This is a genomic window from Streptomyces sp. NPDC002602 (assembly GCF_042889445.1).
In the GTDB taxonomy this organism is placed as follows: Bacteria; Actinomycetota; Actinomycetes; order Streptomycetales; family Streptomycetaceae; genus Streptomyces.
The window spans coordinates 808699-854394 of record NZ_JBIAQX010000002.1 but is presented as its reverse complement, the minus strand read 5'-3'; the positions used below and the strand labels follow the sequence as shown (position 1 = coordinate 854394).

Below are 45696 nucleotides of genomic sequence, written 5' to 3'. Positions count from 1 at the left end.
GGGGTTCGGTACGGATGGGCGCGGGTTCGCGGTGGACCGGGACGGTCTCGCCACGGACGGTCGCGGGTTCGCGGTGGACGATCGCGACGGGTTCGCGGTGGACGATCGCGACGGGTTCGGTACGGATGGGCGCGGGTTCGCGGTGGACCGGGACGGTCTCGCCACGGACGGTCGCGGGTTCGCGGTGGACGATCGCGACGGGTTCGCCACGGACGGGCGCGGGTTCGCGGTGGACCGGGACGGTCTCGCCACGGACGGGCGCGGCTTGGACGTGGGCGGGTCGGAGCCCGAGCCCGGGGAGGGGCGCGCGGACGCCCCGGCCGGGCCGGAGGCCACCGACGGGCACGGGCTCGTGTTCGTCGAGCCCGAGCAGGAGCCCGCCGGCGGTCGCGCCGAAGCCACCGCGCCGGACGTGCCGGTCGAGGACGCCCCGGACAGTGCCGTGGCACTCCCGGACGCGGGCGACCGGCCCGATGTCCCGCTCGGGGAGACGACGTACGAAGAAGACGACGCGGGGGCCGACGCCCATCACGAGCATCCGCTGGCTTCCTACGTCCTGCGCGTCAACGGGGCCGACCGCCCCGTCACCGGCGCCTGGATCGGCGAGTCGCTGCTGTACGTGCTGCGCGAGCGGCTCGGCCTCGCCGGCGCCAAGGACGGATGCTCGCAGGGCGAGTGCGGGGCCTGCGCCGTGCAGGTGGACGGCCGGCTCGTCGCGTCCTGCCTGGTGCCCGCCGCGACCGCCGCGTCCAGCGAGGTCCGGACGGTCGAGGGTCTCGCCACGGACGGGGAACTCTCCGACGTACAGGAAGCGTTGTGCAGGTCGGGCGGGGTGCAGTGCGGGTTCTGCATCCCCGGCATGGCCATGACCATCCATGACCTGCTGGAAGGCAATCACGCGCCGAGCGAGCTGGAGACGCGCCAGGCGCTCTGCGGCAACCTCTGCCGCTGCTCCGGCTACAAGGGCGTCATCGAGGCCGTCCGCGAGGTCGTCTCCGAGCGCGAGGCGACCGCCGCCGGCGACTCCGGTTCCGGCACGGGCTCCGGCACCGGTTCCGGTTCCGGTTCCGGTTCCGAGACGCGCATCCCGCACCAGGCCCCGCCCGGCGAGGGCGGCATCCACCCCAACGGAGGCTCGGCGTGAGCGGGCAGGACGCGGCCACCGCGACGAGCACGGCCACCGTGACGACGACCCCGGGCCCCGGAGCGGAGGACGGGCAGGAACCGCTGCGCGGGATCGGCGCCTCCGTCCCGTCCGCCGACGCCCGGGCCAAGACCGGCGGCACGTTCCCCTACGCCGCCGACCTGTGGGCCGAAGGACTGCTGTGGGCGGCCGTACTGCGCTCCCCGCACGCCCACGCCCGCATCCTCTCCGTCGACACCACGGCGGCTGCCGCCATGCCGGGCGTCCGCGCCGTCGTCACCCACGCCGACGTCCCCGGCGCCACCACCCACGGCCGCCGCATCGCCGACCGGCCCGTCTTCGCCCACGACGTGGTACGCCACCACGGCGAGCCCATCGCCGCCGTGGCCGCCGACCACCCCGACACCGCCCGCCTCGCGGCCGCCGCCATCACCGTCGAGTACGAACCGCTCGAAGCGATCACCGACCCCGAGCAGGCGTTCGGCGCCCCCGCCCTGCACCCCGACGGGAACCTGATCCGGCACATCCCGCTGCGCTACGGCGACCCGGACGCGACCGGCGAGGTCGTCGTCGAGGGCCTGTACCGCATCGGCCGCCAGGACCCGGCGCCCATCGGCGCCGAGGCCGGACTGGCCGTACCGCGCCCCGACGGCGGAGTGGAGATCTACACCGCCTCCACCGACCCGCACACCGACCGCGACCTGGCCGCCGCCTGCTTCGGGCTGGAGCCCGACCGGGTACGGATCGTCGTCACCGGCGTCCCCGGGGCGACCGCCGACCGCGAGGACCCGGCGTTCCAACTGCCGCTCGGCCTGCTGGCCCTGCGCACCGGCTGCCCCGTCAAACTGGCCGCCACCCGCGAGGAGTCCTTCCTCGGCCACGCCCACCGCCACCCGACGCTCCTGCGCTACCGCCACCACGCGGACGCGGAGGGCCGGCTGGTCAAGGTCGAGGCACAGATCCTGATGGACGCGGGCGCGTACGCCGACTCGTCCTCGGAATCGCTGGCCGCCGCCGTGGCGTTCGCGTGCGGCCCGTACGTCGTCCCGCACGCCTTCGTCGAGGGCTGGGTGGTACGCACGAACAACCCGCCGTCGGGCCACGTGCGCGGCGAGGGCGCCATGCAGGTGTGCGCCGCCTACGAAGGCCAGATGGACAAGCTCGCGGCTGCCCTCGGCATCGACGGCGCCGAGCTGCGCATGCGCAACGTCCTGGCCACCGGCGACCTCCTGCCCACCGGCCAGACGGTCACCTGCCCCGCGCCGGTCGCCGAACTCCTGCGCGCGGTACGCGACCACCCGCTTCCGTCCCTCCCGAAGGACACCCCCGAGGACGAGTGGCTGCTGCCCGGCGGCCCGGAGGGCGCGGGCGAACCGGGCGCGGTCCGGCGCGGCGTCGGGTACGGCGTCGGCATGGTCCACATGCTCGGCGCGGAGGGGACCGACGAGGTCTCCACCGCCACCGTGAAGATCGTGGACGGTGCGGCCACCGTCATCTGCGCGGCCGTCGACACCGGCCAGGGCTTCGCCACGCTCGCCCGACAGATCGTCCAAGAGGTCCTCGGCGTCGACGAGGTCGTGACGGCCGCCGTCGACACCGACCAGCCGCCGGCCGGACCGGCCGCGCACGGGCGACACACGTGGGTGTCGGGCGGGGCCGTCGAACGCGCGGCGAAGATGGTCCGTACCCAGCTCCTCCAGCCGATGGCCCACAAATTGGGCATGTCCACCGAACTGCTCCAGATCACGGACGGCCGGATCACGTCGTACGACGGGGCGTTCTCCACGACCGTCGCCGAGGCGATAGAGGGCAAGGAACTCTGGGCCACGGCCCAGTGCCGCCCCCACCCCACCGAACCCCTGGACGCCGACGGCCAGGGCGACGCCTTCGTCGGGCTCGCGTTCTGCGCGATCCGGGCGGTGGTGGACGTGGACATCGAGTTGGGCTCCGTACGCGTCGTCGAACTCGCCGTCGCCCAGGACGTCGGCCGCGTTCTCAACCCCCGCCAGCTCGAAGCCCGTATCGAGGCGGGCGTCACCCAGGGCGTGGGCGCGGCCCTGACGGAGAACCTCCGCTCGATCGGGGGAGTCATCCGCCACCCCGACCTCACGGGCTACGCCCTGCCCACCGCGCTGGACGCGCCGGCGGTCCGCATCGTCAAACTGGTCGAGGAACGCGACGTGGTGGCCCCGTTCGGGGCCAAGGCGGCGAGCGCCGTCCCCGTGGTGACGACCCCGGCGGCCGTGGCCTCGGCCGTCCGATCCGCCACCGGACGACCGGTCAACAGGATCCCGATCCGGCCATCCGCGGCGGTGGCGGCGCCCAACTCCTGACCGTGTGAAGCCCATTGCACGTGCAACCCCGGGGTTGGGGCTGTCCGCGCCGGTCGCTAGAGTGGCCGGCGAGACTGCGCACGTGTGCGTGTGAACGCATTGCGAACGAGTGCATGCGAATGAGTGCAGGCGCGTGCGAACGGGGACGGGGAGCGGTGCCGACACCGCTCCCCCGGGGACAACGGGGAGTCGGGGAGGCCGTCGTGGCATTGGATTACGGGCAGGGTGTGCCGGGACCGTACGTCGGAGGACCCCCGCCGACGGCGGCGATGCGGATCGAGTACGAGACGCTGAACGGCTACAAGAAGCTGGTCGACGACCTCCTCGACAAGCTCGACGGGTCGGCGGCGGCGGACAAGAAGCTGGCCGACGGGACACTGCCGGCCGGCGTGCTGGGGCAGGGTTTCCCTGAGGCCGCCCAACTGCAGACCGCCTACACGACGGTGCACGAACAACTGGTGAACCTGTCGAAGGGGCTGGCGGGACAGATCGAGGGCCTGGGCATCGCGATCCGAATGGCGGGCAAGGGCTTCGCGGGCATCGACGAGGAGACCCGCCGCCGGATGGCCGCGATCTCGGCGAAGGCGCACGAGGACTACGTCCCGCAGCGGGACCCGCTGTACAAGGCGCCGACGCCCGGTGGCCAGGACTATCCGCAAGGGGGGAACTGATGCCGGGCTTCGGGGACTACTCGATCGAACAACTGATGGCGATGGTGGCGCACTTCAGCCCCGAGACGGTGGAGGCACGGGGCACGGCGTTGGTCAAGGCCGCCGGGGACATCAAGGCGATCGGGGAGATCCTGAAGTCGCACAAGGTGTCCGGCTGGGAGGGCGAGGCGTCGACCGCCTTCCAGGAATGGGTGAGCCAGGCGGGCAGCGCGACACTCCGCCTGAGCGAGTACAGCGCCACCGGCGGCAAGTACATGGTCGAGGCCGGGCAGACCATGCGCGAGGTTCGGCGGGACATGCCGAAGCGGGGCGAAGTCGAGCCGGAATTGGCCAACTACGCGGCGGCCAGGAAGTTCCACAACGACCCGGACATGCAGCCGATCTCTCGGGATTCCTGGCGAAAGCTGGAAGCGCATCGCGCGGGCGCCGTTCAGCAGTTGGAGAAGCTGGCCTCCTCGTACACGCAGTCGGCGTACCAGATGAACAAGGCGGAGATCCCGACGTTCCCCCCGCCGCCGGCGAACTTTGTTCCACAAGGTGACAACGGGTCAACCATCATCGAGCGACCTGGGGGCGGGTCTGGAACCGTCGGCAACTCGGGCGGTCCTTCCCATGGTCCGCAGGTTGCGTCGGGGGCATCATCCAGCGAGCTTGATGTCCCGACCGGACGCTCGCCAGGGTCGAACGACTCCTTTGTCGCGCCCTCGACCACCGGGCCGACGACCGCCCCTGTTTCAGCGATTCCCGACCTGGATCTCAACCATGTCGGGACGCTACCGGACAAGTCTCTGCCTCAGGCCCCGGTTGGTGCCGGGGCGGTAGGGCCTGGCGGTACCGCTGTCACACCTGGTGGGGCTACTCCGCTTGTGCCGGTTTCGCCGATCGCCGTGGTGAAGCCCGGTGGTGGTCTTGGCCCCGTGGGCGGCGGGATGTTCCCTGGGGCAGGCGGTCTTACGGGCAAGGCCGGCGCTGTTGCAGGACTTCCTCCGCGAGACACGGGGATCGTCGGGGGTCGGCCGATCTCTGGAGTCGGCCCCAGTGCCGGTATCCCGCGCGGCACGGTCATCGGCGCGGAAGGTGGCCAGACAGCCGGTCGCGGCGTGATGGGCGGTGGCATGGGTGGAGGCACTGGTGGGGCGCATGGCGCATCAGGTGGCTCAGCGGTCGGTCGCCGATTCGCCACAGAGCCCGGCGGTGTCGTTGGTGGGCGCCCACCTGTCTCGGGCGGTCGCTCAATCACCGGTGGTCAGTCGTTCACGCAGGGCGGCTCGGGGCTTGTGCGCGGTGTGGCGGGAGCCGGGCCGGTTGGTGGCATGGGACATGGCGCTGCGGGTGTTCAAGGCCCGGGTAAGCGGCGCGACGGGCAGGGGGGCGAACGCCCCGATTACCTGGCCGAGGACGAAGAGACCTGGCAGGCCAACCGTCGTGTTGTGCCGCCGGTGATTGACTGAGCAGAACGGACGTTGCACGGGATGCGCATGCGTAAGGCGACCTCGGTTTTCGTAGGCCTATTGTTGTCCGGGGTTGCTGTCAACCCGGCCCACGCGGAGACCATTCGTGAGCAGCAGTGGCATCTCGATGTCATGAAGGCCGACGCGATCTGGAAAGTCAGCAAGGGTGCGGGTGTCACGGTCGCTGTGATTGACAGTGGTGTGGCGCGCATTCCCGAGTTGGAGGGTCAGGTGCTGGTCGGCAAGGATTTCGCAGGGGGGAAAGCCGAAGGCGACCAGCGTACGGACTACGACGGTCACGGCACCTCCATGGCTTCGATCATTGCTGGCACTGGAAAGCATCCAAGCGGCGACGGAGCAATGGGACTTGCTCCCGAAGCCAAGATCCTCCCACTGCGGGTCCCGCACGAGTTGGATCTGACAACCCCATCCTGGACTGCAGCGATTCGATATGCGGCGGACTCGGACGCCAAGATCATCAATATTTCCCTGAGCGTGCCGAAAGATGACCTCGCTCGAACCGAAGCGGTGAAGTATGCCGTATCGAAGGGAAAGTTGATCTTTGCTTCTGTCGGCAATGAAGGGGCGTCGACCAATGAGATCAACTATCCGGCTGCCACGCCGGGCGTAGTTGGGGTCGGCGCTGTGAACTCCAAGGGTGTTGTGACCGAGGAATCGCAGCGCGGGCCGCAGGTCGACATGACCGCCCCCGGTGTCGACATTGTCTCGGCCTGTCGTGACCAGACAGGGCTCTGCAAGACTCACGGCACCAGTGATGCCACCGCCCTCGCCTCCGCGTCGGCCGCACTCGTGTGGTCGTTGCATCCCGACTGGACCAACAATCAGGTGCTTCGGGTCTTGCTGAACACGGCCGGGAAGCCCGTCGACGGTGCCGAGCGCAATGACGGTATCGGCTACGGAGTGGTTCGCCCCCGGATTGCGGTGCCGACGCCCGGTGATCCCGGGCCGGCCGATGTGTATCCGTTGCCTGATCTCGCGGGTGCCGGCGCCGGTAAGGCGCCTTCCGGGGTGCCGGGTGCCAAGGCCTCCGAGTCGGTGGAGCCCGCGCCTGTTCCTCGGGCCGGGGCGCAGGAGTCCGGCGGGGGGCTTCCGTGGCTCGCGTTGGGGTTGGGGGCTTGTGTGCTCATCGGCGGTGCCGTTGCGGCTGTCGTCGTGCGGCGCGCGAGGCGTTGATGGGGTTGACGGGGGGGTATCGGCGGTTCTTGCGCGGGGCGGGGCCGGTGTTGGCCGGTCTGCTGGTGGTCGGGGTTGCCGGGGCGCCGGCCCGTGCGGAGACCGTTCGCGAGCAGCAGTGGCACCTCACCGCGATGAAGGCGGCCGAGTTCTGGAAGGTCGGCACGGGCAAGGGCGTCACGGTGGCTGTCATCGACAGTGGTGTGGGACGCGTGCCCGAGTTGGAGGGGCAGGTGCTGCCCGGTGTGGACCTCGCCGGGGGCAAGGCCGAGGGTGACGAGCGTACGGACCGGGACGGGCACGGTACGTCGATGGCCACGATCATCGCCGGTACGGGCAAGGGCTCCGGTGGCGAAGGGTTGTCCGGGATCGCCCCGGGGGTGAAGATCCTGCCGATCAGGGTGCCTCGGGAGGACACGCCGGGGGAGTCGTCCTGGGCGGCGGCGATCCGTCGCGCGGCCGACTCGGACGCGAAGGTCGTCAACATCTCCATGTCCACGGCGACGGCCGACCCGGCGGGGGACGACGCGGTGAAGTACGCGCTGTCCAAGGGCAAGCTGGTCTTCGCGGCCGTGGGCGAGGAGTCCTCGGCCGAGAAGGCGGGCGGGCTCCGGTATCCGGCCGCCACGCCCGGTGTGGTGGGGGTCGCCGCCGTCGATCCGGGCGGCAAGCCGACCGCGGAGTCGCTGGCGGGACCGCAGGTCGACATGTCCGCGCCGGGCGTCGACATCCTCACGGCCTGCCGGGGCAAGGCGGGTTACTGCAAGAGTCACGGGACCGGAGAGGCCACCGCCCTGGCCTCCGCGTCGGCCGCACTGCTCTGGTCCGCCCACCCCGACTGGACCAACAACCAGGTGCTCCGGGTCCTGCTCAACACCGCCGGCGCTCCCCTGAGCGGTGCGGTGCGCAACGACGGGGTCGGGTACGGGGTGGCCCGGCCCCGGATCGCGATGCCCACTCCGGGTCCCCCCGGGCCGGCTGACGTGTACCCGCTGCCCGACTTCGTCGCCGCGGCCGCGGCGATGGCGGCCGGCGACGCCGGGCCGTCGACGGAATCCGGGGCGGACGACGCGGCCGCGTTCCGCGGCACGGTGTGGTGGATCGGGCTCGGGCTGGTGGGCGTGCTGATCGTCGGCGGGGCCGTCACCACCGTGCTCGGGCGGCGCGCGGGCAACTGATCGGGCGGCACGAGCGGTACCGACCATGACGAAGGGCTGTCCGGGAACCTGGTTCCCGGACAGCCCTCGCATGCGAAGCCGTGACCGGAATCGAACCGGCGTAACTCGCTTTGCAGGCGAGTCCCTCAACCACTCGGGCACACGGCTGTGTGGTGGTGACGAGTACGACCGTACGAGGCGCCCAGCGGCGGTGGAAGGGGGGCGCGGGTGCCGCAACGCGACTGCCATGCTCCGTTCACAGTCCTGGGCCGTCTCTTTCGGATCGTGCCGGGCGGCGCGGGTCAGGCACGATCCGAAAGAGACGGCCTAGGCCCGGAGGCGGAGTCGGGATCGGTCGAATTGACAGGGACGAAGCAGAGGTATGGACCTTACGCTGGGGCGATGAGCGCACTGGAACCCCGTGTCCCCGAGGCCGCCGCACCGGCCTCGCCCGAGCCCTCGGAGTCCCCGGGCGGGATCCTCGGGGCCGCGTACCGGACGCTCAGCATCGGCATCATCTCCGTCGTGTTCCTCATCGCCTTCGAGGCGACCGCCGTCGGCACGGCCATGCCGGTCGCCGCGCGGGAGCTGAACGGGATCGGTCTGTACGCCTTCGCCTTCTCCTCCTACTTCACGACGAGCCTGTTCGGCATGGTGCTGTCCGGGCAGTGGGCCGACCGGCAGGGGCCGCTGCGGCCGCTCGCCCTCGGGATCGGGGCGTTCGCCGGCGGGCTGGTGCTGTCGGGGACGGCCGCCGGGATGTGGGTGTTCCTGCTCGGGCGGGCGGTGCAGGGCTTCGGTGGCGGGCTGGTGATCGTCGCCCTGTACGTGGTCGTCAGCCGGGCCTACGACGAGCGGCTGCGCCCCGCGATCATGGCCGCGTTCGCCGCGAGCTGGGTGGTCCCCTCGATCGTGGGCCCGCTGGCCGCCGGGACGGTGACCGAGCACCTCGGCTGGCGGTGGGTGTTCCTCGCGATCCCCGCGTTGGTCGTCGTACCGCTGGTCGTGGCGATACCGGCGATCCGTCGGACCGCGTCGGGGCCGGTGGCCGGCGGGGAGCCGGTGGCCTTCGACCGGCGGCGGATCCGGCTCGCCCTCGGGATCTCGGCGGGTGCGGGGCTGCTCCAGTACGCCGCCCAGGACCTGCGGTGGCTCTCGGTCGTGCCGGCCGTCGCGGGCGCGGCGCTGCTGGTGCCGGCGGCGCGGGGGTTGCTGCCGCGCGGCACGTACCTGGCCCGGCGCGGGCTGCCGTCGGTGGTGTTGCTGCGGGGGGTGGCGGCGGGTTCGTTCATCGCGGCCGAGAGTTTCGTGCCGCTGATGCTGGTCACCCAGCGGGGGCTGAGCCCGACCCTGGCCGGGTTCTCGCTGGCACTGGGCGGGCTCACCTGGGCGGGCGGCTCCTGGGTCCAGTCGAAGGGGCGGATGGCGCCGTACCGGGAACGGCTGATGGTCGGCGGGATGGTGCTGGTGGCGTTCGCCATCGCGGTCGCCCCGACGGTGCTGTTGACGTGGGTTCCGGTGTGGACGCTGGCGTTGGCCTGGGCGATCGGGTGCCTCGGGATGGGCTTGGTGATCGGCTCGACGAGCGTGCTGCTGCTGGAGCTGTCCGCGCCGCAGGAGGCCGGTGCGAACTCCGCCGCGCTGCAGATCTCCGACGCGCTGGCCAATGTGGTGCTGCTGGCGGCCGGCGGGGCGGCGTTCGCCGCGCTGGGCGGGGGAACGGTGGGGGCCGCGCACGCCGTGACCTCCGGCGGGGCGTCCTCGCATCCGGGGGCGTTCGTGGTGGTCTTCCTGCCGATGGCGTGCGTGGCGCTGGTGGGGGCGTGGGTGGCGACCCGGCTGCACGCCGCCCCGGCGGCGGAGGCGCCGGGCGCCGGTCGATCCACCCCGCCGGACACCGCCGCCCGGCCGACCCCGGCCGACACCGCCCGGCCCACCCCGCCGGACACCGCCGCCCGGCCGACCCCGGCCGACACCGCCCGGCCCGCCCCGGCGGACACCGCCCGGCCGACCCCGCCGGACACCGCCCGGCCCACCCCGGCGGCGGACGTGCCCGGCCCCGAACGGCGCGGACCTCAAGGGAGTTGACCGGGGCGAGGTCCGCGCGCCGGTGGGCGGACCGGCCTCGGGGAACGCCGGTGACGGCCCCCGGGGCGCGCCGCGAGCGCGACGGATGTGATGCTCGCCGCACCCGCCGAGGTCACGGGCCTGTCCCTCCGCGAGGGGCGGGCCCGTGCCGGTAAGGTGGCCCGGTTGTCCTACGTACGACCGCTTCCCGCCCGTACCAGATACACCGAGAGCACGAACCGGAGACCGTGACTACTACCGCCTCCCACCACCTCTCACCCGCCTTCCCCGGCCGCGCGCCGTGGGGTACCGCCAGCAAGCTGCGCGCCTGGCAAGAGGGTGCGCTGAACCGGTACCTGGAGACCCAGCCGCGCGATTTCCTCGCGGTCGCGACCCCCGGAGCCGGCAAGACGACCTTCGCGCTGACCCTCGCGTCCTGGCTGCTGCACCACCACGTGGTGCAGCAGGTGACCGTGGTCGCGCCGACCGAACACCTGAAGAAGCAGTGGGCCGAGGCCGCCGCCCGGATAGGCATCCGGCTGGACCCCGAGTACTCGGCCGGCCCGCTGAGCAAGGACTACCACGGCATCGCCGTGACGTACGCGGGCGTCGGCGTGAAGCCGATGCTGCACCGCAACCGGTGCGAACAGCGCAAGACCCTGGTGATCCTCGACGAGATCCACCACGCCGGCGACTCGAAGTCCTGGGGCGAGGCCTGCCTGGAGGCCTTCGATCCGGCGACCCGGCGGCTCGCGCTGACCGGTACGCCCTTCCGGTCCGACACCAACCCGATCCCCTTCGTGACGTACGAGGAGGGGAACGACGGGATCCGCCGGTCGTCCGCCGACTACACCTACGGCTACGGGAACGCGCTCGGCGACGGCGTCGTCCGCCCCGTGATCTTCCTGTCCTACAGCGGCAACATGCGCTGGCGCACCAAGGCGGGCGACGAGATCGCCGCCCGGCTCGGCGAGCCGATGACCAAGGACGCCATCTCGCAGGCCTGGCGCACGGCGCTCGACGCGCGCGGCGACTGGATGCCGAACGTCCTGCGCGCCGCCGACCAGCGGCTGACGGAGGTCCGCAAGGGCATCCCGGACGCGGGTGGCCTGGTCATCGCCTCCGACCAGGACTCGGCGCGCGCGTACGCGAAGCTGATCAGGGAGATCACCGGCACGAAGGCGACCGTCGTCCTGTCCGACGACACGGGCGCCTCGAAACGCATCGACGATTTCAGCGCGAACGACGACCGCTGGATGGTCGCGGTCCGCATGGTGTCCGAGGGCGTCGACGTTCCGCGCCTCGCCGTGGGCGTTTATGCCACCACCATTTCGACTCCTTTGTTCTTTGCGCAGGCAGTCGGGCGATTTGTACGTTCGCGCAGGCGCGGCGAGACCGCGTCCGTGTTTCTTCCGACCATTCCGTATCTGCTCGGTTTCGCCAACGAGATGGAAGTCGAGCGCGACCACGTCCTCGACAAGCCGAAGAAGCAGGGCGAGGAAGACCCGTACGCCGAGTCCGAGAAGGAAATGGACGAGGCGAACAAGCTGGAGGACGAGGACACCGGCGACGAGGAGCAGATGTCCTTCGAGGCGCTGGAGTCCGACGCCGTCTTCGACCGGGTGCTGTACGACGGCGCCGAGTTCGGGATGCAGGCGCACCCCGGCAGCGAGGAGGAGCAGGACTACCTGGGCATCCCCGGGCTGCTGGAGCCGGACCAGGTGCAGATGCTGCTCCAGAAGCGGCAGTCGCGGCAGATCGCCCACAGCCGGCGCAAGCCGGACTCCGAGGCGGACCTGCTGGAGCTGCCGGCGGAACGGCGGCCCGTGGTTTCGCACAAGGAGCTGCTGGAGCTGCGCAAGTCGCTGAACACGATGGTGGGCGCGTACGTCCACCAGAGCGGCAAGCCGCACGGGGTGATCCACACGGAGCTGCGCCGGGTGTGCGGCGGGCCGCCGAGCGCGGAGGCGACGGCGGGTCAGTTGCGGGAGCGGATCAAGAAGGTCCAGGAGTGGGCCACCCGGATGCGGTGACGCCGCCGCCCGCGTGAGGGTACGGGGAGGGGACCGTGCGCCGACGCGCACGGTCCCCTTCGTCGTTTCGGCAGAACCGGAGCTATCCGTTCGGAATGCGAATGCGCGCCGGGGAGGATGTGGGGAAGATGCCGGGGAAGATTACGAATTGACACACCCGCTCGAACAAATGGGTACAAGCGGGCAGTAGGCGCCCGGATTCTGGACGAGCCCTTCCGCTCAGCGAACCTGCTGGATACTGTCCCCGCATCGAACGCCCCGTGGCAGCGCCGCCGCGGGAGCGCAGCCGGTGCCATGGCCGCTACCGGCGGCCTCTCCGTGCGTCGCCGAGGGACCGGCAGCGCTCCACCCCGTGAGAGTCACCGCCGCCCACCTAAAGAGGGAGAGGCGTCGTGACTGCGGAAACCTCCCAGACTCTCGACCGAGGGCTCCGGGTCCTCAAGCTGCTCGCCGACACCGACCACGGTCTGACCGTCACGGAGCTGTCCAACCGCCTCGGTGTGAACCGCACCGTGGTCTACCGCCTGCTCGCCACGCTCGAACAGCACGCCCTGGTCCGCCGGGACCTCGGCGGCCGGGCACGGGTCGGACTCGGCGTGCTGCGGCTCGGCCGTCAGGTGCACCCGCTCGTGCGCGAGGCGGCCCTGCCCGCGCTGCGGTCCCTCGCCGAGGACATAGGGGCCACCGCGCACCTGACCCTCGTGGACGGCAGCGAGGCGCTCGCCGTGGCCGTCGTCGAGCCGACCTGGACCGACTACCACGTGGCCTACCGGGCCGGCTTCCGTCACCCGCTGGACCGCGGGGCGGCCGGCCGGGCCATCCTGGCCGCCCGTCAGGGCACGCTCATCGAGCCCGGGTACACGCTGACCCACGGCGAACTCGAAGCGGGCGCCAGCGGCGCCGCGGCGCCCCTGGTCGGCATCACCGGCCTGGAGGGCAGCGTCGGGGTCGTCATGCTGGCCGACGCCGTGCCCGAGCGGGTCGGCCCGCGCGTGGTGGACGCCGCCCGCGAGGTCGCCGACGCCCTGCGCTGATCCGACCGAACGCCCGAGACCCGGCCCGCGACCCCGTACGAAGCCTCGTACGGGGTCTAGTGCATCCCCACCGCAGGGGAGGGCGGGTTTCTCCCGCGCGTGCCGGCGTGCCGGGTCACGCGGGAGGGCGCGACCGGGCCCGATAGATTGGCCGGGTGCTCTCACGCCTCACACGTCTGCCGCGTCCCGCCGCCCTGGCGCTCTGCGCCCTGCCCCTGGTCGGGTTGCTGGCCGTGGCGGCCCTCGCGCCGCTGCCCTTCGTGATCGCCCAGCCCGGGCTCACGGCCGACGTGCTCGGCTCCCGTGACGGCAAGCCCGTCATCGCCGTCACGGGCGCGCCCACCCGGGACACCAAGGGGCAGCTCCGGATGACCACCATCCAGGCCACCGGTCCCTCCACGACGGTGCGCCTGCCCGAGCTGGTCGACCACTGGTTCGACACGACGCGGGCGGTCATGCCCAAGGACGCGGTGTATCCCTCGGGCGGGAGCGACGAGGAGATCGAAGAGCACAATCTGGAGGAAATGACCAAGTCGCAGTCGACGGCCTCCGCCGCCGCGCTCGGCTATCTCCACAAGGACCCGAAGGACGTGAAGGTCACGCTCAACCTCGCCGATGTCGGCGGCCCGAGCGCGGGTCTCCTGTTCTCCCTCGGCATCGTCGACAAGCTCGACGGCGACGGGAGCGGCGGCGATCTCACCGGCGGCCGGAACATCGCCGGCACGGGCACGATCAGCCCGAGCGGCGAGGTGGGCGCGGTGGGCGGGGTGGCGTTGAAGACGCAGGCCGCCAAGCGGGACGGGGCGAGCGTGTTCCTCGTGCCGAAGGCGGAGTGCTCCGACGCCCTGTCCGAACTTCCCGAGGGGCTTCGGCTGATCCCCGTCACTTCGCTGACGGATGCGGTGAGCGCCCTTCGGGCGCTGAACAAGGGGCAGCCGGTTCCGTCCTGCTGACGCCCTGCGCGGGCACGCTCCGGTCGGTCCTCTCGACGCGGTCCGGGCGGTCGTTCAGGCCGCCCCAGGCGGGGAACACCAACGGGCCGAGCGTGGCGAGCAGATAGACCCCGGCGAAGGCCAGCAGGGCCGGACCGGCGCCGAACCCGTCGACGAGCAGGCCCGCCGCGAGGCCGCCCAGCGGCATCGTCAACTCGCAGCCCGCCGTGGTCACCCCGGACACCCGGCTGCGCAGCGCGTCCGGGATCCTCTCCATCATCACCGTGGTCAGGATCGGGTTCAGCATGCCCGCGCCCAGCCCGGCCAGGGCCATCGTCACCGCGAGCGGCGGCGGGGTGTCGGTGAAGGCGGCCACGACGTACCGGGGCGCCCCGCACAGCAGGAAGGCCACCGCGAAGACCGTCCTCGGCCGGTACCGCTCGCCCCACGCCCCGTAGAGCAGGGCGCCCAGCAGCGCGAACCCGCCGAACACGGACACCATCAGGCCGAGTGCGGTGGGCCCGCCCAGTGCCTCGCGACCGTGTACGGGCAGCAGTACCGAGGACCAGCCCTGGTCCAGGCCGTTGGTCACCATCACCATCAGGGTGATGCCCGTCAGCAGCCGTGAGCGGGTCAGGAAGGCCCATCCCTCGGCGAGTTCGGCCCGGTAGCCCGCGAACGACACCTTCTCTGAGGTGCGTTGCGGATCGGCGGCCGGGACCCCGCGCAGGAAGACGGCCACGAGCAGCGCCGACGCGGCGAAGCTGGCCGCGTCCAGGAGCAGTACGGTCTCGGCCCCGAAGGCGGTGACGAGCAGGCCGGCCACCGCGGCCCCGACCATCCGGGCGCCGCGCGAGACGGCGTCGTACAGGCTGGCCACCCTGCCGACGGTGGTTCCGGCGTGCTCGGCGAGGTGGGGGATCAGGACGTAGCGCGCGGTCAGTCCGGGGGTGTGGACGAGGCCGCCGATCGCCATCAGGGCGCACAGCATCCAGAACTCCAGCAGCCCCGCCCGGTGCAGCAGCGGGATCACGCCGATCGACAGCGCGCAGATCAGGTCGGAGGCCGCCGAGATGCGGCGGCGCCCGATCCGGTCGATGACCGGGCCGCCGACGAGCGCGGCGACGATGACGGGCAGGGTGGCGCAGAAGGCGACGATCCCGGCCCGGCCGGCGCTGCCCGTGCTCTGCAGGACGAACCACGGGACGGCGATGAGGGTGAGGGAACTCCCGGCTATGGAGATGGTGTTGGCGGCCAGTACGGCCACGAAGGGGCGGCGGCTCACGAGGCGCCGCCGCGCACCACGCGGGAGTGGACGTGCGCGGGCTGCATGAGCCGGATGCCGGCGGCGATCAGGGCCTCCCCGAGCCGGTTGCGCAGCACGGGTAGTGCGGGCAGTGCGGGCTCGGGGGCGACCGGGGCGGCGTTGCGGGTGAGGTGCCAGGCGGCGGCCTCGGCCGCCAGTTCTGCGGTGCGGCCGGCGTGGAGCGCGGTGTGCAGGTCGGTGTGGGCGAAGGCGTGCATGGCAGGACTCCTTCTTCGGGTTCTCGCGCGCGGCGAGGAGACGGCGGCTGCTCGGTGTGGCTGCTGCTCGGTGTGGCGGCTACTCGGTGTGGCGGGGGAAGGCGTGCGTGTGGAAACGGACCGTCTCCGTGCCCTCCGCCGGCGGCAGATCGCGGTAGGTGTTGATCAGGTCGTGCAGTTTGCGGATGAGTTCGAGGGACTGTTCGGCCGTCAGTCGCAGCGTGAAGTCGCTGATGTCCGAGCCCGCGCGCCAGTCCCGGGGCCAGCTCGGCGCCTCGCGCATCCAGCCGGCGAGTTCCTGCGCGTGGATCTTCGTGATCTCGGACAGGAAGACGTCCGCGGCGACCCGCGTCTCCGGGTCGGCGGCGTGGATCAGCGACTCGTCGAAGCCCGTGCCGTCGTGGGAGGCCCGCCACCACCGCTCGCGGCCCTTGCCGTGCTCGGGCGCGTCCTCGACGAACCCGTACGCGGCGAGTTGGCGCAGGTGGTAGCTGGTGGCCCCGCTGGACTCGCCCAGGCGTTCGGCGAGTCGGGAGGCCGTGGCCGGGCCGTGCAGGCGCAGGGCGCCCAACAGGCGGATGCGTAGCGGGTGGGCGAGGCCGCGCAGCGAGTGCGCGTCGAGCATGCGGACTTGCGGCTCGACGGGCTCGACGGGTTGGGAAGGCTCGACCGGCTGGGTGGGCTCGACCGGCTGGGCGGGCCGCGGGTCTTGGGCGTTCTTCTCGGGCATGGCTCCACGATAGAGTTGCAAAGATTCCTATGCAAGGGTTTCTTTGCAACCTTCTCTTTGGAACCCTCTCGTCGGAACTCGCCCTCGGAGCCGTTCCGTTGCCGGCGGCTCAGCCCTCCTTGATGAACCCCTCCTTCAGCAGCCAGTCCTTCGCCACCGCGTGCGGGTCCTGGCCCTCCACGTCCACCTTGGCGTTCAGCTCCCGCGCCACCTCGGTCGTCAGTCGCTGCGTCACCGGCGCCAGCAGGTTCGCGATCACCGGGTGCTCGGCGAACGTCTTGGCGTTGATCGCAGGCGCCGCGTTGTAGTTGGGGAAGAAGCGCTTGTCGTCCTCCATGATGTCCAGGTCCATGGCCTTGATCCGGCCGTCGGTGGTGAACGCCTCGCCCAGCAGGCAGGAATCGGACTTGGAGACCTGGGTGTAGATGATCCCGGCGTCCATCTTCTGAATGTTGCCGGTGGGGATTTTCATCCCGTACGCCTTCTCCATGCCGGGCAGTCCGTCCTCGCGCGAGGCGAACTCGTTCTCCACGCACAGCGTCACCGCCGACGGGTCCTTGCGGGCCAGCGCCGCCACGTCCGACATCGTCCGCAACTTGTACTTCGCGTTGTTCTTCTTGCTGATGGCCAGGGTGTACGTGTTGTTGAGCGTGGCCGGCGGCAGCCACACCACCCCGTTGCGCAGGTCCGCCCTGCGCACCGCGTCCCACTGGCCGCGTGGGTCGTCGATGGGCTCGGTGTTGCCCAGGTACGTGATCCAGGCCGTGCCCGTGTACTCGTACATGGCGTCCGCGTCGCCCTTGCGGACGGCCTCGCGCGCGCTGATCGAGCCGGGCAGGTTGGTGCGGTCCAGCACCTCCGCACCGGCCGCCTTGAAGACGAGGCCGAGGATCTGGCCGAGGATGATGTTCTCGCTGAAGTTCTTCGAGGTCACCGTGAGGGAGGCGCCCGCCAGGGGCTCGCCCCGACCGACCGAGCCGGGCTGTACGTCGTCCACCATCGGGGAGCCGCTCTTGAGCCCGCAGCCGGCCAGCGCCAGCAGGGCCGCTCCCGCGAGCGCCGCCGTCCGTACGCGGTGAGTACGCATCTACGCCTCCAGGCCGTGCGGCGTCAGGACCGTCTCCGCGAGGGAGGCCAGCCAGTCCACGAACAGGGCCAGGACCACCGTCAGCACCGAGCCCACGATCAGCACCGGCATGCGCTGCGTCTGGATCCCGGAGGTGATCAGGTCGCCCAGGCCCCCGCCGCCGCCGAAGGTGGCCAGCGTCGCGGTGCCGACGTTGAGTACGAGGGCGGTCCGCACGCCGGCCAGGATCAGCGGGACGGCCAGCGGCAACTCCACCTTGCGCAGGGTGCCCGTCGACGACATGCCGATCCCGTGCGCGGCCTCCACCAGCAGGGGGTCGATGGCCCGGAGCCCGGCCACGGTGTTCGACAGCACCGGCAGGACGGCGTACGCGACCATCCCGATGATCGCGGTCGACGGCCCGATGCCCAGCCAGATCACCAGCAGCGCCAGCAGACCGATGGCCGGGGTGGCCTGGCCGATGTTGGCGAGGCCGGTCACGAACGGCGAGGCGCGGCGCAGTCCGCCGCGGGTGAGGGCGATGCCGAGGGGGATCGCGATGATCAGCACCCAGAAGGTGGAGATGGCCGTGAGCTGGATGTGCTGCCACAGCCGGAGCCGGACGTTGCCGCCGCCGAGCGAGTTCCGCTCGATGACGTCGAGCGGGATGTTGGTGATCCACAGGTACAGGGCCAGCACCACCAGGCCCAGGACGACGGGCGGCAGCACCAGTCTGCGCCAGCCGATCCGGCGGAGCGGACCGGGCGGAGCCGGCGTGGGGGGCCGGTCGAGGTCGTCGGCGAGTTCGTCGCGGAACGGGAGGCCCTTGACCTCGTGCTCGCCGGGGGGCCGTTCGCCCGGTGGCCGCTGCGGGGAGGCGGTGGTCATGAGGTGCCCGCACCGCCCTCCAGCTCCTGCTCCGTCCGGTGGTGGCGCAGGTCCTCCAGGTCGTGCGCGTGCTCGGCGGCGGCGAGCCGGTCGGCCTCCAGCATCTCGTGCACCGAGTTCATGAGGGTCTCCATGTCCACGACGCCGATGTACTCGCCGCGCCGCCCGGTGACCGCGACCCGCCCGCCGCTGTCGGTGAGGACCGCCTCCAGGGCGTCGTGCAGGGTCGCGTCCCGGGTCACGGTGTCGTGCACCAACTGCCCGGCCCGGGCCAGCGATCCCTTGGCGCGCATCAGGTCGCCGCGTCGCAGCCACTTGTACGGGCGGCCGCCCCGGTCGAGCATCAGCAGCTCGTTGTGCCGGCCGCCGCGCAGCGTACTGAAGATCAACTGGAGCGGGTCGTCGACCGACACCGTGGGGAAGTCGGCGATCCCCACGTCCCGCACGCGGGTGAGGTTGAGCCGTTTGAGGGCCGCGCCCGCGCCGACGAAACCGGACACGAAGTCGTCGGTCGGGTTGGTGAGGATGGCTTCCGGGGTGTCGAACTGGGCGATGTGCGACCGCTCGCGCAGGACCGCGATCCGGTCCCCGAGCTTGATGGCCTCGTCGAAGTCGTGGGTGACGAACACGATCGTCTTGTGCAGCTCGTGCTGGAGTCGGATCAGCTCGTCCTGGAGGTGGTCCCGGGTGATCGGGTCGACGGCGCCGAAGGGCTCGTCCATGAGCAGCACCGGCGGGTCCGCGGCCAGCGCCCGGGCGACGCCCACGCGCTGTTGCTGGCCGCCGGAGAGCTGGCGGGGGTAGCGGCCGTGGAACTCGCGGGGGTCCAGGCCCACCAGGTCGAGCATCTCCTCGACCCGGTCCTTGACCTTCGCCGTGGACCAGCCGGTCATCTTCGGCACCAGGGCGATGTTCTCCGCGACCGTCATGTGCGGGAAGAGGCCGGAGGACTGGATCGCGTACCCGATCTTGCGGCGCAGCTTGACCGGGTCCATGTCGGTGACGTCCTCGTCGCCGATCCGGATCCGGCCGGAGGAGGGCTCGATCAACCGGTTGATCATCTTGAGGGTGGTGGACTTCCCGCAGCCGGAGGGGCCGACGAAGACGACCGTCTCGCCCGCCTTGATGTCCATCGACACGTCGTCCACGGCCGGGTTGGGGTTGCCGGGATAGCGCTTGGTGAGGTTCTCCAGCCGGATGGTCGCGCCGGAGGTCGCTGCCTTCGGGCTCGGGCTCGGGGTCGGCTCGGACGTCGGCTCAGACACGGATTCCCCTCGGGATGGTGAGACGGCCGAGCAGGACGTACGCGGCGTCGAAGAGGAGGGCCAGGATGACGATGCCGATCGTCCCGGCCAGGACCTGGTTGAGGGCGTTGGCGCTGCCGAGCGAGGCGATCCCGCGGAAGATCTCGTTGCCGAGACCGGGACCGGAGGCGTACGCGGCGATCGCGGCGATGCCCATCAGCATCTGCGTGGACACCCGGATCCCGGTCAGGATCGGCGGCCAGGCCAGCGGCAGCTCCACCCTCAGCAGCCGGGCGGACCGGGACATCCCGATGCCCCTGGCCGCGTCGACCAGCGTCGGGTCGACCCCGCGCAGGCCCACGATCGAGTTCCGGACGATGGGCAGCAGCCCGTACAGGGTCAGGGAGATCACCGCGGGTGCCACGCCGAGGCCCACGATCGGGATCAGCAGACCGATCATGGCCAGCGAGGGGACCGTCAGGATCGTGGCGGTGGAGGTGATGGCGAGACTGCCGCCCCAGCCGCTGCGGTAGGTGAGCACGCCGATGGCGATGCCCAGGACCGTCGCGATCACCATGCACTGGAAGACGAGGCTGACCTGCTGGAAGGCGTCGACGAGCAGTTGCTGCCGCCGGCTGGACAGGTAGCTCCAGAAGCTCACGTCGCCTCACCTCGCCCGTCTGTCCGGGGATCAGTCGTCGTCGGCCGCCTGCTCGACCAGCGGGATGATCCGCAAGGGCACGGGGTTCTCCATGACGATCGCCGTGGAGGCCCGCACGATCCCATCGAACGCGACGACCCGGTCGATCACCCGTTGAAGGTCCGCGTTGGAGCGGGCCACCAGCCGGCACAGCATGTCTCCGTGACCGGTGGTGGTGTGCAGCTCCAGCACCTCGGGCACCCCGGTCAAGTGGGCCCGTACGTCGGCCCCTTGGCCCTGTTTGATCTCCAGCGTGGCGAACGCGGTGACCGGGTATCCGAGGGCCGTCGGATCGACCTGCGGACCGAACCCGCGGATCACTCCATTCGACTGAAGCCGGTCGAGCCGCGCCTGCGCCGTGCCGCGCGCGACCCCCAGCCGGCGCGAGGCCTCCAGGACCCCGATCCGGGGTTCGCGGGCGAGCAGGACGATGAGACGCCCGTCGAGTTCGTCGATCCCCATGGTTGCCTCCAGGTCGGCCGGCGGGTGGTCATACTGCACAGATCTCTCAGCCATCCTCCGGCTGGATCGGGCAATCTGTACAGAGAAAATCGAAACTATTGCGCAGCTTGTGGATCGGCGGGACTCTGCGCTCATGACTGAGTCTCTGGCGAACCTCGAAACCGAAACCACCCCGGCCACCGCGCGTGAGGCCGACCCCTTCCCGGTGAAGGGCATGGACGCGATCGTCTTCGCCGTGGGCAACGCCAAGCAGGCCGCGCACTACTACTCCACCGCGTTCGGCATGAAGCTCGTGGCGTACTCCGGTCCGGAGAACGGCACCCGCGAAACGGCCTCCTACGTGCTCACCAACGGCGGCGCGCGCTTCGTGCTCACCTCGGTCATCAAGGCGAGCACCGACCACGGCCGCTTCCTCGCCGAGCACGTCGCCGACCACGGCGACGGCGTGATCGACCTCGCGATCGAGGTCCCGGACGCGCGCGCCGCGTACGCCTACGCCGTCGAGCACGGTGCCCGCGGCCTGGACGAGCCGTACGAGGTCAAGGACGAGCACGGCACCGTCGTCCTCGCCGCGATCGCCACCTACGGCCAGACCCGCCACACGCTGGTGGAGCGCAAGGACTACAGCGGCCCCTACCTGCCGGGCTACGTGGCCGCCCAGCCGCTCGTCGCCCCGCCGGCCAAGCGCACCTTCCAGGCCGTCGACCACTGCGTGGGCAACGTCGAGCTGGGCCGCATGAACGAGTGGGTGGCGTTCTACAACAAGGTCATGGGCTTCACGAACATGAAGGAGTTCGTGGGCGACGACATCGCGACCGAGTACTCGGCGCTGATGTCGAAGGTGGTCGCGGACGGCACCCTCAAGGTGAAGTTCCCGATCAACGAGCCCGCGATCGCGAAGAAGAAGTCGCAGATCGACGAGTACCTGGAGTTCTACGGCGGCGCGGGCGTCCAGCACATCGCGCTCGCCTCGAACGACATCGTGGCGACCGTCCGCACCATGCGCGCCGCGGGCGTCGCGTTCCTCGACACCCCGGACTCGTACTACGACACCCTCGGCGACTGGGCCGGCGAGACCCGGGTGCCCGTCGAGACCCTGCGCGAGCTGAAGATCCTGGTCGACCGCGACGAGGACGGCTACCTGCTCCAGATCTTCACCAAGCCGGTCCAGGACAAGCCGACCGTCTTCTTCGAGATCATCGAGCGGCACGGCTCCATGGGCTTCGGCAAGGGCAACTTCAAGGCCCTCTTCGAGGCGATCGAGCGCGAGCAGGAGAAGCGCGGCAACCTCTAGAACCGCCGATCCGGGGAACGCGAACCGCCGATCCGGGGAACGCGGACCCCCGACCCGGGGAACGCGGACCCCCGACCCGCGAGGGCGGGCCGGCGGTCCTCCGGGTTCGACCGATGCGCCGGCGGGGCCGTCGGGCCCCGCCGGCGTTCGTCAGTCCTGCGCCGGCCCCGGTTCCCGCTCCGGCTCCGCGTCGGGGGAGTCGGGTCGGGCGGCTTCCGGTGTCCGCTCCGGCCGCGCCTGCTCGGCCTTCGCCTGCGAGGTCTTCGGGGCGGGCTTCGCCTCCGGCTTCGCTTCGGGCTTCGGCTTCGCCGGCTGCGACTTCGGCTTCGCGGGCGCCGGCGCGGGCTTCGGCTTGTTCGGCTTCGGGAGTTCCGGCTCCACCCACGGGGTGCGCGGCTGGAGGTTCTCCGGCCCGCCCTGCGGCGGCTGGCCCACCCCCTCCAACGCCTCCTTCGCCAGCGGCGAGCGCACCGGCGAGAACCGCGGATTGGTCCGCATCGCCTCCTGGAGGTGCCGCCGCGCGGCCGCCTCGTCGCCCAGACCCCGCTCGATCACGGCCCGGTGGTAGGCGAACTCCGCGCTCCGCAGACCCGGTTCCGTCGCCTTCTTCGCGTACTCCAGGGCCGCGGTGTCATCGCCCGCCTTGTGCAGGGCCCACCCCAGCGCGTCGGCCACCTGCATGCTCTTGTTCGACGACCACTCCTGCGACAGCCGCCGCACCGCCGCCGACGGGTCGCCGTGGTCGGCCTCGTACAGGCCCAGCACCACCGACTCGTTCACCCCGTGCGTCCCGCCCCGCTTCGTCATCGTGCCCAGCGCGTCGTACAACACCCGCGCCTCGTCGGCCCGCCCCAGCGACTCCAACAGCTCGCCCAGCTCCAACGCCAACTGCGGCACCGGCGTGCGACCCAGCGCCAACCGGTAGTCCCGCACCGCCTCGCCGCCCCGACCCAGCGCCGCCAGCGCCCGCGCCCGACCGCCGAGCGCCTCCGCCCGCGCCGGGTCCGTCCGCAGCGCCGCCTCGTACTGGCCCATCGCCTCCGCCGCGTCGCCCCGCTCCCACAACAGCTCCCCGAGCCCGAACAGCACGTACGCCTTCTCCGCCGGGGTCTTCGCCGCACCCCCCGCGTGCTCCAACGCCACCACCGCGTCCTCGCGCCAGCCCCGGTCCCGGTACACCTGCGAGGCCCGAAGGTTCGAGGCCAGCCCCGAGTGGAGCTCCTCCAACCGCTCCAGCGCCTTCTGCGCGGCCTTGTAGTCGCCCAGACCCGTGTACGCGTCCACGAGCACCGGGTACGCCGTCCACCGCCGCGGCGCCTGGGCCCGCACCAGCTCGCCCCACTTCTTGCCGGTCCCGAAGTCCCGGCGCGCGTTGGCGAGCGCGCCCATGCCCGTCATGGCGTCGAAGTTGCCCTGCTCGGCGGGCCGCAGCTCCAGCGACCGCTTGAGGGCCTTCTCCGACCTCGGGTACCAGGCCGTGTCGGCCGTGCGCCGACCCTGCTCCAGGTACGCGGACCCCAGGACGGCCCAGGAGGCCACGTCGTCCGGGTGCTTGGTGACCTGCTTCTCCCGGTCCGCGACCAGCGCCGTCAGGTCCACCGCCGCCGCCGGGGTGCCCAGGCCGACCGCGGAGGCGGCCCGCTCGCTGGGCCCCGGGGGGCGGGCGTCGTCACCGGTCCGGGCCGGTCGGATCAGCAGGGCCCCGGCGATCAGGACCACGGCGACCGCGGCCGCCACGAGCGTCTTGCGGCCGGTGAAGGTCACGGGCGGCGCGGGCTGCCGCGCTTCCTCGTCGATACGGTCCATGTGCTCACTGTGCGTCAATATGAAGAGTTCACGGAGGTGTCCGAAGAGGGTCGCGGCCGTGTTCACACCGATGGCCCCGGGTGCCACGCTGACCCCATGGACGAAGACCTCTCCACCCGACTCCGTACCCGCCTCCTCGAAGGCCTTCCCCCGGAAGCGCTCCTCACCGACCCCGAGGTGACCGCCTCCTACAGCACGGACATGGCGAGCTTCTGCGCCGCCGGCACCCCGGCCGCCGTCGTCCTGCCCCGGACCGTGGAACAGGTGCGGCACGTCCTGCGCACCGCCACCGAACTACGGGTCCCCGTGGTTCCCCAGGGTGCCCGCACGGGCCTGTCCGGGGCCGCCAACGCCTCCGACGGCTGCATCGTGCTGTCCCTGGTCAAGATGGACCGGATCCTGGAGATCTCCACCGTCGACCGGATCGCCGTGGTCGAGCCGGGCGTGGTCAACGCCGTCCTGTCCCGCGCCGTCGCCGAGCACGGCCTGTACTACCCGCCCGACCCCTCCAGCTGGGAACAGTGCACCATCGGGGGCAACATCGGCACCGCCTCCGGCGGCCTGTGCTGCGTGAAGTACGGGGTCACCGCCGAGTACGTGCTCGGCCTCGACGTGGTGCTGGCCGACGGGCGACTCCTGCGCACGGGCCGGCGTACCGCCAAGGGCGTCGCCGGCTACGACCTCACCCGGCTCTTCGTCGGCTCCGAGGGCAGCCTCGGCGTCGTGGTCCAAGCCGTCCTCGCGCTGCGCCCCGCGCCGCCCCGGCAGCTCGCGCTCGCCGCCGAGTTCCCCTCGGCCGCCGCGGCGTGCGCGGCCGTCTGCGCCGTCATGGAGGCCGGGCTGACGCCCTCGCTGCTGGAACTCATGGACCGCACGACCGTCCGCGCCGTCAACGCCCTCGGGAGGATGGGCCTGCCCGAGACCACCGAGGCACTGCTGCTGGCCGCCTTCGACACCCCGCACGCCGTCGAGGACCTCGCCGCGGTGGGGGAGCTGTGCACCGCCGCCGGGGCCACGGCCGTCGTGCCCGCCGAGGACGAGGCGGAGTCGGAACTGCTCCTCCAGGCCCGCCGCATGTCGCTGACCGCCCTGGAGACCCTGCGCCCCGCCACGATGATCGACGACGTGTGCGTGCCCCGCTCCCGGCTCGCCGAGATGCTGGACGGCACGGCCGAGATCGCCAGGTCGCACGACCTGCTGATCGGGGTCTGCGCGCACGCGGGCGACGGCAACACCCACCCGGTGGTCTGCTTCGACCCCGCCGACGAGGACGAGGCACGGCGGGCCCGCGCTTCCTTCGACGCGATCATGGCACTCGGTCTGGAACTGGGCGGGACGATCACCGGCGAGCACGGGGTCGGTGTCCTGAAGAAGGAGTGGCTCGCCCGGGAGCTCGGGCCGGTGGGCCTGGAGGTCCAGCGCGGGATCAAACAGGCCTTCGACCCGCTGGGCCTCCTCAACCCCGGCAAGCTCTTCTGACCCGTCCGGCGATCGGTCCGGGCGGCGGACGGCCCGAAGGGGGCGGCCCGGGCGTCACAGGTCCCCGTCCGCGGACTCGTCCGAGGGCCACGGGTCGCGCAGCCACAGGTCGTCGGCGGGCGTGGGGGTGAGCAGCTCGGCCAGTGCCGCGTCCAGGCCGAGCCGCTCCGCCTCGCAGCCGGGCGGCACCTCGCGCAGGGTCCGCTCCAGCCAGGCGGAGACCGCGCCCGCCGGGGCCTCCAGCAGCGCGTCCCCGTCGGGGGAACTCAGCGCCATGCACAACACGGCCTTGTTGTCGATCTTCGTGGGCCAGATCCGGACGTCTCCGTGCCCGCACGGGCGGAACACCCCCTCGACGAGCAGCTCCCGCGCGAAGGTCCAGTTGACCGGGGTGTGCGAACCGGTGTGGAAGACGACGTGCACGGCGAACGGGTCGTCCGTCAGGTAGAGAAGCCTGGCGGGGACGGGGACGCTGCGCTCCGGGGACAGGACCAGCCTCAGTTCCAACTCGCGCTCGATGACGGGGTGGTGCATGGCGGCCTCACTTCGGTGCGGTTCGACGCCTTCGGCGTGCGGGGGCCGGGAGGGACCCCACACCCGCAGAGAGGTGTCGGGGGCCCGGATATGACGCGACTTCCGAGATCGTGCCGCAGATTGGCCGAAACCTGTCGGCTGACCGAAAACGTTCGGGTGGAGTGACGTTCGCTCGAAGGCTTGGATTCTCCCGTTACCGGACCTGTCGGGCCGGGGTTCTTGGCTATGGTCCTGCCCTGCACAAGCCTCAAGCCACGATCGGAGTTGGGGACATTGACGGCCTCCCCTGGTGACGGCGAGCACGCGGCCCGAGAGGGCTACTACCCGGATCCGTCCATCCCCGGGTTCGTCCGGTACTGGAACGGCTCCGCCTGGGTGCCCGGTACGAGCCGTCCCGCCCCCGCCCGTCCCGCCCCCGCGGACGAGACGGGCCCCGTGTTCCTGGACCAGACCTCCGTGACCGAGGCGCTGCCCGAACCGCCCCGCCCCCGGCCCCGCCCCGAGCCGGTGCCCGCACCGGCGTCGCAACCGGTGGTCGACGCGGCCGATGCGGCCGGGTGGCAGGCCGATCCCGCGCACCAGGCCGGCTTCGGAGGCCCGCGCGACGTCCGGGTGTCCTGGGGCAACCGCGAGGAGGGCCCGCCCGAGCACGGGCCCGGGACGGCGTCGGCCCGGCCGTCGGCCGTAGCCGCCGCCGAGCGGTTGCCCGCCCAGGCGTCGGCGGAGGGAGCGGGCATCCTGTCGGCCCGGTCACCGGCGGCGGCCCGGGTCGCGCCGGCCCCCGCGCCCGCTCCCGTACCCGCACCCGAGCCGCCGCCCGTACCCGCTCCCGCACCCGAGCCGCCGTCGGCACCCGCTCCGGCCGCCGTCCGGCCGGCCACCCCCGAGACCGCCTGGCCCGCCGCGCCCGGGGGCGGGGGCCCCGGTTCGGGGCTCACCTCGTCCTGGCCCGAGGCCACCGAGGCCGCGGCCCCCCGTCCGCCCGAGGCGGGCATCGCGGCGGCCCGGCGGTCCCCGGCGACCCCGAGGCCCCCCTCGGCCCCCGAAGCCCCCGTCAGAGGCGGCGGCGAGGTCACGCGGATCGCACCCCCGGCCGCCCGGGACGCGGCGCGCCCGGCAGCCGCCGTGACCCCGGCGCCCGCCCCGGCCCCGGTACCCGCCCCGGCGCCGGCACCCGCCCCCGCCCCGGTGGTCACCGAGGCCCCGGCCGCGCCCCGCGGCACGGACCGGGCGGTCTTCGAGCGGATGGCGCAACGAGCCGTGCGCCCCGCCGGGTTGGGGCGCCGGCTGCTGGCCCGCGCCCTGGACTCGCTGGTGTACGCCGGTGTCGCGGCGGGCGCCGCCGTGCCGTTCGTGCCCGCCGTCACCGCTCACGTCGAGGCCAAGGTGCAGGCGGCGCGGGAGACCGGCCGAGCCACCACCGTCTGGCTGCTCGACGGCACCGTGGGCGGGTACCTGGCCCTCGTCCTGGCCGCCGTCCTGCTCTTCGGGGTCTTCTACGAGGCCCTGCCCACCGCCCGCTGGGGCCGCACCCCGGGCAAGAAGCTGTGCGGGGTCCGGGTCCTGGCCGTCGCCACCCTCCGCCCGCCCACCGTCGGCGCGGCCCTGCGCCGCTGGGTGGTGTGCGCGCTCCTCGGACTCCCCGGCGGCCTGCGCTGCCTGGGCGACCGCCCCCGCCGGCAGGCCTGGCACGACAAGGCGGCGAAGACGTACGTGGCCCGCTGAGGGCCGTCCGCGAAGTCCCGCCCGGCCCGCGACGCCTGGCACGGCGCCCCGCCGGGCGCCCGCGCCCGGCCGGTACCCCGAACGGACGCCGTCCCGTTGCGGAGCCGCCGCGCCCGGGTTCGACTCGGGCCATGAGCACCGACCAGCCGCCGCCTGGCCCGCCGCCCGAGGACGACCCGTTCCTCAAGAAGCCGCAGGAACCGACGCCTCCGTCGAGCGGGTCACCGTACGGATCGCCGCCGCCCGCCGGTGGCGGGTACCCGCCACCCTCCGGCCCGGGCGGCCCCGGCGCCGGCGGGGGCCCGCCCCCGCAGCCCCCGTACGGAGGCGGCCCCGGCGGTGGTGGCTACCCGCCCCCGCCGCCGCCCCCGTACGGCGGCGGTCCCGGAGGCGGCGACCCGTACGGCATGCCGGACCCGCTCGCCGGGATGCCCCCGCTCGCCGACTTCGGCAAGCGGCTCGGCGCCCGCGTCATCGACCTGCTCATCGTCACGGTCCCGCTGTTCCTGATCCAACTGCCTTTCGGGAACCGCCGCTACATGGTCGACACGGACAAGGGCGAGGACGTCACCGAGGCCATCACCAAGTCCTACGGCGGCAGCGGTCTGATCTGGACGCTCATCTCGATCATCGCGTACGTCGGCTACGACTGGTGGTTCACCAAGAAGAACGGCCAGACCATCGGCAAGAAGGCGCTGGGCCTGCGCGTCGCGATGCTCAACGACGGCTCCGTGCCCGCCTCGAACGCGTCCCTGGCCCGCGCCGCGGTGCTCTGGATCCCGACGCTGGTCTGCTGCTTCTGCCTCTGGCCGATCGCTCTGATCATCTCGATGCTCGTCGACAAGCCGTACAAGCAGGCCCTGCACGACAAGGTGGCCAAGACCGTGGTGGTCCGCTCGGGCTGAGACGCCCGGGACCGCGAGGTCCCGTCCACGCACACCGCCGCGCGGGCGGTCGTCCCTCCGGGGAACGACCGCCCGCGCGGCCGTGCCGGGCCGAGGTGGGTCGTCCTCAGTGGTGGACGGGGTGTTCGGCAGCGGCCGCCCGGGGTTCAGGCACCCGGGCGGCCGCAGTCTCGTCCGCGGTGACCGCGGCGGCGTCCCCGGGCCGGCCGGCGGCGTGCCGGCCGCGGCGGCGGGGGATCGGCACGGTGAGGGCCACGAGCAGACCGAGGCCGAGGGCGGCCGCGGAGATGACCGCGACGCCGATGCCCGTGCTCGTCTGCGAGAGCAGCAGCATGGCGATCGTCGACACGACGACGGTGGCGGACCCGTAGGCGAGCTGTGCGGCAGTCGGACGCGGCATGGCGATTTCCGTCCTCAAGGGGGGAGGGGGAGTCGGCTCAACTCGGTCGCGCGTCAAGAGACTCTACGAGGGGGGATGCCCGAGGGGAACTGTCGGTAAGCGTCGCCTCACGCGGACGGGGTCCCGTACCGGTGCACGGGGGGCGCACGGGATCATTCCGCGTTCATCCTCGAGGACGGTCCAAGGGTGTGAAGCGTGCCCTTCGCCCCCCTATGGCAGGGGAACGTCCGAATAGCGGAACTCCCGGACCGCATAGTGCAGTTACAAGAAACAATCAAGGTCTGTCTTTTCTTTAGACTCTCCGGTCAAATATCGTCACTTGAGACGCGCGCCGCGCGGAACCCCCCGCTCCTATGGAGACGTTCCGACCTACGTTGCGGCCGCGGGAGGGGAACGACATCAAGTGACCAGCAACTCCGCCAGAAGGTTCGCCCTGCGTACCGTCGCCATCGCCGTGACGATGGGGGCCACCGCGGCCACCGGCGCCTTCTTCACCGCCGCCCAGGCCGTCGACCGTCGGGACGCCCCCGCGGTCGACCGTCAGGACCCGTCCGCTCCCGCCAAGGAGCAGGTCAAGCACGACCTCGAAGGACCGTTCAGCAAGCAGCAGGCGCAGGCGCGCGAGGCTGCCCTTGACCAGGTGCTGTCCGGCAAGAAGAGCGTCGAGCAGCGCGGCGCCTCCAAGGTCGTCAAGCTGGACGACAAGAAGTACGTCGAGCTCGGCCGCGAGAAGACCGACAAGATCTTCACGATCCTCGTCGAGTTCGGCGACCAGGTCGACAGCACGACCATGTTCGACCCGGACGGCCCGGGCGGCCCCAAGCCGCCCGCGCCCAAGTACGGCGGGACCCCCGGTCCGCTGCACAACCAGATCGCCCAGCCCGACCGCAAGCTGGACAACAGCACGGCCTGGCAGAAGGACTACAGCCAGAAGCACTTCCAGGACCTGTACTTCGGTACCGGTGCCGGCAAGAACTCGCTGAAGACCTACTACGAGAAGACCTCCTCGGGCCGTTACTCGGTCGACGGTCAGGTCGCCGACTGGGTCAAGATCCCGTACAACGAGGCCCGTTACGGCTCGAACTACTGCGGTCAGACCAACTGCGCCAACGTCTGGGACACCGTCAAGGACGGCGTGACCGCCTGGGCCGAGGCGCAGAAGAAGGCCGGCAAGACCGACGCGCAGATCAAGGCCCAGCTGGCGCAGTACGACCAGTGGGACCGCAACGACTTCGACGGCGACGGCAACTTCAACGAGCCCGACGGCTACATCGACCACTTCCAGATCGTCCACGCGGGCGAGGATGAGTCGGCCGGCGGCGGCGTGCAGGGCACCAACGCCCTGTGGGCGCACCGCTGGTACGCCTACGGCACGGACGCCGGCAAGACCGGTCCGGCGAACAACAAGGCCGGCGGTACCCAGATCGGCGACACCGGCATCTGGGTCGGCGACTACACGATGCAGCCCGAGAACGGCGGCCTCGGCGTCTTCGCGCACGAGTACGGCCACGACCTGGGCCTGCCGGACCTCTACGACACCTCCGGTGGCGGCGAGAACGGCGTCGGCTTCTGGTCCCTGATGTCGGCCGGCTCCTGGCTCGGCTCGGGCAAGGAGTCCATAGGCGACCTACCGGGCGACATGACGGCCTGGGACAAGCTCCAGCTGGGCTGGCTGAACTACGCCGAGGCGAAGGCCGCGACGAAGTCCACCCACAAGCTGGGCGTCTCCGCGTACAACACCAAGGACAAGCAGGCGCTGGTCGTCGAGCTGCCGAAGAAGAAGGTCAAGACCGAGATCGTCGCTCCCGCCGAGGGTTCCTCGCAGTGGTGGAGCAACATGGGTGACGACCTCAAGAACACCCTGACCCGCTCGGTCGACCTGACCGGCAAGACCTCCGCGGCCCTCTCCCTCAAGGGCTGGTGGGACATCGAGGCGGAGTACGACTTCCTGTACACCGAGGTGTCCACGGACGGCGGCGCCAACTGGACCGCCCTCGCCGGCACCGCCAACGGCACGGCCATCCCGGTCGACGCCGGCGGCAACCCCTCGCTGACCGGTGCCTCGGGCGCCTGGCAGAACCTGAACTTCCCGCTGGACGCCTACGCGGGCAAGAAGGTCGACGTCCGCTTCCGCTACCAGACGGACGGCGGCGCGGGCGGCAAGGGCTTCACGGCCGACGCCGTCAACATCACCGCGGACGGCGCCACGCTGTTCACCGACGGCGCCGAGAACGGCGACAACGGCTGGACCGGCAAGGGCTTCTCGCGGGTCGGCGCCGACTTCACCAAGGAGTACGCGCAGTACTACCTGGCGGAGAACCGTCGCTACGTGTCCTCGGACGCCACGCTGAAGGTCGGTCCGTACAACTTCGGTTCGGCCGCCCGTCCCAAGTGGGTCGAGCACTACCCGTACCAGGACGGCCTGCTCATCTGGCAGTGGGACACCTCGCAGAAGGACAACAACACCAGCCAGCACCCGGGCCAGGGTCTGATCCTTCCGATCGACGCCAACGCCAAGCCCATGAAGTGGACCGACGGCACGCTGCTGCGGAACAAGATCCAGCCGTACGACGCGACGTTCAGCGCCTACTCGACGGACGCGTTCACGCTGCACAAGGCGGACCAGGAGCTCTTCGTCAAGCCGAAGGCCGCCAACATGGTCTTCGACGACCACAAGGGCAAGTACTACTACGACGAGAACCCGACCGGTTCGGTGAAGGTCACTGACACCAACACCAAGATCAAGATTGCGAAGGAGACCTACGACGGTCTCCAGATGACGATCGAGGTCGGCCCCGCCGTCAAGTAATTCGGTAAAGCCGCAGGTCAAAGCATGATCGGCCGTCGCCCCCTAGCGGGCGGCGGCCGATCGCGTTTAGATGCGGGGGCCGAGTTTCTTATTGACGGGGGAGCTGAAGATCATGCCCGGTGGAGGTTTCGTCAGATTGCCAGGCGGCAGCGTGGTGGTCGCGCTCACGCTGCCGAGGCCGTCCGGTGAGGGCGGAAACGTCCGCGTGCTGGTGCACGCCGCGAACCGGGCCCGCGCCCTGACCAGGCTGCGGAACCTCGGTATGCGGGCCGTCTACCTGCGGGGCAACGACCAGGCCCCGACCCCGGACGAGGTGACCGCCGTCCTGCACCACCCCGACGGCCTGCTGTGGCGTTGCGCCCCCGACCGGGCGCAGGAACTCTGGCACCCGATACGCGCCCTCCTGGGCGGGTAGGCCGGGCCGCGAGGCGTCCCGGGGCACCGGGGCAGGGCCGCGCGGACGGGCCTCAGGCCGTCTCGCGCGGGTCCTGGCCGGTCCGGGCCGCCCGGCCGCCCACCAGGGTCACACCGGCCGCGTGCAGCTCGTCCAGGGCCCGCGCGGTGGTGTGCGGGGACACGGCGGCCGTCAGGTCCAGCAGCACGCTGGTGGCGAAGCCGGCCCGGGCCGCGTCGAGGGCGGTGGCGCGGACGCAGTGGTCGGTGGCGATGCCGACGACGTCGACCTCGGTGACGTGCCGCTCCCGCAGCCAGTCGGCGAGGCCCGCGCCGTTCTCGTCCAGACCCTCGAACCCGCTGTACGCGGCCTCGTACGCCCCCTTGTCGAAGACGGCGGCGACGGCGCCGGACGCCACGGCCGGGGCGAAGTTCGGGTGGAACCCGACGCCCTCGGTGCCCGCGACGCAGTGCACGGGCCAGGAGGTCTCGTAGTCCGGCTCGGCCGGCGGGCGGGCGAAGTGCGACCCGGGATCGACGTGGTGGTCGCGGGTGGCGACGACGTGCCGGTAGCCGGGCGTGGCCTGGCCGATGAGCTCGGTGATCGCGGCGGCGACATCGGCCCCGCCGGTGACCGCGAGGCTGCCGCCCTCGCAGAAGTCGTTCTGTACGTCGACGACGATCAGTGCGCGGTGCATGTCGCGTGTCCTTAGGTCGATGTGATGTGCCGGTGCGCGTGGCTCTTCCCCCGCCCCACGCCTTCCCGAACCTGGGCCGTGAACGCGGCCGGGGCGCGAGGGGCGGGGCGGGGGGCGCCCCGCGGGGGCCGGCCCCACCGCTCCCGTCGGGCCGGCTACACGTACTCGGTCGGGATCACGGCCTCGCCGCGCGACAACTGCGTCGCGGACAGCGGCAGCCGGCCCAGCACCGCCCGGTGCCGGTCCCGCACGGCCTCCAGCGGCTCGCGAGCCACCACCTCGCCGCCCTTGACCAACTGGACCAGCAGTTGCCGGTCGGCCAGCGCCGCCGGCACCGGGCCGGTGCCCAGGACCTCGGCCTCGGCCACGCCGTCGGCGTCCGTGCGACGGGCCGCCCACTTGCGGCCCCCGACCGACGTCTTGCCGCCCGAGGACTTCTTCGCCACGGGCGTCAGCGGCGCCTTCGGGTCCGCGGACGTGGCCCGCGCCACCAGCTTGTAGACCATCGAGCACGTCGGGTGTCCGCTGCCGGTCACCAGTTGCGTGCCGACGCCGTAGGCGTCCACCGGAGCGGCCGCCAGCGAGGCGATCGCGTACTCGTCCAGGTCCGAGGTGACCACGATCTTCGTCGAGGTCGCCCCCAGCTCGTCGAGCTGCTGGCGCACCCGGTGGGCGACCAGCAGCAGGTCGCCGGAGTCGATGCGCACCGCGCCGAGCCCGGTGCCGGCGACCTCCACGGCCGTCCGCACCGCCTCCGCGACGTCATAGGTGTCGACCAGCAGCGTGGTCCCGCCGCCCAGCGAGTCCACCTGCGCGGTGAAGGCGTCCCGCTCGTTGTCGTGTACGAGGGTGAAGGCGTGGGCGCTCGTGCCGACGGTGGGAATGCCGTAGCGGAAGCCGGCCGCCAGGTCCGAGGTCGAGGTGAAGCCGCCGACGTAGGCGGCGCGCGAGGCCGCCACCGCCGCGAGTTCGTGCGTGCGCCGTGCGCCCATCTCGATGAGCGGCCGGTTCCCGGCCGCCGAGGACATCCGGGAGGCGGCGGCGGCGATCGCCGAGTCGTGGTTGAGGATCGAGAGGATCACCGTCTCCAGCAGCACGCACTCGGCGAAGCTGCCCTCCACCCGCAGCACCGGCGAGCCGGGGAAGTAGACCTCGCCCTCCGGGTAGCCCCAGATGTCGCCGGAGAAGCGGTACGAGGCCAGCCAGTCCAGCGTGCGCATGTCGACGACGGCCCGCTCGCGCAGGAACTCCAGCACGGCGGCGTCGAAGCGGAAGTTCTCCACCGCGTCCAGTACCCGTCCGGTGCCCGCGACGACTCCGTAGCGGCGCCCCTCGGGCAGCCGTCGGGTGAAGACCTCGAAGACCGAACGCCGGTCGGCGGCGCCGTTGGCCAGGGCGGCCTGCAACATCGTGAGCTCGTAATGGTCCGTGAAGAGCGCTGTCGACGGCACGTCCACCGGCAGGCCCAGGTCCGCAGGGTTCATGACACGGATGCTAGCGCACATCTCGTCAAAGTGACGAGATGTGGGGGCCCGTTTGTGCGACCGGCCGGTCGCAGTGGCAGCATGGGACAAGTGAGTGTTGCTCCTGTAGAGATCGAACGCACCGAATCGGCTGAAGAGACCTTCGCGGTCCCGGAACCCGACGTCCCCTGGGTGACCCTGGTGCACAACGACCCGGTCAACCTCATGAGCTACGTGACGTACGTGTTCCAGGCGTACTTCGGCTATCCCAAGGACAAGGCGACCAAGCTGATGCTCGACGTCCACCGCAAGGGACGGGCCGTCGTCTCCAGCGGCACCCGCGAGGAGATGGAACGCGACGTGCAGGCCATGCACGGCTACGGCCTGTGGGCGACGCTCACCCAGGACCGCAACTGATGAGCGGCGCGTTCGAACCCGTGAAGGACGGCGAGGGCGCCGAGGGCGCCGCCGTCGCGCTGGAGGAGATCGAGATCTCCATCCTGCGCTCCCTGGCCGTGCAACTGCTGGAGCTGATCGGCCCCGGCGAACCCGAGCCGGCCGCCGACGCCGACCCGCTGGCCGTGCTCTTCGCCTCCGACGGCCCCACCGAGCCGCCGTCCGACCCGGCGCTGGCCCGGCTCTTCCCCGACGCGTACGGAGGCCCGGGCGCGGTGGAGGGCGCGGTGGATCCCGCCGAGCTGACCGCGCGGTCCGCGGAGTTCCGCCGCTTCACCGAGAAGGACCTGCGCACCCGCAAGCGGGAGGACGCGCTGGCCGTCGTGCGCAGCCTGGACCGGCTCACCCCGGCCGGCGACGGCGCGGCGGTGCTGGAGCTGACCGGGGATCTGCGGCTGCGCTGGCTGGGCGCCCTCAACGACCTGCGGCTGACCATCGCGGCCCGCCTGGACATCACCGAGGACGACGAGAGCGCCGTGCTGTTCCGCCTGCCGGACGACGATCCGCGCAAGCCGATGGTGATGGCCTACCTCTGGCTGGGCGGCCTCCAGGAGACGCTCATCGAGACCCTCTGAAGCGCGGAGTCGTTCGCTCAGCGGACGCTCAAATCCGGATAACGATCAGATCACCGCGATGCGGTGATCTGATCGCTTTAAGGGACGTGTGTCCCGATTTATTTATGCCCCACATCACATTTCCGCCGCTCCGGCACCCGTAAGGCCGTGATAAATCTTCACGACCGCCGACGGGGCGCCACCCATGTCCCCCGGCTCGCTTGAACCGGCTGATCGCCGGCGTGCAACTCCATCCGTATCCGGGGGGATCGAGGACCCGATCCGCAGCCTTTCGAAGGCGCGGGTCGGCGTGGAGAAAGGCGCACCAGACATGACCTCTGTGCAGGTCGAGCACGACAAGACGCCCGGCGAGGGCACCGGGGCCGAGGGCGGCGAGGGTTACCACCGCGCACTCGGCGCCCGCCAGATCCAGATGATCGCGATCGGCGGGGCCATCGGCACCGGCCTGTTCCTGGGAGCGGGCAAGGCCATCTCCAAGGCCGGCCCCAGCCTGATCCTGGCCTACGCCATCGCGGGCCTGGTCATCTTCTTCATCATGCGCGCCCTGGGCGAGCTGCTCATGTACCGCCCGGTGTCCGGGTCGTTCTCGGACTACGCCCGCGAGTTCCTCGGCCCCTTCTGGGGGTACGTGACCGGCTGGACGTACTGGCTGTTCTGGGTGGTCACCGGCATCACCGAGGTCACCGCGGCCGCGCAGTACATGTCGTACTGGACCCATGACAGCTTCCCGCAATGGGCGTACGCGCTGATCTTCACCGTCATCCTCTACGGCGCCAACCTGATCTCCGTGAAGCTCTTCGGTGAGCTGGAGTTCTGGTTCTCCATGGTCAAGGTCACCGCCATCGTCGGCATGATCCTGATCTGCGCCGGCATCCTCACCATCGGCTTCTCCGACGCCGCCGACACGGCGACCGTCACGAACCTGTGGAACGACGGCGGCTTCTTCCCCAAGGGCATCGGCGGCACGCTGATGACCCTGCAGATCGTCATGTTCGCCTTCCTCGCGGTCGAGCTGGTCGGCGTCACCGCCGGCGAGTCCAAGAACCCCGAGAAGACCCTGCCCAAGGCCATCAACACCGTGCCGTGGCGCATCGCCGTCTTCTACGTCGGCGCGCTGATCATGATCCTGTCGGTCGTCCCGTGGCACGAGTTCCAGCCCGGTGTCAGCCCCTTCGTGGCCGCCTTCGAGAAGATGGGCCTCGGCGTCGGCGCCGCCATCGTCAACTTCGTCGTGCTGACCGCCGCCCTGTCGTCCTGCAACTCGGGCATGTACTCCACCGGCCGCATGCTGCGCGACCTCGCGCTCAACGGCCAGGGCCCGAAGTTCTTCACGAAGCTCACCAAGAGCGGCACCCCGCTCGTCGGCACCACCTTCTCCGCGGCCCTGATGCTGGTCGGCGTCTGGATCAACTACGTCGCCCCGGGCAAGGCCTTCGACTACGTCGTCTCCTTCGCCACCATCTCGGGCATGTGGGCCTGGATCATGATCCTGGTCTGCCAGATCCGCTACCGCGCCAAGGCGGACCGCGGCCTGCTCCCGCAGTCCCCGTTCCGGGCGCCCGGAGCCCCGTACACGAGCTGGTTCGCGCTGCTCTTCATCGGCATGGTCATCGTGATGATGGGCGCCGACAAGGACGCGCGGGTCTCCCTGTACTGCGCCCCGCTGTGGGGCCTGATCCTGGGTGTCTCGTACCTGGTCATGAAGTCCCGCAACCCGTCGGGCGCCGCCTTCGGCAAGAGCGCCGAGCCGGCCCCGGTCGACGAGACCTCCAAGGGCGCGTAGCCCCTCCGGCGGCCCGCCGGGGCCGCCGCCCGCCCCGCGGGTCCCGGCCGCCCGTCAGGGCCGGGAACCGCTCCGGCCCCGCCGATCCGGGGCCCGTGTCCGCCATTCGGGCCCGCTCGTACCACGCCTCGGTACGAGCGGGCCCGTCTGCTTATCCTGTCGCTCATGCTGACCCTCACCCAGACGCTGTACGACCGGATCGTCGAGCACGCCCGCAAGGACCACCCCGACGAGGCGTGCGGGATCGTGGCGGGCCCGGCGGGCACCGGCCGCCCGGAGCGGTTCATCCCGATGCTGAACGCGGCCCGGTCGCCCACGTTCTACGAGTTCGACTCCAAGGACCTGCTCAGGCTCTACCGCGAACTCGACGACCGCGACGAGGAACCCGCGATCGTCTACCACTCGCACACCGCGACCGAGGCCTACCCCTCGCGCACCGACGTCACCTACGCCAACGAGCCCGGAGCGCACTACGTGCTCGTCTCGACGGCCGACCAGGACGGGCTCGGGGAGTTCCAGTTCCGCTCGTACCGGATCGTCGACGGGGTCATCACGGAGGAGGAAGTGCGGGTCGTCGAGGCCTACTGACCAGTATGTGAGCGGTATCGGTCCACGATGCGGGATCACACTCCAAACGGGGGACGGGGAATCGTTAACATGACCGCATGGTTTCCCACGACGTGAGCATCGAGACGCCCGGCAGGCTGCTGCTCGTGGCACGACTGCACGTCGACCTGTGCCGCCTCGCAAGCGCCATCTGTCCTGCTGCCTGAGCACCACAGCCCCGCCGCGCTGGGCCCCCACGCGCGTTCCCACTCTTCACGCTTAGACGACACTGGAGCCTGCCATGGCCATCGAGGTCCGCATCCCCACCATCCTCCGCACCTACACCGACGGCGAGAAGGCCGTCACCGGTGAGGGCAGCACCCTGGCCGACCTGTTCTCGGACCTGGAGACCCGCCACAAGGGCATCCAGGAGCGCATCGTCGACGCGTCCAAGGGCGGCGAGCTGCGCCGCTTCGTGAACGTCTACCTCAACGACGAGGACGTCCGCTTCCTCGCGGGGATCTCCACCGAGCTCAAGGACGGCGACAGCGTCACCATCCTCCCGGCCGTGGCGGGAGGATCTGCCGCGGCGCAGCCGCGTCCGGCCGGGGCGGTGGACGGGCGACGGGCGGGCTCCAAGTAATGCGCTACGACTCCCCGCTCGCGGCCGTGGGCAACACGCCGCTGGTCCGGCTGCCCCGGCTCTCGCCCTCCGCCGACGTGCGGATCTGGGCGAAGCTGGAGGACCGGAACCCGACCGGCTCGATCAAGGACCGCCCCGCGCTCCACATGGTCGAGCAGGCCGAGAAGGACGGGCGGCTGTTCCCGGGCTGCACCATCCTGGAGCCCACCTCCGGCAACACGGGCATCTCGCTCGCCATGGCCGCGAAGCTCAAGGGCTACCGGATCGTGTGCGTCATGCCCGAGAACACCTCGCAGGAGCGCCGCGACCTCCTTCGGATGTGGGGAGCCGAGATCATCCCGTCCCCGGCGGCGGGCGGTTCGAACACCGCCGTGCGGGTGGCGAAGGAACTGGCGGCCGAGCACCCCGACTGGGTGATGCTCTACCAGTACGGGAACCCGGACAACGCGGGCGCCCACTACGCCACGACCGGCCCGGAGATCCTCGCCGACCTCCCGTCGATCACCCACTTCGTCGCGGGCCTCGGCACCACCGGCACCCTGATGGGCGTCGGCCGCTACCTGCGCGAGCACGTGCCCGGCGTCAGGATCGTCGCCGCGGAACCCCGCTACGACGACCTCGTCTACGGGCTGCGCAACCTCGACGAGGGCTTCGTCCCCGAGCTGTACGACGCCTCGGTGCTCACCACCCGCTTCTCGGTCGGCTCGGCCGACGCGGTCACCCGCACCCGGGAACTCCTGCGCGAGGAGGGCATCTTCGCCGGCGTCTCCACGGGCGCCGCCCTGCACGCGGCGATCGGCGTGGGCCGCAAGGCGGTCGCGGCCGGCGAGAGCGCCGACATCGTCTTCGTGGTCGCCGACGGCGGCTGGAAGTACCTGTCCACCGGCGTCTACACGGCCGAGACCACGGAGGAGGCCATCGAGGTCCTCCAGGGTCAGCTCTGGGCCTGACGCGTCTCTCCCGGATCGTGCCGGGCCCCGGCCCGACCGCACCGCCCGTGCCCGGCCCGACCCCGCCCCGCGGGGACGGGCCGGGCCGCTTCTTTCGGATCGTGCCGGGCGGCGCGGGTCAGGCAAGATCCGGAAGAGACGGCCCGGGCCCGGTCAGTCCGCCCGGAGCAGCTCCGCCAGGACCGCCGCGTGGCTCGACCCCGGGTCCCGCACCGCCGTCAGCAGCGTCACCGGGCCCCGCGCCACCAGCGCCCGCAGCCGGTCCAGCTCCGCCACCGCCTCCGGCGCCGTCAGCTCCGCCGCGTACCGGGCCCGGAACTCCGCCGCCGTCCCCGCGCCCGAGTGGAACCACTTCCGCAGCTCCGTCGACGGGGTCACCGCCTTCGGCCACTCGTCCACGGCGGCCGCGGCCTTCGCCACCCCGCGCGGCCACAGCCGGTCCACGAGGACCCGTACGCCGTCCGCCCCCGGCTCGGGGGGATCGTGGACGCGCCGCGTCCGCACCGTCGACACCGTCATCCCGCTCCTCCGCCGAGCCCCTTGACCTCGTCCCACACCGTCGGGTCCACCACGCCCGACCGGCGCGCGAACTCCCACAGGGACACCTCCTGCGGCCGGTCCGCCTCCAGGAAGCTCTTGCGACCCTGCGCCCCGACCACCCCCGGCGGCAACGGGATCACCCCCGCGTGCCGGTCGTCGTACTTACGGGTGATCCACGCGACCCGCGCCCGCCGGGCCCGTACGGACAACACCAGGCACGGTCGCCCGTCCGTCAGGGTCCACAGCTCACCCGGCCGCACCCGGGGCGGCGGCCCCGGACCGTGCGGCGCCGCACGGCCCCGCCCGACCCACCGGCCCGGCCCGGGGACCAGCACCAGCACGACCACGGCGACGGCCGCGGCGACGGCGGGCCACCAGGACGTGTCCATGTTCCGACCGTAGTCTCGCCACGGCCCCCCGGCACGGCAGCGGTGGCAACGTCCGTACCCGCCGTCGCTCCCCCGGGTGACAGCACAGGTGATTCGCCCCACAACGGCCCGCCGCGGAGGAGCGACCGGACGTTTCGCGCCTTACGCTCGACCCACGCACGGCCCGCATTCCGTCCACGGACCGTCCACGGAGGTTCACGCTCCATGAAGCTCACCGTCGTCGGCTGCTCGGGGTCGTTCCCGTCCGCGGAATCGGCCTGTTCGAGCTACCTCGTCGAGGCCGACGGCTTCCGGCTGCTCCTCGACATGGGCAACGGCTCCCTCGGCGCGCTGCAACGCCACTGCGGTCTCTACGACCTCGACGCGATCTTCCTGAGCCACCTGCACGCCGACCACTGCATCGACATGTGCGCGTACTTCGTCGCCCGCTACTACCGGCACGAGGGCGGTCGCTGCGGGACGATCCCCGTCTACGGACCCGAGGGCACCGAGCAGCGGCTCACCACGGCGTACGAGGACGTGCCCGACGCGAACTCGATGAGCGAGGTCTTCGACTTCCGGACCCTGAAGTCGGGCAGCTTCGAGATCGGCCCTTTCCAGGTCCGTACCGAGAAGGTCCGCCACCCCGTCGACTCCTACGCCATCCGCGTCGAGCACGAGGGCCGCTCCCTCACCTACTCCGGGGACACCGGCACCTGCGCCGAGCTGGGCCTGTTGGCCGAGGGCGCCGACCTGTTCCTGTGCGAGGCCTCCTTCACGCACGGCAAGGAGGACATCCCGGACCTCCACCTCAACGGCCGCGAGGCCGGCGAGTACGCGCGCGGCGGCAAGGTCGGCCGGCTCGTCCTGACCCACGTACCGCCGTGGACGGACGCCGAGCAGAACCTCGCCGACGCCCGCGCGGTCTACGACGGCCGGGTCGATCTCGCGCACCCGGGCGCCGTCTACGAGGTCTGACGCACCGGCGTCGTCTTCCCGCCCCGCGCGGTCCGAGACACCGAGCACCGGCAGCGCACCGCCGCCCGCGCCCGGTACGACGAAGCCCCCGCTCTTCCTTCCGGAAGGGCGGGGGCTTTTGCGCGTAGTGCGCGAGGCCTACTTCGCCTCGGCCTTCTGGAGCTCGGCGAGCTCCTCGTCGGACTCGCGGCCCGGCGTCGGCAGGTTGAACTTGGTGATCGCGAACCGGAAGATCGCGTAGTAGAGGACCGCGAAGCACAGACCGACACCGGCCAGGCCCCACGGGTTCGTCGCGATACCGAGGTTCAGGAAGAAGTCGACCGCGCCGGCGGAAAAGCCGAAGCCGTCCTTCATACCGAGTGCCCAGGTCAGCGCCATGGAGACACCGGTGAGTACCGCGTGGATCGCGTACAGCACCGGGGCGATGAACATGAAGGTGAACTCGATGGGCTCGGTCACACCGGTGACGAACGCGGTGAGCGCGAGGGAGAGCATCATGCCGCCGACGACCTTGCGACGCTCGGGGCGGGCGCAGTGGACGATGGCGAGACAGGCGGCCGGGAGGGCGAACATCATGATCGGGAAGAAGCCGGTCATGAACTGTCCGGCGCTGGGGTCACCGGCGAGGAAGCGGCCGATGTCACCGCTCTTGCCCTGGTACTCGCCGGCCTGGAACCACGGGAAGGAGTTCAGCAGGTGGTGCATGCCGACGGGGATCAGCGCACGGTTGGCGACACCGAAGATGCCCGCGCCGACCGCGCCGGAACCGACCAGCCACTCACCGAAGTTGTGCAGACCGGTGCCGAGCACCGGCCAGATGAAACCGAAGACGACACCGATGACCAGACCGGCGAAGGCGGAGAGGATCGGGACCAGCCGGCGACCGCCGAAGAAGCCCGCCCAGTCCGGCAGCTTGGTCCGGTAGAACTTCTGGTAGAGCAGCGCGACGACGATGCCCATCACGACACCGCCGAGGACCTTGGCGTCCACCGCCGCCTCGACCATGACGATCTTGCCGTCGACCACCTTGCCAACCTTCGGCAGGTTCGGGTCGGTGAACGTGGCGAGCACGTTCTTGAAGACCAGGTAACCGGTCACCGCGGCCAGGGCGGTCGAGCCGTCCGACTTCTTCGCGAAGCCGATCGCGATGCCCACGGCGAACAGCAGCGCCATGTTGTCGAGGATCGCACCGCCGCCGGCGGACATGTAGCCCGCGATCTTGGTGAGGAAGTCCGGCAGTGACGGCCTGCCGAGCATGTCGTCATTGCCCAGGCGGACGAGCAGCGCGCCTGCCGGCAGCACCGCGACGGGGAGCATGAGGCTCCGGCCGATGCGCTGCATGACGGCCATCACACCAGCGCCCTTCTTCGTTTCCGCAGCGGTGGCTGTGGACATGGTCTTCCTCCAGTGGGCAAGGCGCCGCCCGGGGGCATGGAAACGGGGGCTTGGCGGCGTCTCAGAAAGGGGGGACCCGGGGCCGGACAAGCCCTCATGGTCTACACCACTTGGTGGTGTAGACCAGTTGTAGCACGGTGAGGTCTACGTAAGGAACCCGTCATTTTCGTGGCCCGGACCACATGGGGGCACACGTGGCAAAAGCCCCCGGATCCCTGAGGGTCCGAGGGCCTTGAAGTTCGGGACTTGAGCCCGTCCTGCGACTATATCCACTGTTTTGGTGAGGTCGTGCCACCGGCCGGCGCCGTCCGGCCCGTGGCCGCCCGTGTGGGTTCCGTACGGCCGGGGCCCGCCGCTACGCCTTGGTGTTGTCCGCCTCCATCGCCTCGATCTCCTCGTCCGTCTCCCGACCCGGTGTCGGGATGTCGAACCTCGTGATCGCGAAACGGAACACCGCGTAGTAGACGGCCGCGAATCCCAGGCCGATCGGGATGATCAGCCAGGGCTTCGTGGCGAGCCCCCAGTTGATGACGTAGTCGATCAGGCCGGCCGAGAAGCTGAAGCCGTCGTGGACGCCGAGCGCCCACGTCACCGCCATCGAGACGCCCGTCAGCAGCGCGTGGATCACGTAGAGCAGCGGCGCCACGAACAGGAACGAGTACTCCAGCGGCTCGGTGATGCCGGTGACGAAGGACGTCAGGGCCACCGACAGCATCAGACCGCCGACCTCCTTGCGGCGCACCGGCTTCGCGCAGTGCGTGATGGCCAGCGCCGCCGCCGGGAGCGCGAACATCATGATCGGGAAGAAGCCGGAGAGGAACTGTCCGGCGTTCGGGTCGCCCGCCAGGAACATGGCGATGTCACCGTGGACCACCTGCCCGTCCGGCTTGGTGTAACTGCCGAACTGGAACCACACCGGCACGTTCAGGAACTGGTGCAGGCCGATCACCAGCAGCGCGCGGTTCGCGACGCCGAAGATGCCCGCGCCCCACGAACCCAGCCCCACCAGCCAGTCGGAGAAGCTCTCCAGCGCGTCACCGATCGGCGGCCAGATCCACAGGCAGATGACGGCGAAGCCGATCGCGACGAACGCCATGATGATCGGGACCAGGCGCCGGCCGTTGAAGAAGCCCAACCAGTCGACCAGCTTCACCCGGTGGTAGCGCTGCCAGAACCAGGCCGACAGCAGGCCCATCACGATGCCGCCGAAGACCCCCGGGTTCTGGAAGGTGTACTCGGCGAACGCGCCGTCCGCCCCCAGGCAGCCGCCCCCGATGTCGCGGGTCCCCACGGGGCAGGGCTGGGGGAAGGCGCGCAGCACGCTCCGGTAGACGAGGAAGCCCACGACGGCGGCCAGCGCGGTCGAACCGTCCGCCTTCTTGGCCATGCCGATCGCGACGCCGATGCAGAAGAGGAGGGGCAGGCCGAGGTCGGCGTTGAGCAGGGCGCCGCCCGCGCTCGCCATGACCCGGGCCACGTCGTTCCAGGCGAGACCCTCCGCGCCGAAGACGTCGGGCTGGCCGAGACGGTTGAGGATGCCCGCGGCGGGCAGCACGGCGATGGGCAGTTGGAGGCTCCGCCCCATCTTCTGCAGCCCCTGGAACAGGCCGTTCCACCACTGTGGTCGTGGTGCTGCCGCGGCGCTGCTCGTGCTCATCGGCGTCCTCCCTGGCCGGCCCGTTTTGGCAGTCGCGCCATGTGCGGCACACTGGTGTAGACCACTTGTGATGTGATGGCATTTCACCCGCCCGGAGGGCAGGTTGAAGCTGATCGTCATCATTCGGCAGATGCCGGGCACGCGCTCGTGTAGATGGGCCAACCGTGAGTTACCGTGACGAAGCGGAGCTCCCGGGTGGGTAGTCAGGCATCCGGCCGCCGAGACTCGTTCTTCGTAACACTCAGGGAGAAACAGATGGCCACCAAGGCTGAGAAGATCGTCGCCGGGCTCGGCGGTATCGACAACATCGAAGAGGTCGAGGGCTGCATCACCCGCCTGCGCACCGAGGTCAAGGACCCGGGCCTGGTCGACGAGATCGCGCTGAAGGCCGCCGGCGCCCACGGCGTCGTCAAGATGGGCACCGCGATCCAGGTCGTCATCGGCACCGACGCCGACCCGATCGCCGCCGACATCGAAGACATGATGTGAGCTGAGCCCACCCGCTCGGCACCCCCGCGCGCGCACCCCGCGCCCGTAGGGCAGGACCCCGTACCGGACCCATCCGGACGGGGTCTTCTCGTACCCCCGCACCGACTAGGCTCGGCATCATGTCTCGCATCGACGGCCGCACGCCCGAACAGCTCCGCCCGGTCACCATCGAACGCGGATGGAGCAAGCACGCAGAGGGCTCCGTCCTCATCTCCTTCGGCGACACGAAGGTCTTCTGCACCGCCTCCTTCACCGAAGGCGTCCCGCGCTGGCGCAAGGGCAGCGGCGAAGGCTGGGTCACCTCCGAGTACTCGATGCTGCCCCGCTCCACCAACACCCGCGGCGACCGCGAGTCCGTCCGCGGCAAGATCGGCGGGCGCACCCACGAGATCTCCCGCCTCATCGGCCGCTCGCTGCGCGCCGTCATCGACTACAAGGCCCTCGGCGAGAACACGATCGTCCTCGACTGCGACGTCCTCCAGGCCGACGGCGGCACCCGCACCGCCGCCATCACCGGTGCCTACGTCGCCCTCGCCGACGCCGTCGCCTGGGGCCAGAAGAAGAAGCTGATCAAGGCGGGCCGCAAGCCCCTCGTCGGCACCGTGGCCGCCGTCAGCGTCGGCATCGTCGACGGCGAACCCCTCCTCGACCTCTGCTACGAGGAGGACGTGCGCGCCGAGACCGACATGAACGTCGTCTGCACCGGCGACGGCCGCTTCGTCGAGGTCCAGGGCACCGCCGAGGGCGAGCCCTTCGACCGCAAGGAACTGAACGCCCTCCTCGACCTCGCCGCCGGCGGCTGCGCCGACCTCCAGGCCCTCCAGCTCGGCGCCCTGGAGCTCCAGGCCCCCTGACGGCAACCGCCGGGCGTCGCCCGGCGTCTACGCGGATGACGCGGTACGGGCGCACGGTGTCACCACCGTGCGCCCGTCCACGTATCCGCGCATCCGGGTATCCGCGCCCCGTGGACCCGGGCATCCACGACTTCCGGGGGGACCCGCATGAAGCTCTCGCCCAAGCCCAAGCCCAAGTTCAAGCCGAAGCACCGCATAGCCGCCGTCGCCCTCGCGGCCGCCCTCGCCGTGCCGGCGCTCACCTCCTGCGACGCCATCTCCACCGCGATGGACTGTGCCAACACGGCCGTGGCCATCGCGGACAGCGCCAACGACCTCCAGCAGGC

General features: G+C 71.3%; 43 protein-coding genes, 1 tRNA gene and 1 pseudogene (1 of these 45 only partly in view). 27 read left to right on the top strand and 18 right to left on the bottom strand.

The genetic code is table 11. The annotated features are described in order from the left end of the window. The 6 genes from ACFYW3_RS09220 to ACFYW3_RS09195 form a co-directional block, all read left to right on the top strand. A partial coding sequence (locus ACFYW3_RS09220) for a (2Fe-2S)-binding protein (RefSeq protein WP_389385940.1) occupies positions 1–1144 on the top strand: 1144 nt, incomplete at its 5' end. Next, positions 1141–3477 carry a xanthine dehydrogenase family protein molybdopterin-binding subunit gene (locus ACFYW3_RS09215; RefSeq protein WP_389385939.1) on the top strand — a complete coding sequence of 779 codons (2337 nt, stop codon included), beginning with the start codon at positions 1141–1143 and terminating at the stop codon, positions 3475–3477. The genes ACFYW3_RS09220 and ACFYW3_RS09215, both read left to right, overlap by 4 nt. Before the next feature lie 203 nt (positions 3478–3680). Further along, positions 3681–4148: a DUF2563 family protein gene (locus ACFYW3_RS09210; RefSeq protein WP_351754012.1), complete on the top strand. Its 468-nt coding sequence runs from the start codon at positions 3681–3683 to the stop codon at positions 4146–4148. Then, entirely contained in the window at positions 4148–5599 is a 1452-nt protein-coding gene (locus ACFYW3_RS09205) for a WXG100 family type VII secretion target (RefSeq protein ID WP_389385938.1), read from the top strand. Before ACFYW3_RS09210 ends, ACFYW3_RS09205 begins: the two co-directional genes overlap by 1 nt. A gap of 21 nt (positions 5600–5620) precedes the next feature. Next, a complete protein-coding gene (gene mycP, locus ACFYW3_RS09200; protein ID WP_389385937.1) occupies positions 5621–6793 on the top strand; it encodes a type VII secretion-associated serine protease mycosin in 1173 nt (390 codons plus the stop codon). Between the two features lie 29 nt (positions 6794–6822). Further along, on the top strand, positions 6823–7971 hold the full coding sequence (locus tag ACFYW3_RS09195; RefSeq protein WP_389385936.1) for a S8 family serine peptidase: 1149 nt from the start codon (positions 6823–6825) through the stop codon (positions 7969–7971). 75 nt (positions 7972–8046) lie between these two features. On the opposite strand, the gene ACFYW3_RS09190 is transcribed toward ACFYW3_RS09195, so the two are convergent. Continuing rightward, positions 8047–8118 (bottom strand) — tRNA-Cys (locus tag ACFYW3_RS09190). A gap of 234 nt (positions 8119–8352) precedes the next feature. On the opposite strand from ACFYW3_RS09190, the pseudogene ACFYW3_RS09185 reads away from it, so the two are divergent. The 4 genes and pseudogenes from ACFYW3_RS09185 to ACFYW3_RS09170 form a co-directional block, all read left to right on the top strand. Next, positions 8353–9795: pseudogene (locus ACFYW3_RS09185) on the top strand (MFS transporter); the annotation flags it as partial. A 470-nt stretch (positions 9796–10265) separates the two neighbouring features. After that, positions 10266–12050: a DEAD/DEAH box helicase gene (locus ACFYW3_RS09180; RefSeq protein ID WP_267826185.1), complete on the top strand. Its 1785-nt coding sequence runs from the start codon at positions 10266–10268 to the stop codon at positions 12048–12050. Positions 12051–12442: 392 nt separating this feature from the next. After that, the gene (locus ACFYW3_RS09175; protein WP_053684560.1) at positions 12443–13084 is read left to right on the top strand and encodes an IclR family transcriptional regulator; all 642 of its coding nucleotides are present in this window, start codon (positions 12443–12445) and stop codon (positions 13082–13084) included. A 155-nt stretch (positions 13085–13239) separates the two neighbouring features. Further along, entirely contained in the window at positions 13240–14037 is a 798-nt protein-coding gene (locus tag ACFYW3_RS09170; RefSeq protein WP_351753996.1) for a S16 family serine protease, read from the top strand. Here ACFYW3_RS09170 and ACFYW3_RS09165 read toward each other — a convergent pair. From ACFYW3_RS09165 to ACFYW3_RS09130, 8 genes are all read right to left on the bottom strand, one after another. Continuing rightward, entirely contained in the window at positions 13967–15301 is a 1335-nt protein-coding gene (locus ACFYW3_RS09165; RefSeq protein WP_389385935.1) for an MFS transporter, read from the bottom strand. The genes ACFYW3_RS09170 and ACFYW3_RS09165 overlap by 71 nt on opposite strands. Further along, positions 15298–15540, bottom strand: coding sequence for a hypothetical protein (locus tag ACFYW3_RS09160; RefSeq protein ID WP_389385934.1), 243 nt, complete (start codon positions 15538–15540; stop codon positions 15298–15300). The genes ACFYW3_RS09165 and ACFYW3_RS09160 overlap by 4 nt, the downstream gene beginning before the upstream one ends. Before the next feature lie 79 nt (positions 15541–15619). After that, positions 15620–16270, bottom strand: coding sequence for an ArsR/SmtB family transcription factor (locus ACFYW3_RS09155; RefSeq protein ID WP_389385933.1), 651 nt, complete (start codon positions 16268–16270; stop codon positions 15620–15622). Between the two features lie 109 nt (positions 16271–16379). After that, entirely contained in the window at positions 16380–17357 is a 978-nt protein-coding gene (locus tag ACFYW3_RS09150) for a glycine betaine ABC transporter substrate-binding protein (RefSeq protein ID WP_351753988.1), read from the bottom strand. Next, the gene (locus ACFYW3_RS09145) at positions 17358–18224 is read right to left on the bottom strand and encodes an ABC transporter permease (RefSeq protein ID WP_389385932.1); all 867 of its coding nucleotides are present in this window, start codon (positions 18222–18224) and stop codon (positions 17358–17360) included. It abuts the gene before it with no gap. Continuing rightward, positions 18221–19489 carry a betaine/proline/choline family ABC transporter ATP-binding protein gene (locus ACFYW3_RS09140; RefSeq protein WP_351753982.1) on the bottom strand — a complete coding sequence of 423 codons (1269 nt, stop codon included), beginning with the start codon at positions 19487–19489 and terminating at the stop codon, positions 18221–18223. The genes ACFYW3_RS09145 and ACFYW3_RS09140 overlap by 4 nt, the downstream gene beginning before the upstream one ends. Beyond that, positions 19482–20129: an ABC transporter permease gene (locus ACFYW3_RS09135; RefSeq protein WP_351753979.1), complete on the bottom strand. Its 648-nt coding sequence runs from the start codon at positions 20127–20129 to the stop codon at positions 19482–19484. The genes ACFYW3_RS09140 and ACFYW3_RS09135 overlap by 8 nt, the downstream gene beginning before the upstream one ends. A 30-nt stretch (positions 20130–20159) precedes the next feature. Next, complete coding sequence (locus tag ACFYW3_RS09130; protein WP_267803306.1) at positions 20160–20630, bottom strand: Lrp/AsnC family transcriptional regulator; 471 nt, start codon at positions 20628–20630, stop codon at positions 20160–20162. A 133-nt stretch (positions 20631–20763) separates the two neighbouring features. Here ACFYW3_RS09130 and hppD point away from each other — a divergent pair, with 133 nt between their 5' ends. Continuing rightward, complete coding sequence (gene hppD, locus ACFYW3_RS09125; protein WP_053684538.1) at positions 20764–21924, top strand: 4-hydroxyphenylpyruvate dioxygenase; 1161 nt, start codon at positions 20764–20766, stop codon at positions 21922–21924. Between the two features lie 150 nt (positions 21925–22074). On the opposite strand, the gene ACFYW3_RS09120 is transcribed toward hppD, so the two are convergent. Next, positions 22075–23730: a tetratricopeptide repeat protein gene (locus ACFYW3_RS09120; protein WP_389385931.1), complete on the bottom strand. Its 1656-nt coding sequence runs from the start codon at positions 23728–23730 to the stop codon at positions 22075–22077. 96 nt (positions 23731–23826) lie between these two features. On the opposite strand from ACFYW3_RS09120, the gene ACFYW3_RS09115 reads away from it, so the two are divergent. Next, complete coding sequence (locus ACFYW3_RS09115) at positions 23827–25209, top strand: FAD-binding oxidoreductase (RefSeq protein ID WP_389385930.1); 1383 nt, start codon at positions 23827–23829, stop codon at positions 25207–25209. 54 nt (positions 25210–25263) lie between these two features. Here the strand turns inward: ACFYW3_RS09115 and ACFYW3_RS09110 are convergent, their stop codons facing one another. Further along, on the bottom strand, positions 25264–25743 hold the full coding sequence (locus tag ACFYW3_RS09110) for an SsgA family sporulation/cell division regulator (RefSeq protein WP_351763719.1): 480 nt from the start codon (positions 25741–25743) through the stop codon (positions 25264–25266). A gap of 273 nt (positions 25744–26016) precedes the next feature. On the opposite strand from ACFYW3_RS09110, the gene ACFYW3_RS09105 reads away from it, so the two are divergent. Both ACFYW3_RS09105 and ACFYW3_RS09100 read left to right on the top strand, forming a co-directional pair. After that, positions 26017–27468 (top strand): RDD family protein, encoded by a 1452-nt coding sequence (locus ACFYW3_RS09105; protein ID WP_389385929.1) that lies wholly within the window; start codon positions 26017–26019, stop codon positions 27466–27468. 131 nt (positions 27469–27599) lie between these two features. Continuing rightward, entirely contained in the window at positions 27600–28373 is a 774-nt protein-coding gene (locus tag ACFYW3_RS09100; RefSeq protein ID WP_351763818.1) for an RDD family protein, read from the top strand. Positions 28374–28479: 106 nt separating this feature from the next. Here ACFYW3_RS09100 and ACFYW3_RS09095 read toward each other — a convergent pair whose 3' ends face one another. After that, positions 28480–28773: a hypothetical protein gene (locus ACFYW3_RS09095; protein WP_351758945.1), complete on the bottom strand. Its 294-nt coding sequence runs from the start codon at positions 28771–28773 to the stop codon at positions 28480–28482. Between the two features lie 460 nt (positions 28774–29233). Between ACFYW3_RS09095 and ACFYW3_RS09090 the strand changes: the two genes are divergently transcribed. Then, entirely contained in the window at positions 29234–31582 is a 2349-nt protein-coding gene (locus tag ACFYW3_RS09090) for an immune inhibitor A domain-containing protein (protein WP_351759062.1), read from the top strand. A gap of 112 nt (positions 31583–31694) precedes the next feature. Next, positions 31695–31997: a hypothetical protein gene (locus ACFYW3_RS09085; RefSeq protein ID WP_053683118.1), complete on the top strand. Its 303-nt coding sequence runs from the start codon at positions 31695–31697 to the stop codon at positions 31995–31997. A gap of 52 nt (positions 31998–32049) precedes the next feature. Here ACFYW3_RS09085 and ACFYW3_RS09080 read toward each other — a convergent pair whose 3' ends face one another. Both ACFYW3_RS09080 and ACFYW3_RS09075 read right to left on the bottom strand, forming a co-directional pair. Next, positions 32050–32673, bottom strand: a complete 624-nt coding sequence (locus tag ACFYW3_RS09080) for a nicotinamidase (protein WP_351758948.1) — start codon at positions 32671–32673, stop codon at positions 32050–32052. Between the two features lie 155 nt (positions 32674–32828). Further along, positions 32829–34157 carry a nicotinate phosphoribosyltransferase gene (locus ACFYW3_RS09075; RefSeq protein ID WP_351758951.1) on the bottom strand — a complete coding sequence of 443 codons (1329 nt, stop codon included), beginning with the start codon at positions 34155–34157 and terminating at the stop codon, positions 32829–32831. An 81-nt stretch (positions 34158–34238) separates the two neighbouring features. Between ACFYW3_RS09075 and clpS the strand changes: the two genes are divergently transcribed. The 7 genes from clpS (at position 34239) to ACFYW3_RS09040 (ending at position 39089) form a co-directional block, all read left to right on the top strand. After that, positions 34239–34553, top strand: a complete 315-nt coding sequence (clpS, locus tag ACFYW3_RS09070) for an ATP-dependent Clp protease adapter ClpS (protein ID WP_267802824.1) — start codon at positions 34239–34241, stop codon at positions 34551–34553. Further along, positions 34553–35167, top strand: coding sequence for a DUF2017 domain-containing protein (locus ACFYW3_RS09065; protein ID WP_351758954.1), 615 nt, complete (start codon positions 34553–34555; stop codon positions 35165–35167). The genes clpS and ACFYW3_RS09065 overlap by 1 nt, the downstream gene beginning before the upstream one ends. A 310-nt stretch (positions 35168–35477) precedes the next feature. Next, positions 35478–36950: an amino acid permease gene (locus ACFYW3_RS09060; protein WP_351758957.1), complete on the top strand. Its 1473-nt coding sequence runs from the start codon at positions 35478–35480 to the stop codon at positions 36948–36950. Between the two features lie 165 nt (positions 36951–37115). Beyond that, a complete protein-coding gene (locus tag ACFYW3_RS09055) occupies positions 37116–37538 on the top strand; it encodes a Mov34/MPN/PAD-1 family protein (RefSeq protein ID WP_389385928.1) in 423 nt (140 codons plus the stop codon). A 77-nt stretch (positions 37539–37615) separates the two neighbouring features. Continuing rightward, positions 37616–37723 (top strand): putative leader peptide, encoded by a 108-nt coding sequence (locus tag ACFYW3_RS09050; RefSeq protein ID WP_311736929.1) that lies wholly within the window; start codon positions 37616–37618, stop codon positions 37721–37723. 74 nt (positions 37724–37797) lie between these two features. After that, positions 37798–38139 carry a MoaD/ThiS family protein gene (locus tag ACFYW3_RS09045; RefSeq protein ID WP_351758962.1) on the top strand — a complete coding sequence of 114 codons (342 nt, stop codon included), beginning with the start codon at positions 37798–37800 and terminating at the stop codon, positions 38137–38139. Continuing rightward, positions 38139–39089, top strand: a complete 951-nt coding sequence (locus tag ACFYW3_RS09040; RefSeq protein ID WP_053683079.1) for a PLP-dependent cysteine synthase family protein — start codon at positions 38139–38141, stop codon at positions 39087–39089. The genes ACFYW3_RS09045 and ACFYW3_RS09040 overlap by 1 nt, the downstream gene beginning before the upstream one ends. Positions 39090–39242: 153 nt before the next feature. Here ACFYW3_RS09040 and ACFYW3_RS09035 read toward each other — a convergent pair whose 3' ends face one another. Together ACFYW3_RS09035 and ACFYW3_RS09030 are read right to left on the bottom strand one after the other, a co-directional pair. Then, positions 39243–39608, bottom strand: coding sequence for a DUF488 domain-containing protein (locus ACFYW3_RS09035; RefSeq protein WP_389385927.1), 366 nt, complete (start codon positions 39606–39608; stop codon positions 39243–39245). Beyond that, positions 39605–40018 carry a hypothetical protein gene (locus ACFYW3_RS09030; RefSeq protein WP_351758968.1) on the bottom strand — a complete coding sequence of 138 codons (414 nt, stop codon included), beginning with the start codon at positions 40016–40018 and terminating at the stop codon, positions 39605–39607. Before ACFYW3_RS09030 ends, ACFYW3_RS09035 begins: the two co-directional genes overlap by 4 nt. Positions 40019–40222: 204 nt before the next feature. Between ACFYW3_RS09030 and ACFYW3_RS09025 the strand changes: the two genes are divergently transcribed. Then, on the top strand, positions 40223–40975 hold the full coding sequence (locus ACFYW3_RS09025) for an MBL fold metallo-hydrolase (RefSeq protein ID WP_351758971.1): 753 nt from the start codon (positions 40223–40225) through the stop codon (positions 40973–40975). A gap of 138 nt (positions 40976–41113) precedes the next feature. Here ACFYW3_RS09025 and ACFYW3_RS09020 read toward each other — a convergent pair whose 3' ends face one another. Continuing rightward, complete coding sequence (locus ACFYW3_RS09020) at positions 41114–42370, bottom strand: PTS transporter subunit EIIC (RefSeq protein ID WP_351758974.1); 1257 nt, start codon at positions 42368–42370, stop codon at positions 41114–41116. 355 nt (positions 42371–42725) lie between these two features. Beyond that, entirely contained in the window at positions 42726–44027 is a 1302-nt protein-coding gene (locus ACFYW3_RS09015; protein WP_389385926.1) for a PTS transporter subunit EIIC, read from the bottom strand. A 195-nt stretch (positions 44028–44222) separates the two neighbouring features. On the opposite strand from ACFYW3_RS09015, the gene ACFYW3_RS09010 reads away from it, so the two are divergent. The 3 genes from ACFYW3_RS09010 to ACFYW3_RS09000 all read left to right on the top strand — a co-directional run. Next, complete coding sequence (locus ACFYW3_RS09010; RefSeq protein ID WP_351758980.1) at positions 44223–44516, top strand: PTS glucose/sucrose transporter subunit IIB; 294 nt, start codon at positions 44223–44225, stop codon at positions 44514–44516. 119 nt (positions 44517–44635) lie between these two features. Further along, positions 44636–45370 (top strand): ribonuclease PH, encoded by a 735-nt coding sequence (rph, locus tag ACFYW3_RS09005; RefSeq protein ID WP_053683092.1) that lies wholly within the window; start codon positions 44636–44638, stop codon positions 45368–45370. A 147-nt stretch (positions 45371–45517) separates the two neighbouring features. Continuing rightward, positions 45518–45696, top strand: the beginning of a protein-coding gene (locus ACFYW3_RS09000; RefSeq protein ID WP_389385925.1) for a hypothetical protein. It continues 238 nt past the right edge of the window; 179 of the gene's 417 nt are visible here — the first part of the coding sequence; the start codon lies at positions 45518–45520; its stop codon lies off the right edge, out of view.

What these genes read in the sequence shown, in the direction of transcription:
- hppD (WP_053684538.1), top strand. Translation starts at nt 20,764, where the DNA reads ATGACTGAGTCTCTGGCGAACCTCGAAACCGAAACCACCCCGGCCACC.
- ACFYW3_RS09045 (WP_351758962.1), top strand. Translation starts at nt 37,798, where the DNA reads ATGGCCATCGAGGTCCGCATCCCCACCATCCTCCGCACCTACACCGAC.
- ACFYW3_RS09015 (WP_389385926.1), bottom strand. Translation starts at nt 44,027, where the DNA reads ATGAGCACGAGCAGCGCCGCGGCAGCACCACGACCACAGTGGTGGAAC.
- ACFYW3_RS09205 (WP_389385938.1), top strand. Translation starts at nt 4,148, where the DNA reads ATGCCGGGCTTCGGGGACTACTCGATCGAACAACTGATGGCGATGGTG.
- mycP (WP_389385937.1), top strand. Translation starts at nt 5,621, where the DNA reads ATGCGCATGCGTAAGGCGACCTCGGTTTTCGTAGGCCTATTGTTGTCC.
- ACFYW3_RS09080 (WP_351758948.1), bottom strand. Translation starts at nt 32,673, where the DNA reads ATGCACCGCGCACTGATCGTCGTCGACGTACAGAACGACTTCTGCGAG.
- ACFYW3_RS09100 (WP_351763818.1), top strand. Translation starts at nt 27,600, where the DNA reads ATGAGCACCGACCAGCCGCCGCCTGGCCCGCCGCCCGAGGACGACCCG.
- ACFYW3_RS09055 (WP_389385928.1), top strand. Translation starts at nt 37,116, where the DNA reads ATGCTGACCCTCACCCAGACGCTGTACGACCGGATCGTCGAGCACGCC.
- ACFYW3_RS09040 (WP_053683079.1), top strand. Translation starts at nt 38,139, where the DNA reads ATGCGCTACGACTCCCCGCTCGCGGCCGTGGGCAACACGCCGCTGGTC.
- ACFYW3_RS09035 (WP_389385927.1), bottom strand. Translation starts at nt 39,608, where the DNA reads ATGACGGTGTCGACGGTGCGGACGCGGCGCGTCCACGATCCCCCCGAG.
- ACFYW3_RS09115 (WP_389385930.1), top strand. Translation starts at nt 23,827, where the DNA reads ATGGACGAAGACCTCTCCACCCGACTCCGTACCCGCCTCCTCGAAGGC.
- ACFYW3_RS09060 (WP_351758957.1), top strand. Translation starts at nt 35,478, where the DNA reads ATGACCTCTGTGCAGGTCGAGCACGACAAGACGCCCGGCGAGGGCACC.
- ACFYW3_RS09150 (WP_351753988.1), bottom strand. Translation starts at nt 17,357, where the DNA reads ATGCGTACTCACCGCGTACGGACGGCGGCGCTCGCGGGAGCGGCCCTG.
- ACFYW3_RS09065 (WP_351758954.1), top strand. Translation starts at nt 34,553, where the DNA reads ATGAGCGGCGCGTTCGAACCCGTGAAGGACGGCGAGGGCGCCGAGGGC.
- ACFYW3_RS09075 (WP_351758951.1), bottom strand. Translation starts at nt 34,157, where the DNA reads ATGAACCCTGCGGACCTGGGCCTGCCGGTGGACGTGCCGTCGACAGCG.
- ACFYW3_RS09160 (WP_389385934.1), bottom strand. Translation starts at nt 15,540, where the DNA reads ATGCACGCCTTCGCCCACACCGACCTGCACACCGCGCTCCACGCCGGC.
- ACFYW3_RS09050 (WP_311736929.1), top strand. Translation starts at nt 37,616, where the DNA reads ATGGTTTCCCACGACGTGAGCATCGAGACGCCCGGCAGGCTGCTGCTC.
- ACFYW3_RS09085 (WP_053683118.1), top strand. Translation starts at nt 31,695, where the DNA reads ATGCCCGGTGGAGGTTTCGTCAGATTGCCAGGCGGCAGCGTGGTGGTC.
- ACFYW3_RS09030 (WP_351758968.1), bottom strand. Translation starts at nt 40,018, where the DNA reads ATGGACACGTCCTGGTGGCCCGCCGTCGCCGCGGCCGTCGCCGTGGTC.
- ACFYW3_RS09025 (WP_351758971.1), top strand. Translation starts at nt 40,223, where the DNA reads ATGAAGCTCACCGTCGTCGGCTGCTCGGGGTCGTTCCCGTCCGCGGAA.
- ACFYW3_RS09120 (WP_389385931.1), bottom strand. Translation starts at nt 23,730, where the DNA reads ATGGACCGTATCGACGAGGAAGCGCGGCAGCCCGCGCCGCCCGTGACC.
- ACFYW3_RS09020 (WP_351758974.1), bottom strand. Translation starts at nt 42,370, where the DNA reads ATGTCCACAGCCACCGCTGCGGAAACGAAGAAGGGCGCTGGTGTGATG.
- rph (WP_053683092.1), top strand. Translation starts at nt 44,636, where the DNA reads ATGTCTCGCATCGACGGCCGCACGCCCGAACAGCTCCGCCCGGTCACC.
- clpS (WP_267802824.1), top strand. Translation starts at nt 34,239, where the DNA reads ATGGGACAAGTGAGTGTTGCTCCTGTAGAGATCGAACGCACCGAATCG.
- ACFYW3_RS09130 (WP_267803306.1), bottom strand. Translation starts at nt 20,630, where the DNA reads ATGGGGATCGACGAACTCGACGGGCGTCTCATCGTCCTGCTCGCCCGC.
- ACFYW3_RS09095 (WP_351758945.1), bottom strand. Translation starts at nt 28,773, where the DNA reads ATGCCGCGTCCGACTGCCGCACAGCTCGCCTACGGGTCCGCCACCGTC.
- ACFYW3_RS09110 (WP_351763719.1), bottom strand. Translation starts at nt 25,743, where the DNA reads ATGCACCACCCCGTCATCGAGCGCGAGTTGGAACTGAGGCTGGTCCTG.
- ACFYW3_RS09090 (WP_351759062.1), top strand. Translation starts at nt 29,234, where the DNA reads ATGGGGGCCACCGCGGCCACCGGCGCCTTCTTCACCGCCGCCCAGGCC.
- ACFYW3_RS09155 (WP_389385933.1), bottom strand. Translation starts at nt 16,270, where the DNA reads ATGCCCGAGAAGAACGCCCAAGACCCGCGGCCCGCCCAGCCGGTCGAG.
- ACFYW3_RS09145 (WP_389385932.1), bottom strand. Translation starts at nt 18,224, where the DNA reads ATGACCACCGCCTCCCCGCAGCGGCCACCGGGCGAACGGCCCCCCGGC.